39 protein-coding genes and 1 riboswitch are annotated in these 40,810 nt (G+C 70.9%); of the genes, 21 read left to right on the forward strand and 18 right to left on the reverse strand.

Going from position 1 to position 40,810, the window contains the following annotated elements; all coding sequences use genetic code 11:
* Nucleotides 1-203 precede the first annotated feature (203 nt).
* Complete coding sequence (locus VGZ32_RS22580) at nucleotides 204-2,090, forward strand: hypothetical protein (protein WP_326888153.1); 1,887 nt, start codon at nucleotides 204-206, stop codon at nucleotides 2,088-2,090.
* A gap of 27 nt (nucleotides 2,091-2,117) precedes the next feature.
* On the opposite strand, the gene paaN is transcribed toward VGZ32_RS22580, so the two are convergent.
* Entirely contained in the window at nucleotides 2,118-3,791 is a 1,674-nt protein-coding gene (gene paaN / locus VGZ32_RS22585; protein ID WP_326888154.1) for a phenylacetic acid degradation protein PaaN, read from the reverse strand.
* A gap of 132 nt (nucleotides 3,792-3,923) precedes the next feature.
* On the opposite strand from paaN, the gene VGZ32_RS22590 reads away from it, so the two are divergent.
* The 3 genes from VGZ32_RS22590 to VGZ32_RS22600 all read left to right on the forward strand — a co-directional run bounded on the left by VGZ32_RS22590 (nucleotide 3,924) and on the right by VGZ32_RS22600 (nucleotide 6,963).
* On the forward strand, nucleotides 3,924-4,562 hold the full coding sequence (locus VGZ32_RS22590; RefSeq protein ID WP_326888191.1) for a TetR/AcrR family transcriptional regulator: 639 nt from the start codon (nucleotides 3,924-3,926) through the stop codon (nucleotides 4,560-4,562).
* A gap of 183 nt (nucleotides 4,563-4,745) precedes the next feature.
* A complete protein-coding gene (gene pdhA / locus VGZ32_RS22595; RefSeq protein WP_326888155.1) occupies nucleotides 4,746-5,897 on the forward strand; it encodes a pyruvate dehydrogenase (acetyl-transferring) E1 component subunit alpha in 1,152 nt (383 codons plus the stop codon).
* A 1-nt stretch (nucleotide 5,898) separates the two neighbouring features.
* Complete coding sequence (locus tag VGZ32_RS22600; RefSeq protein ID WP_326888156.1) at nucleotides 5,899-6,963, forward strand: alpha-ketoacid dehydrogenase subunit beta; 1,065 nt, start codon at nucleotides 5,899-5,901, stop codon at nucleotides 6,961-6,963.
* A gap of 19 nt (nucleotides 6,964-6,982) precedes the next feature.
* Here VGZ32_RS22600 and VGZ32_RS22605 read toward each other — a convergent pair whose 3' ends face one another.
* Nucleotides 6,983-8,920, reverse strand: coding sequence for a hypothetical protein (locus VGZ32_RS22605; protein ID WP_326888157.1), 1,938 nt, complete (start codon nucleotides 8,918-8,920; stop codon nucleotides 6,983-6,985).
* A 347-nt stretch (nucleotides 8,921-9,267) separates the two neighbouring features.
* Between VGZ32_RS22605 and VGZ32_RS22610 the strand changes: the two genes are divergently transcribed.
* Nucleotides 9,268-10,332: an LLM class F420-dependent oxidoreductase gene (locus tag VGZ32_RS22610; RefSeq protein ID WP_326888158.1), complete on the forward strand. Its 1,065-nt coding sequence runs from the start codon at nucleotides 9,268-9,270 to the stop codon at nucleotides 10,330-10,332.
* 15 nt (nucleotides 10,333-10,347) lie between these two features.
* On the opposite strand, the gene VGZ32_RS22615 is transcribed toward VGZ32_RS22610, so the two are convergent.
* Complete coding sequence (locus VGZ32_RS22615; RefSeq protein ID WP_326888159.1) at nucleotides 10,348-10,716, reverse strand: hypothetical protein; 369 nt, start codon at nucleotides 10,714-10,716, stop codon at nucleotides 10,348-10,350.
* Nucleotides 10,717-10,880: 164 nt separating this feature from the next.
* On the opposite strand from VGZ32_RS22615, the gene VGZ32_RS22620 reads away from it, so the two are divergent.
* Entirely contained in the window at nucleotides 10,881-12,641 is a 1,761-nt protein-coding gene (locus VGZ32_RS22620; protein ID WP_326888160.1) for an FAD-dependent oxidoreductase, read from the forward strand.
* 37 nt (nucleotides 12,642-12,678) lie between these two features.
* On the opposite strand, the gene VGZ32_RS22625 is transcribed toward VGZ32_RS22620, so the two are convergent.
* Together VGZ32_RS22625 and VGZ32_RS22630 are read right to left on the reverse strand one after the other, a co-directional pair.
* Entirely contained in the window at nucleotides 12,679-14,049 is a 1,371-nt protein-coding gene (locus VGZ32_RS22625; RefSeq protein WP_326888161.1) for an aminotransferase class V-fold PLP-dependent enzyme, read from the reverse strand.
* 60 nt (nucleotides 14,050-14,109) lie between these two features.
* A riboswitch (SAM riboswitch) is annotated at nucleotides 14,110-14,222 on the reverse strand.
* A gap of 209 nt (nucleotides 14,223-14,431) precedes the next feature.
* Nucleotides 14,432-15,883 carry a carbohydrate-binding protein gene (locus VGZ32_RS22630; RefSeq protein WP_326888162.1) on the reverse strand — a complete coding sequence of 484 codons (1,452 nt, stop codon included), beginning with the start codon at nucleotides 15,881-15,883 and terminating at the stop codon, nucleotides 14,432-14,434.
* Between the two features lie 553 nt (nucleotides 15,884-16,436).
* On the opposite strand from VGZ32_RS22630, the gene VGZ32_RS22635 reads away from it, so the two are divergent.
* The 3 genes from VGZ32_RS22635 (at nucleotide 16,437) to VGZ32_RS22645 (ending at nucleotide 17,501) form a co-directional block, all read left to right on the forward strand.
* A complete protein-coding gene (locus VGZ32_RS22635) occupies nucleotides 16,437-16,724 on the forward strand; it encodes a hypothetical protein (RefSeq protein WP_326888163.1) in 288 nt (95 codons plus the stop codon).
* A gap of 4 nt (nucleotides 16,725-16,728) precedes the next feature.
* A complete protein-coding gene (locus VGZ32_RS22640; protein ID WP_326888164.1) occupies nucleotides 16,729-17,094 on the forward strand; it encodes a hypothetical protein in 366 nt (121 codons plus the stop codon).
* A 182-nt stretch (nucleotides 17,095-17,276) separates the two neighbouring features.
* Nucleotides 17,277-17,501, forward strand: a complete 225-nt coding sequence (locus VGZ32_RS22645; protein WP_326888165.1) for a hypothetical protein — start codon at nucleotides 17,277-17,279, stop codon at nucleotides 17,499-17,501.
* 33 nt (nucleotides 17,502-17,534) lie between these two features.
* On the opposite strand, the gene VGZ32_RS22650 is transcribed toward VGZ32_RS22645, so the two are convergent.
* Nucleotides 17,535-18,875 carry a pitrilysin family protein gene (locus VGZ32_RS22650; protein WP_326888166.1) on the reverse strand — a complete coding sequence of 447 codons (1,341 nt, stop codon included), beginning with the start codon at nucleotides 18,873-18,875 and terminating at the stop codon, nucleotides 17,535-17,537.
* Between the two features lie 3 nt (nucleotides 18,876-18,878).
* Nucleotides 18,879-20,210: a pitrilysin family protein gene (locus VGZ32_RS22655; protein WP_326888167.1), complete on the reverse strand. Its 1,332-nt coding sequence runs from the start codon at nucleotides 20,208-20,210 to the stop codon at nucleotides 18,879-18,881.
* A 185-nt stretch (nucleotides 20,211-20,395) separates the two neighbouring features.
* On the opposite strand from VGZ32_RS22655, the gene VGZ32_RS22660 reads away from it, so the two are divergent.
* Entirely contained in the window at nucleotides 20,396-20,920 is a 525-nt protein-coding gene (locus tag VGZ32_RS22660; RefSeq protein ID WP_326888168.1) for a hypothetical protein, read from the forward strand.
* Here the strand turns inward: VGZ32_RS22660 and VGZ32_RS22665 are convergent.
* Nucleotides 20,900-21,697, reverse strand: a complete 798-nt coding sequence (locus tag VGZ32_RS22665; protein ID WP_326888169.1) for a maleylpyruvate isomerase family mycothiol-dependent enzyme — start codon at nucleotides 21,695-21,697, stop codon at nucleotides 20,900-20,902. The genes VGZ32_RS22660 and VGZ32_RS22665 overlap by 21 nt on opposite strands.
* Before the next feature lie 356 nt (nucleotides 21,698-22,053).
* On the opposite strand from VGZ32_RS22665, the gene VGZ32_RS22670 reads away from it, so the two are divergent.
* Nucleotides 22,054-22,896, forward strand: coding sequence for a hypothetical protein (locus tag VGZ32_RS22670; RefSeq protein WP_326888170.1), 843 nt, complete (start codon nucleotides 22,054-22,056; stop codon nucleotides 22,894-22,896).
* 72 nt (nucleotides 22,897-22,968) lie between these two features.
* On the opposite strand, the gene VGZ32_RS22675 is transcribed toward VGZ32_RS22670, so the two are convergent.
* The gene (locus VGZ32_RS22675; protein ID WP_326888171.1) at nucleotides 22,969-23,628 is read right to left on the reverse strand and encodes a DedA family protein; all 660 of its coding nucleotides are present in this window, start codon (nucleotides 23,626-23,628) and stop codon (nucleotides 22,969-22,971) included.
* Between the two features lie 3 nt (nucleotides 23,629-23,631).
* Complete coding sequence (gene hisN / locus VGZ32_RS22680) at nucleotides 23,632-24,429, reverse strand: histidinol-phosphatase (RefSeq protein WP_326888172.1); 798 nt, start codon at nucleotides 24,427-24,429, stop codon at nucleotides 23,632-23,634.
* 129 nt (nucleotides 24,430-24,558) lie between these two features.
* On the opposite strand from hisN, the gene paaA reads away from it, so the two are divergent.
* From paaA to VGZ32_RS22705, 5 genes are read left to right on the forward strand one after another with little or no spacing between them, the layout of a single operon-like run.
* Nucleotides 24,559-25,536: a 1,2-phenylacetyl-CoA epoxidase subunit PaaA gene (gene paaA / locus VGZ32_RS22685; protein ID WP_326888173.1), complete on the forward strand. Its 978-nt coding sequence runs from the start codon at nucleotides 24,559-24,561 to the stop codon at nucleotides 25,534-25,536.
* Nucleotides 25,533-25,862, forward strand: coding sequence for a 1,2-phenylacetyl-CoA epoxidase subunit PaaB (paaB, locus tag VGZ32_RS22690; RefSeq protein WP_326888174.1), 330 nt, complete (start codon nucleotides 25,533-25,535; stop codon nucleotides 25,860-25,862). Before paaA ends, paaB begins: the two co-directional genes overlap by 4 nt.
* A complete protein-coding gene (gene paaC / locus VGZ32_RS22695; protein ID WP_326888175.1) occupies nucleotides 25,859-26,635 on the forward strand; it encodes a 1,2-phenylacetyl-CoA epoxidase subunit PaaC in 777 nt (258 codons plus the stop codon). The genes paaB and paaC overlap by 4 nt, the downstream gene beginning before the upstream one ends.
* An 11-nt stretch (nucleotides 26,636-26,646) precedes the next feature.
* Entirely contained in the window at nucleotides 26,647-27,171 is a 525-nt protein-coding gene (gene paaD / locus VGZ32_RS22700; protein ID WP_326888176.1) for a 1,2-phenylacetyl-CoA epoxidase subunit PaaD, read from the forward strand.
* Nucleotides 27,168-28,268, forward strand: a complete 1,101-nt coding sequence (locus VGZ32_RS22705; protein ID WP_326888177.1) for a 2Fe-2S iron-sulfur cluster-binding protein — start codon at nucleotides 27,168-27,170, stop codon at nucleotides 28,266-28,268. Before paaD ends, VGZ32_RS22705 begins: the two co-directional genes overlap by 4 nt.
* Here the strand turns inward: VGZ32_RS22705 and VGZ32_RS22710 are convergent.
* The 3 genes from VGZ32_RS22710 to aroA form a co-directional block, all read right to left on the reverse strand.
* On the reverse strand, nucleotides 28,172-29,536 hold the full coding sequence (locus VGZ32_RS22710) for a globin domain-containing protein (RefSeq protein ID WP_326888178.1): 1,365 nt from the start codon (nucleotides 29,534-29,536) through the stop codon (nucleotides 28,172-28,174). The two genes, VGZ32_RS22705 and VGZ32_RS22710, sit on opposite strands and share 97 nt — an antisense overlap.
* Before the next feature lie 277 nt (nucleotides 29,537-29,813).
* Nucleotides 29,814-30,929 (reverse strand): ribosome small subunit-dependent GTPase A, encoded by a 1,116-nt coding sequence (gene rsgA, locus VGZ32_RS22715; protein WP_326888179.1) that lies wholly within the window; start codon nucleotides 30,927-30,929, stop codon nucleotides 29,814-29,816.
* 111 nt (nucleotides 30,930-31,040) lie between these two features.
* Entirely contained in the window at nucleotides 31,041-32,360 is a 1,320-nt protein-coding gene (gene aroA, locus VGZ32_RS22720) for a 3-phosphoshikimate 1-carboxyvinyltransferase (RefSeq protein ID WP_326888180.1), read from the reverse strand.
* Between the two features lie 102 nt (nucleotides 32,361-32,462).
* Between aroA and VGZ32_RS22725 the strand changes: the two genes are divergently transcribed.
* From VGZ32_RS22725 to VGZ32_RS22745, 5 genes are all read left to right on the forward strand, one after another.
* The gene (locus VGZ32_RS22725) at nucleotides 32,463-33,275 is read left to right on the forward strand and encodes a sigma-70 family RNA polymerase sigma factor (protein ID WP_326888181.1); all 813 of its coding nucleotides are present in this window, start codon (nucleotides 32,463-32,465) and stop codon (nucleotides 33,273-33,275) included.
* Nucleotides 33,272-33,559 (forward strand): mycothiol system anti-sigma-R factor, encoded by a 288-nt coding sequence (gene rsrA, locus VGZ32_RS22730; protein ID WP_326888182.1) that lies wholly within the window; start codon nucleotides 33,272-33,274, stop codon nucleotides 33,557-33,559. The genes VGZ32_RS22725 and rsrA overlap by 4 nt, the downstream gene beginning before the upstream one ends.
* 559 nt (nucleotides 33,560-34,118) lie before the next feature.
* The gene (locus VGZ32_RS22735; RefSeq protein ID WP_326888183.1) at nucleotides 34,119-35,654 is read left to right on the forward strand and encodes an HD-GYP domain-containing protein; all 1,536 of its coding nucleotides are present in this window, start codon (nucleotides 34,119-34,121) and stop codon (nucleotides 35,652-35,654) included.
* A 4-nt stretch (nucleotides 35,655-35,658) separates the two neighbouring features.
* Complete coding sequence (locus tag VGZ32_RS22740; protein ID WP_326888184.1) at nucleotides 35,659-36,960, forward strand: HD-GYP domain-containing protein; 1,302 nt, start codon at nucleotides 35,659-35,661, stop codon at nucleotides 36,958-36,960.
* 161 nt (nucleotides 36,961-37,121) lie between these two features.
* Nucleotides 37,122-37,337, forward strand: coding sequence for a biotin/lipoyl-binding carrier protein (locus VGZ32_RS22745; RefSeq protein ID WP_326888185.1), 216 nt, complete (start codon nucleotides 37,122-37,124; stop codon nucleotides 37,335-37,337).
* Between the two features lie 73 nt (nucleotides 37,338-37,410).
* Here the strand turns inward: VGZ32_RS22745 and VGZ32_RS22750 are convergent, their stop codons facing one another.
* The 5 genes from VGZ32_RS22750 to VGZ32_RS22770 all read right to left on the reverse strand — a co-directional run bounded on the left by VGZ32_RS22750 (nucleotide 37,411) and on the right by VGZ32_RS22770 (nucleotide 40,631).
* The gene (locus VGZ32_RS22750) at nucleotides 37,411-37,632 is read right to left on the reverse strand and encodes a hypothetical protein (protein ID WP_414642583.1); all 222 of its coding nucleotides are present in this window, start codon (nucleotides 37,630-37,632) and stop codon (nucleotides 37,411-37,413) included.
* Between the two features lie 2 nt (nucleotides 37,633-37,634).
* Nucleotides 37,635-38,144: a GNAT family N-acetyltransferase gene (locus VGZ32_RS22755; RefSeq protein ID WP_326888187.1), complete on the reverse strand. Its 510-nt coding sequence runs from the start codon at nucleotides 38,142-38,144 to the stop codon at nucleotides 37,635-37,637.
* 55 nt (nucleotides 38,145-38,199) lie between these two features.
* Nucleotides 38,200-39,840 (reverse strand): monocarboxylate uptake permease MctP, encoded by a 1,641-nt coding sequence (mctP, locus tag VGZ32_RS22760; RefSeq protein WP_326888188.1) that lies wholly within the window; start codon nucleotides 39,838-39,840, stop codon nucleotides 38,200-38,202.
* On the reverse strand, nucleotides 39,837-40,190 hold the full coding sequence (locus VGZ32_RS22765) for a DUF3311 domain-containing protein (RefSeq protein ID WP_326888189.1): 354 nt from the start codon (nucleotides 40,188-40,190) through the stop codon (nucleotides 39,837-39,839). Before VGZ32_RS22765 ends, mctP begins: the two co-directional genes overlap by 4 nt.
* Before the next feature lie 93 nt (nucleotides 40,191-40,283).
* Nucleotides 40,284-40,631, reverse strand: a complete 348-nt coding sequence (locus tag VGZ32_RS22770) for a SemiSWEET family sugar transporter (protein ID WP_326888190.1) — start codon at nucleotides 40,629-40,631, stop codon at nucleotides 40,284-40,286.
* Nucleotides 40,632-40,810: the final 179 nt, after the last annotated feature.

Genomic DNA, 40,810 nt, shown 5'->3' on the forward strand with positions numbered 1-40,810 from the left:
GCTAACAATCCGTAGTCGATAGCGCTTGGGCTTCCCGTTTCACCCGATCGGGTGAACATTATGTGGCCTATAGACAACCGCCCCGCTTCTGAGAATGCTGATCCTGCGAATTTCGGGAGGCGGAAGTGGCCGCTGGAACAGCGAGCCGGGGGCAACCCGGATCCATCGAAACAAAAACGGGCACGGGTGATTCAACGACACAATTGTCCGGCGCCGCCGGGCCTCATCCCGGGCGGCTCGTCCTGCTGCGGGACACGTTCGGGATCCTGTCCGTCATGTGCTGCCTTGACGACGGTCTCGTCTTCGACCCCGCATTCCAGCAGGACTACCGCGAGGAGAGCGCCGCGCTGGAAGGCGTGTCGGAGTCCCGTGTCGCCGTGCCGCTGAGCTACATCGTCGACGCCACGGGCCGGATCGTTGCCGTGGTGCGCCGCCACGTGGAGGGCGTCCTGCTGTCGGACGTGCTCGAGCGCATGGCGCGCGGCCTCGACGTACAGACCGCCGCGACAGTCGTCAAGGACGTGCTGACGGCGCTCGTCGCGCTGCACCGGCGCGGCGTCGCGCACCGGTCGGTCGACCCGCTGCACGTCATCGTGGAGCCCCGTGGCGGCAGCGTGCTGATCGACGCGGGACTCCAACCCCGCCCCGGCGACCAGCGCCCGGGCGCCGAGTTTGTCGCCGATCTCGCGGCGGTGCCACAGCTCTTCGCGTCCTGCGTGACCACCGGCCGGCTGCTGCCGAACCCCGACTCGCAACGCTACTTCGCAGCGGGCGAACTCGAAGGGGTGTCGCGCGACCTGTGTCTGGTGCTCGACGAGGCGTGGCGGGCCGGACCGGAGCGCTGGAGCGACGGCAGCGCGGTCGGCGCGATGCTCACCGCGCTCAACGCAGCGGCGTCCGACTGGTTCGACGCCGGCTGGGACGACCGGGGCCGGGAGCGGCTCGCGTCCGCTGCCGCGCAGACGCCGTACCCCGTGCGCGGCAGGTTCTTCGACTTCGTTCCCTTCGCGGACCGTAGAGGGCGCGGCAGGCTGGGGCGCGGCAAGCGGGCCGACGTGCCGTCGGCTGCGGCAAAGGTCCTCGGCCCGGGTCTCACCGAACTCGATCCCGCCGGGAACCCGGCGACGCCGGAGCGTGAAGCGCCGGACTTCATAGGGGCGAACCCCGCAGTGCCGGGTCCAGCGACGTCCGGCACCGGGGGAGCCAGCACCGTGACCGTGTGGTCAACGCTTCCGGACTCCGGCCCCCAGAATCCGGGCGCAGGCGAAGCGCACACGGCCCGGAGATCGCTCAGCACCGTGAACCGGGACCGCGGCATCTCCCAGGCCTGGCAAGCCGTGCTCGCGAACTCGTCCCGGCGCGCGTCCGAATGGCTCGGCGACAACTGGCGCACGGGCGCCGACACCGTGCGCGCCTCAGTCTCCAGCGGCGGTCTGAGGGGCCCACAGCGCAGGACGGCCCGGCGCAGGCTCCGCGTTCTGATATCCCGGATCGCGGTGCCGCTCATCGCGTTCCTGGTGGCGCTGGCGCTCTCCCGAGTCTTCCTCGGCGGGCCTGTCGCCTCCCGGACGACCCACCACGGCAGCCCGGCTCCCTCCCGGTCGCCGATCACGTCGTCGATCCCAGTCGCCGCCCAGCCCTCACTTCCGCCGGCCAGCCCTTCGCCGAGCGCGACGACGACGTCCGCTCCGCCGCCGCCCGCCGTCCAGCCTGCAACCGTCACCCAGTCGCCGGTACCGACCGTGGTCACCTCCGTGTCGATCACCGCGCTCGCCTACTCGGCCACCGCCAGCGGCGAGGCGAACGTGACCGTCGAGGTGCGGACGTCCGGTACCGCTCCGATCAACGTCGCGATCAAGTTCAGCACCATCTACGGCGCTTTCCTGGGCTCGAGCCCGCAGACCGACCAGTTCTCGGAGACCGGCAAGCGGGACTACACGATCACCGACACCTTCCCGGTCGCCACCGTCTGCTCCCGGAACGGCTCCGTGCCGATCGCGACGGTGGACGTCTCCGCGACCGTCCCGGGCACCACCGACGCCCCGCTGACCGCCAGCGGCCAACTCCAGTCGCAGCCGGGGCACTGTTGAGCCGGCCGTGCCGGGAAGCCGGCGGGATCAGGCCGGGCGGCGGCTCTGCACGAAGCGGAACCGCGGCGCGACGAACGCGTGGTCGGTGTACGTACCGTTCGCCGCGGGGTTCAGGCCGGTGCCGTGGTAGTCGGAGAACCCTGACGACTGGTTCATGTAGATACCGCCGGTCAGATTGATCGACAGGTTCGCGCCCGCCGTCCAGGTCGCCTCCTCCGTCGCCGCGATGACATCGGGGGAGGTCGAGTAGACCGCGGCGGTCAGCGCGCCGTGCTCGCGCACCGTGTCCTGGTAGAGCTCGATCGAGTGCGCGGTCGAGTCGGTGGCGATCAGGAACGAGATCGGGCCGAACCACTCGTGCCCGTAGACCTCGGCGTCGGCGGCGTCCACAGCGGCGATCAGCGGCGTGCGCACGGCCGCGTCCGGGAACTCGGGATGCGTGACGGGCCGCGAGGCCAGCACCGTCTTGCCCACTCCCTCGGCGCGCGAAAGCCGCTCCATGACGGCCGGGTTGACCACCGCGCCGAGGATCGCCGTGGCGCGCGCGTCGTCGCCGAGCAGCCGGCCGACCGCGTCGGCGAGATCGGAGGCGAACTCCTCGAAGGGCTTGACCGCTCCGCCGACGCGCACCCCGTCCCGCGGCAGCAGCAGGTTCTGCGGGGCGGTGCACATCTGCGCGGTGTACAGCGACAGCGAGAAGGCCAGGTGGTCGAGCGCGGCCGGGTATTCGTCCTCGTCGAACGAATCGAGGATGATCGTGTTGGTCCCGGCCTTCTCGGTGAAGACCTGAGCCTGCCGCGCGTTGTGCTCGAGCCAGTCGCCGAACTCGTTGGAGCCGGTGAAGTCGATGATCCGGACCTCCGGCCGCAGCGCCAGCGTCTTCGCGATCCCCTCGCCAGGGGCCTCGGCCGCGAGCGCCACCAGGTTCGGGTCGAAGCCGGCCGCCTCCAGTACCCGCCGCGCCGCCGCGACGGTGACCGCCAGCGGCAGGATCGCGTTCGGATGCGGCTTGACCACCACCGCGTTCCCGGTGGCCAGCGAGGCGAACATGCCCGGGTAGCCGTTCCAGGTGGGGAAGGTGTTGCAGCCTACGACCAGGGCGATCCCGCGCGGCGCGGCGATCCACTTCTTCGCCAGCCGGATCGGCGGCCGCGAGCCCTGCGGCTTCTCCCAGATCGCCTGCGAGACGTGCGCGGTCATCGCCGCGTACGCGTACGCGACCGCCTCGAGCCCGCGGTCCTGCGCGTGCGGGCCGGCGGCCTGGAACGCCATGCCGAAGGCCTGACCCGAGGTGTGCATCGCGGCGTAGGCGATCTGGAACGACAGCTCGTTGAGCTCGGTGAGGATCTCGACGCAGACCGCGGCGCGCACTTCGGGACCGGCGTCGCGCCAGGCGGTCATCCCGGCCGCCATCGCGGGCAGCAGCGCGTCGAGGTCGGCGTGCGGGTAGGTGATGCCGAGGTCGAACCCGTATGGTGAGCGCTCCGCGCCGGTGTCGCCGTCGGTGCCCGGCTGGTCGAGCGGGAAGCGGGTGCCGCGCACGGTCTCGAACCAGGCGCGCGCCGCCTCGGCGGCCTCCTTCGGGTAGGCCTTGCTCTGCTCCGGGAAGTGTGAGAAGAACTCACGGGTCCGGATCGCCGCCAGCGCGGCGTCGAGGGTCGGACGGTGGCGGGCGACGAGGTCTGCGGCGTTGCCGGTCATGGGGTTCGGCTCCTCGGTGCGGACGCGGGAAAACGTCGGGTCGGCGCTCTGTTCTACCTGAGCTACAGTAACCGAACGTTCGGTAGTCTCAAGGGTGAAGACGGCGCACTAAAGCGGGAGTCCTCGGTGACGATGTCGGCGCAGAGCGCACGGCGCGACAGCCACACGGTCCAGTCTCTGCTGGCGGTGGCCGTCGAGGTGTTCAACGTGCGCGGCTACGACGGCACGTCGATGGAGGACCTGGCCAAGGCCGCGGGGATCACCAAGTCCTCGATCTACCACCACGTCGCCGGCAAGGAAGAACTGCTGCGGCTGGCGGTGACCCGCGCGCTCGACGGTCTGTTCACGGTGCTCGACGAGCCGCCCGCACGCGAAGGCGCTGCGGCCACCCGATTGGAGTACGTCATCCGGCGCACCTGCGCCGAGCTGATCGAGAACCTGCCGTACGTGACCTTGCTGCTGCGGGTGCGCGGGAACACCGCCGCCGAGCGGGAGGCGCTCGAGCGGCGCCGCGACTTCGACCACCGGGTCGCCGAACTTGTGGCCGAGGCGATCGCGGAGGGCGACCTGCGCGCGGACCTCGACCCCCGGCTGACCTCGCGGCTGGTGTTCGGCCTGGTCAACTCGCTGACCGAGTGGTACCGCCCGCAGGAGCACGGGGTCGGCGGGAGCGGCGAAGCGGACCATAGCGCCGTCGCCGACGCCCTCGTCGCCCTGGTCTTCGACGGTGTCCGGAACCCGGCCGCGCCGAAGACGCCCGGTTTCGCCTGAGGCGCCGCTCCCGCGAGGGTTTAAGCGCGGATTCGGTGGCTGGCCGCAGGATTGTCCCGCGAATGGCCGCCACGCAGTTCATCCCACACTGTGGACACCACCCCGCCCGGTCGCGCAGACTGGGGGCGACAGCGCCCAACCGAACCTTCGGTCGGGAATCGAGTCCGGCCCCGTGGAGACCCCATGACGCTGCTCGACCTACCGCCGGCGACCGGTCCGCACCACCCTGCGGCCACGCCGTTCCGCGCCACCCCGCTCGGAGACACCGACCCGCTCCGCTATCTGGATGAACACGGCGCGCCCGTCGAGGGCGGCCTGCATCCGTCCGAGGAGGAACTGGCCCCGGAACGGCTGATGGCGGTCTACCGCGCGCTACGCCTGGCCCGCGCCTTCGACACCGAGGCGACAGCCTTGGTGATGCAGGGCCACCTCGCCGTATACCCCTCCTCGCGCGGGCAGGAGGCGTGTCAGGCCGCGGCCGCGTTGGCGATCGAGCCGCAGGACTGGCTCTTCCCGACTTACCGGGACACCGCCGCGCTCGCGGTGCGCGGGATCGACCCGGCTGAGGCGCTGACGCTGCTGCGCGGCTCCTGGCACTGCGGATACGACCCCAAGCGGTGGCGCACCGCCCCGCAGTGCACCCCCCTGGCGACCCAGGCTCCGCACGCCGTCGGCCTGGCGCTGGCGGCGAAGCTGTCCGGCGACCCGGTGGTCGCGCTCTGCCTGCTCGGCGACGGCGCGACCAGCGAGGGCGACTTCCACGAGGCCTGCAACAGCGCCGCGGTGTATCAGGCCCCTGTGGTCTTCTTCGTGCAGAACAACCAGTACGCGATCTCGGTCCCGCTGCGCAAGCAGACGCACGCGCTCTCACTCGCGGACAAGGCGGTCGGATACGGAATGCCGGGCGTGCGCGTGGACGGCAACGACGTCATCGCCCTGATCCACGTGCTCGGCGAGGCGGTCCGCAGGGCGCGCGAGGGCGAGGGGCCCACCTTGATCGAGGCGGTGACCTACCGGATTCAGCCGCACACCAACGCCGACGACGCCACCCGCTACCGCGACCGGCACGAGGTCGACATCTGGCTCGCGCGCGACCCGCTGGACCGGCTCGCCAAGTACCTGACCGCGACCGGGAACCTCGACGAGTCCCTCGACGCGGCCATCGGCGAGGAGGGCGCGCGCTACACCGCACGGATGCGCGCCGAACTGGCCGACGAGCCGAAGGTCGATCCGGCCGAGATGTTCGAATACGTATACGCGGCGCCGACGCCGCAACTGCGCGCTCAGCGTCAGATGGTCGAGCAGAGCCTGGCGGCCGACGAGGCGGAGGAGTGACATGACGCCCACCGCAACCGCGACCGCAGCGGACAAGGAGACGGCGGGCGGGGTCCGCACTGCCGGACCCGCGCCCGCGACGGCCGCCCCGAGCAAGACCGTCACCTTTGCCAAGGCCCTGAACACGGCTCTGCGCGACGCGCTCGCCGCGGACGACCGCGTCGTCGTGTTCGGCGAGGACGTCGCCGAGCTCGGCGGCGTCTTCCGGATCACCGATGGACTGGCCAAGGAGTTCGGCGGGCGGCGCTGCTTCGACACCCCGCTGGCCGAGGCCTCGATCCTGGGCACCGCGATCGGCATGGCCATGTACGGCTACCGGCCCGTGGTCGAGATGCAGTTCGACGCGTTCGCGTACCCCGCGTTCGAGCAACTGGTCAGCCACCTGGCCAAGATGCGCAACCGCACCCGCGGCGCGCTGCCGATGCCGGTCGTGATCCGCATCCCGTACGGCGGGGGCATCGGCGGTGTGGAGCACCACAGCGATTCGTCAGAGGCCTACATCGCGCACACGCCCGGCATCCACGTCGTGACCCCGGCAACGGTCGAGGACGCGTACTGGATGCTGCGCGCCGCGATCGCCGCGCCGGACCCGGTGGTCTTCTTCGAGCCCAAGCGGCTGTACTGGTCCAAAGCCGCGCTCCAGCTTCCGGTGACGACCGGCCCGATCGGCACGGCGGCCGTGCGCAGGCAGGGCCGCGACGCCACCCTGATCGCCTACGGGCAAAGCGTCCCGGTGGCACTGGAGGCGGCCGAGCACGCCGGCGAATACGGGTACGACCTCGAAGTGCTCGACCTGCGCTCGCTCGTCCCCTTCGACGACGCCGCCGTGACCGCGAGCGTCGAACGGACCGGCCGCGCGATCGTGGTGCACGAGGCGGCCGGATTCGCAGGCTTCGGCGCCGAGATCGCGGCACGGGTATCCGAGCGCTGCTTCTACCGGCTCGAGGCGCCCGTGCTCCGGGTGACCGGCCTCGACATCCCCTATCCGCCGCCCAAGCTCGAGCACTGGTACCTGCCCAGCGTCGACAGAGTGCTGGACGCCGTCGAGCGCGCGATGGCCGCTTGACGTCTCAGGCCTCGAGGTCTCAAGCCACTGCGCCCTGGTCGAGCCTGCGCACCGGTGCGTCCGGCGTCGTGCCGAACAGCTCCTCGAATGCCGCCGCGGCCGTCCGGCCTTCGTCCGTGGCCGGATCGAGCGGGTCGGCGGCGTGGAACTCGCCCGGCCAGTCCTCGACGGCCAGCGACAGCAGCGCCGGGCCGTCGCCAGCCGGGCGGTTGCGTTCGAGGATTCCCTCGATCCGGTTCGAGGCCAGATACCGGGTCCCGCCTGCGCTCCAGATCCGCAGCAGCAGGCGGCTGGTCTCCTGGCCGCAGCGCACGTCGGCGTACTGCATGCCGTCGAGTGGGCGGGCGGTACGCCACTGGTCCTCGAACTGCTTGTCGGCGAACTGGCCCAGCGGGGTGTCGCCGAAGATCTCCAGGTGCTTGACCCGCGAGGTGCGCCGCCGGTACGGCAGGAAGCCGAGCATCATCCGGTCGTCGACCTCGTGCACGCTGCAGTGCGGCAACCGGTCGTAGAGCCGCGCGTCGAGCACGCCCGGCACGCCGTCCGCCTGCATCTTGCGCGCGATGCGCCGCAGTTCCCTGATATTCGCCTCGATCCTGGTCTCGAACACCGGGTCCTGGATCTCCGCCGCCCGCTCCAGCGCCGCCCGCGTAGTCGGCGCCAGCAGCAGCACCCGTACCCGCACGCCGCGGCTCAGCGCCCGCTCGATCGCGCGCGCGAACGCGGGACCGGCCTCGGCCATGAGCGTCGAGCTGGTGTCCATGAGCCGGATCGAGCGCCGCGCCCCGTCGATCCACTCCATCAGGATCCTGCTGGGCAGGCTCTCGTGCTCCTGCGGCCGGTCTACCGGTGTCACGTCTTCCGACCTGGGCCGCAGCAAATGGAACGCCGCATCGGGGCGCCGAGCGTACTTGGCGTAGTAGCTGGTCTCCAGCGCGGCGAGCACCGCGCCCTCGGTCATGGGTTCGGGCTCGAATACCCCGCTGCCGTGGTCCAGCGCGATCAGCAGCGCCGGGTTCGCATGGAGCGCCGCGTCGACACGCTTCGAGATCACGTACGTCTCGCCGTCGGCGTCCACGAAGCGCACCAGCAGGGTCCGGGTCGCCCGGTCGTCGAGCACGTCGATCGGCAGCAGTTGCGGTACCGGCGCCGCGTCCGTCCAGATCGCCTCGAACTGGTCGTCCGCCTCCCGGCCGAGCTGGGACTTCTTGCCCATCTCCAGCTGCGTCGACTGGTCGGAGTAGTTGTGCGGCGGCAGGAACGCGAACAGCGCCCGGTCGTCCCACCCGTACAGCGCGAACGGCGCGGCGACCGAGTACAGCCGCAGCTCGAGCACGCCGTGCCGGTGGCCGTTGCCGGCCGCCAGGATCGCCCCGGCCAGCTCGCGGAAGTCGGCGATGTTCTCCTGGATCCGGTCGTTGATCCACAAACCGGGCATGGTCTGGCGCAGCTGGAACTCGCGCAGCGCGGAAGCCCCGGTGTTCGGGCTCATCAGCAGTACTCTGATGTTCACGCCGCGGATCGCCGCGTCCCGCAGGGTCCTGATCGCGGCGTCCCGGTCGCTCGCGAACAGGCTGGAGAAGGTGTCCAGGATCCTGATCTCGCGGTTCGCGGCGTGCGCCCGGCGCAGGAACCAGCCGTAGTCCAGCCGCGGGTGCTGGACGATCTGCAGGGCCGCCGCCTGCCGCACGATCGGCTCGATCAGGAACAGCACGACCAGGCCGCCGATCAGGTCCCCGGACGAGTTGAGCAGGAAGTTGGGCCAGAACCCGGCTCGGAACCCAGTCGACCAGGAGGCCGCGGCGAGCCCCGCGATCAGTGCGATGAGCACGAGGAAGGCGGCCAGCCTGGACCGCCGGGACCACCACCCGGCCGGCAGCCGCCGGCGAGACCGGGACTGGGCGGGCTGCTGGTGCTGGGTCGTGACCAGCTCGTCGGGCGATTGCACAGCTGTCACGTCCCCCTGCCTCCCCTTTGCATCCCCTCGAATCCCCAAGCCACCCGTCGTCAGATGTTTGACGACCCTTCGTCAGGATGGCATAGCCGGGCACGGCGTGGGAGGGGAACTGACATGGTTTCAGCCACTCTCGGACTTCAACTCATTGTGCCCGAATGCGTACCCTGTGTAGTCGGCGAAATCCGCTTCCCTTGCCACACGCGATGGAAACACCCTCGGGGTTCCGCCGGTGGTAAGGATGACCTTCCGCCATCGGGTGTCGAGCCGATACGGTTTCGGACGGATGGACCCACACGTGTACATGCTCCGACTTGCGGGGTTGATTTAAGGGGGAGGACGGCGCGGCGGTGAGCGGCGGTCCGCAGGATTCGGCGCGGCGCGTCCCGGCTGCGGCCGGGGCGCACCCGCGGCTGCGCGTCGTGCCGCCGCCCGCGGTCCCCGCCCCGGTCAAAGCCGCCGAACTGGGCGTCCTGGTGGGCGCCCGCGCGGACGGCGACCCGGCCGAGGCCGAGCGGCTGGCCCGGCTGGCGGACAAGCTCGGCTACCGCGAGGTGATGCTCGGCGAGACCACCGGGCACGACGCGTTCGCGCTCGGCGCCGCGCTCGGCCGCGGCCCCGCCGCCCTCTGCCTCGGACCGCTGCCGGCCGCGGTACGCGACCCGGTCACCGTCGCGCGCGGGGCCGCGTCCGTGGCGGCGCTGACCGGCCGCGCGGTCGGCATCGCCCTCGGCGCCTCGACCTCGGCCGTGGTCGAGGAGTGGCACGGGCGGCCCCGCGGCGTCCCGGCCACCGTCGTCGCCGAATCCGCGGCGGTGCTGCGCGGCTCCCGGCCCGGTGCCGGGCTGCTGGCCGGAGCGGAGGTCGACTTCGCCGGCGCGCTGGTGCACACCCGCGGCTTCACCGGCTCGCTGCCCCCGTCCAATGCCGAGCTGTCGGTGCTCGCCTTCGGGGCTGAGCTGACCGAAGTCGCGGTGGCGCGCGCCGACCGGCTCATCGTGCCGATCGGGACCGTCGAGCACTTGGCCCGGTTGCGCGGGCGCATGCAGCTGGCCGCCGAGCGTGCCGGGCGCCAGGCCCCCCGCCTGGCCGTGTGGGTTCCGGCCGCGGTGGACCCGGACGAGCAGGCGCGGCGCGAACTGCTGCGGGCGCTGGTGCCGTATCTGCGGGCGGCCGGGTTCGCGGGCATGTTCGCCGAGGCGGGTTTCAGCGAGCTGGTCCGCCTGGCCCGCTCGGGCGCCCACGTGCGGTCGGTCGTTGCCGCGGCTCCGCCCGAACTGCTGGATTCGGTCGCGGCGGTCGGTTCGGCCGCCTACGTGCGCGCCGCGCTGGCCGAGTACCGCGCGGTCGGCGTCGACGACGTGCTGGTCGTCCCGGACCGCGCCGACACCCTCGCCTCCCTCGCCGGAGCCTGACCGGCCGTCACCTGGTCACTCCTCGTCGCCCTTCGGGGGCGGCCACGGCGCCATCGGCAGCTCCGTGCCGTTCGAACCCGTCGGACGGGATCCGTTCGTGGCCTCGCCGTGCGCGCTCTCCTGCCGGGGGATCTGATACGGCCGCGAGAAGGGCCGGTGGCTGTGCGGCTCCTGCGGCGAATACGGCTGCGGCGGGTAGGTGTCGCGGCCGTTGCCCGCGCCGACCGCCGCCATCTTGCGCTCGCGCCGGGCGACCTTGCGCTCCGTGCGCCGGACCGTGAGCAGCGTCAGGGCGAGGACGAGGGCGAACGAGCCGCCGGCTCCGGCGGCGATGATCAGCCCGGTGGCCGCGCCGTCGGACAGCGCCGCGATCTGCGGGTCCATCGCACCCTCCTTCTCCCGGGACTGCGGGCCCGGCGTACCCGGATGGTGCCCGCACCGGGGAAGACGAACCACGGCACCGAATGGTGGCATCCGGCCGACCCCGCGCGCCCTGAAGGAGGTACTTTCGAGATAAACATCCGTAATTGTCCAGAGAGGCGAGGGCCATGGCTGAGAACGCGCGCATCCCCGCGGTGCTGCTCGCCGACCCGGACCCGGTGCGGCGCGACGAGACCGTCGACAGCCTGCGCGTCCACCTGGGCGTCGGCTGCCGGGTCATCGGCACGGGCGGCCTGCGCGAGGCCGCCGACGTGCTGGCGCACCTGACCGGCGAGGGTACGGCCGTGGCGCTGGCCGTCGGGGTGCACCGGCTGCCCGACGGGACCGGCGTCGAGCTGTTCGGCCACATCCGCGCAGCCTCTCCGGCAACCAAGCGGATCCTGCTGACCACGATGGACCAGGCCGACGCCGCGCTTCAGGCCATCAGCCAGTCCCAGGTCGATCAATACGTGGTGCTGCCCGCCTACCCGCTCGAGGACCGCCTCTTCCCCCTGATCGACGACCTGCTCGCCGACTGGTTCGCGCAGCACTCCGCCGCGCAGGTCGGGGTGACCGTGCTCGGGCACCGCTTCTCCGCCACCTCCTACCTGGTCAAGGACTATCTCGCGCGCAGCCTCGTCCCGTTCACCTGGTTCGACCTGGCCGACGACCCGGAGGCGCAGAGCCTCGCCCGCGACCTGAACCTGCCGCACCCGGCGCCCACGACCGTCCTGCTCGACGACGGCCGGGCGCTGTACGACCCGACGATCGCCGAGCTCGCCGCGGCCCTGGGCCTCACCCAGGAAGCCACGCGAGACCAGTACGACCTGGTGATCGTCGGCGGGGGACCGGCCGGGCTGGCCGCGGCCGTATACGGGGCCTGCGAGGGCATGTCGGTGGTCGTGATCGAGGACGACTGCCCCGGCGGCCAGGCGGGGACGACCGTCCACGTCGACAACTACCTCGGCTTCCCGGCCGGGCTCAGCGGCGCCGACTTCGCGCACCGCGCCCTCGCCCAGGCCCGGCGGCTCGGCGTGGAGTGGTGCAGCGCGAAGGTCGCCACCGGCTTGCTGCCCCAGGCGGGCGCCCACCGGGTCGTGCTCGACGACGGAAAGGCGGTGGTCGGCCGCGCGGTGTTGGTCGCCACCGGCATGACCTGGCGCAGGCTGGACGCGCCCGGTGTCGACGACCTGGTCAACGCCGGGGTGTACTACGGAACCTCGGTCGCCGAGGCCAAGCAGACCGCGGGCGAGGACGTGGTGATCGCCGGGTCCGGGGACGCGGCAGGCCGCGCGGCGCTGCGGTTCGCCGAGCACGCCCGCTCGGTGACGATGGTCGTGGCCGAGGCGACGCTCGGCGAGGCCGCGCTCTCGGAGCGGCTGGCCCGACAGGTCGAGGCGCACGAGCGGATCACCGTGCGATGCGGTACCGAGATCGGCGAGGCGCGCGGCTACGGACGCCTGGAGAAGGTCGTGCTCCTGGACACGGCTAAGGGCACCACCGACGTGATCGCCGCGGGCAGCCTCTACGTGCTGATCGGCACGGTCCCCTTCTCCGGCTGGGTGAGGGACGTCGTGGGTCTGGACGAGTTCGGCTTCGTGCTGACCGGCACCGAGGTCGTCCGCCGCCCCGAGCTGCTGCCCACGGCCTGGTCGGTGGACCGCCCACCGCTGCTCACCGAGACCTCCGTACCCGGCGTGTTCGCGGCCGGCGATGTGCGCGCCGGATCGGTGAAGCGGATCGGCTCGGCGGTCGGCCAGGGCGCCGTCGCGGTAGCCGCGATCTCGCAGTACCTTGACACCCTCGGCGACGACGAGCGGCCGCTCGGCCTCGACGAGTTCGACCTTCCGCCGCGCGAGCAGCCGAGCGAGGAGATCGACGAGGACTGATCGCGAAGCAGCCCTGCTCGACTCACCTGACTTCCCCTCACGCACCTTCACACGGCGACGCGACCCCCGCTCCCGGCCCCGCGAAGTCCGGCAGCCCTCGGGGATCGTCCACCGGTGCATAGCGGCCGTCGCGCACCTCATACTGATGATCCGGTCTGCAGCGCAGCAGCTGTTCGAGCGCTGCGACCAGCCGGTCCACGTCCGCGAGCGTCGACCCGACGCCGAACGAGGCACGCACGGCGCCGTCTCGGCCGAGCCTGAGCCGGGCCAGCAGCGGATGCGCGCAGAATCGGCCGTCGCGCACGCCGATCGCGTGCTCCGCGGACAGATACGCGGCGACCAGTCCCGCGTCGTATCTCGCGACGGTGAAGGCGACGACCCCGATGGCCTCCTCGGCATCAGGCCAAATTTTCAGAACACTGATCTCCGCGTACTGTGCCAGTCCGACGAGCAGCCGCTCCCGCAGCGCCGTCTCGTGCGCCTCGACCGCCGCGCCGCCGGCCTCGGCCAACGTTTCGCAGGCCTTTGCCAGCGCGGCCGCCCCGAGCACGTTGGGCGTGCCCGCCTCGTGCCGCGCGGGCGCCGCCGCCCAATCAGTGCTCTGCGTCGTCACCTCACGCACCGCACCGCCACCGGCAAGGTACGCCGGTGCGGCGTCCAGCCAGTCTCGGCGTCCCACCAAAACCCCGGCCCCATACGGCGCGTACAGCTTGTGCCCGGAGAACGCGAGGTAGTCCACGCCCCAGTCGGCCAGCGAGATCCGGCGGTGCGGAGCCAACTGCGCCGCGTCCACGGCGACCCGGGCCCCGTGCCGATGCGCGATCGCGGCGATCTCCCGGACCGGGAGCACCTCGCCGGTCACGTTGGACGCTCCGGTGACGGCCACCAGCGCGGTCGGCGTCAACCGAAGCGCGTCGTCCAAGTCCCGCAGCGTCTCGCGCAGCGTCGGAGCGGCTTCCAGAACCACGTCACCGCGCCGCTGCCAGGGCGTCAGATTCGCATGGTGCTCGATGTCGAGGTAAAGCACTGATCCGCCCGAGGGCACCGCAGACGCGAGCAGGTTCAGCGCATCGGTCGTGTTGCGCACGAACACCACCACGTCGTCCGGCCGGGCGCCGACGAACCGGCCGACGCAGGCGCGCGAGTTCTCCAGCAGCGCCGTGGACACCTGCGAGGCATAGCCCGCGCCGCGATGGACCGAGGCGTAGTACGGCAACGCCGTGGCCAGATGCGAGGCGACAGTGCCCAAGGCAGGAGCCGAAGCGGCGTAGTCCAGGTTCGCGTAGCGCAGGCTCCCGCCGGTCACCAGCGGAACCTGCAGATCCGCGCCGACCACGGGACACAGCGCCTGGCCACCGGCCGACGCGTCAGCAGCGAAAACAGCAGTCGTAGACGTGCGAGTAGACACGACACCCCTCACGGGTCCGGGAACCCGCCGAAGTGCCGAAGAACGACCACGACCGAGGCGGATCCGCGCTTGCCGCGCGGCTCCCGCGCGACCCGGTCTCCGTCCGGGGCACCCCATCGCGGTGGAAGGGTTGCCGGCCAGCAAGCCGGGGCTTCGCGCTGGCACTCATGACCTTGGACCGGAGGCTAGCACACGCCGCCGGGACCCCCGCAACCGCGTTCCGCCATCCGGCCGCCCATCCACAAGACCGGAGCGGCCGCGCCCAGCGTGCGCGGCCGCTCCGGTTACCGCTCCACTCCAGATGGGCCGGGGACGGGCGGCGCCCCGCCCCCGGCCCGGTTCGGTGAGCCGTGATCGCCGAGCGGCGATCGCCGGCTGTGTATCAGTGCGGCGGGAAGCTGAAGTAGTGCAGGCTGACGTACGGCGGGTTGCCGCCGGCGCCGGACTGGAACTCCAGATAGACGTTGTGCACGCCCGTGGTCTGGGTGATGTTCGCCGGGATGGTGCGCCAACTCGACCAGCCGCCGGTGTTCGCGATGGCGAAGTTGCCGATCGGCGCGTTGTTCGGGTTGTCCAGCACCACGTTCACCAGGCCGCTGACGCCGCCGGCCGCCCCGGAGGCCACCCGGGCGTCGAACTGGCTCGACCCGGAGCCGAAGTTGATGCCGTTGTACTCCAGATACTTCCCGTTACTCAGCTGCGCGGCCTGGTTGCCGTCCACGCCGGCCGGGTTCGAGTCGCCCGTGGCCGGGGTCACCGTCACCCCGCCCTGCGAGGAGTTGAAGCAGTCCGCTGAGATATTCGACGTGGCCGTGGTCGTGCACGACGGGCCGCCGCCACCACCGCCGCTGGACGACGGACTCGGCGACGGCGACGCGGAAGCCGAGGCACTGGTCGATGCGCTCGGGGAGGTGGTCGCGCCGGTGGTCTCGTAGACCGCGACGTAGTCCACGCTCATCCCGGCGCCCGACGAGGTGGCGCCGCTGGGTGAGCTGCAGCCGCAGATCGCGTTCGGGTACGCGCCGCCCATGGCGAGGTCCAGGATGACGAAGAAGCCGTGGTCGACGGCGTTCGCCCAGGTGGTGGCGTCGACCTGGCTCTGGTTGACGGTGAACTGCAGCCCGCCGTCGGTGTAGAAGCGCAGTTGCTCGGCGCCGGCGTGGGTGCGGTCCACGATGACCGAATAGGTGTGGTAACCGGTCTGGCAGCCGCCGCAGGACAACAGCCCGCTGCTGATGCCGGTGGTCTCATTGCAGGGGCCGCCGGGGTCGACACCGCAGTGGAAGGTGTGTGAGACCTCGCTCAGCGCATTGACATCCTCCATGATGTCGAGTTCGCCGATGCTCGGCCAGTTGGTCGCCCCGACCGGACGGGCGGCCGCGCCCATGGCCCAGAACGCCGGCCAGTAGCCGAGGCCGTTGCCGGGGTTGGGCTGCTCGATCGAGGCGGTGATCTCCATCTCGCCGCCGACCGGCGCGGCGAAGTCGGTGCGCTGGGTCTCCACCCGGCCCGAGGTCCACGCCCCGCCGTTGTTGAGAGGCTTGATGACCAGGTGGCCGTTGCCGTCCTGGTAGACGTTGGCGGTGGAGTTGGTCATCGTCTCCACCTCGCCGGTGCCCCAGTTGCCGGCGCCGCCCGGGTAGCTGGTGCCGAGGTCGTAGAGCCAGTTGGCGGTGTTCAGGCCGGACCCGGCGGGACCGTTGAAGTCGTCGCTGAAGACGGTGGTCCAGCCGGGCGGCGGGGCGGGCACTGCGGCCGAGGCGGCCCCAGGCGTCGCTACCACGGTGAGAACTGCGGCGATCGGAGCGATCGCAGCGACGATCGCCAGTACCACACGGCGTCGTCCTTGTGCAGGTTGCAGCATCTTTGCTCCTGCGTAGGTAAAGGGGAAACGCCGCGCCGTAAACGTTTCCGGAAGCTGTAGCGCTGAGTATGAGACCCGATCCCGCGCACGTCAACGGTTGTTGCGCAACATGCACCCGATCGGCGCGATACCCGCGAGCACCTCAGCAAGCCGAGTGAGCTCGCGCGCACCTACGAGCTCTGACCGCGCAGCAGGTCACCGAGGTACGACAGCCTCAGCGCCCCATTCCCGGAGCCGATCCAGCCTCGTTGCCGCACCCAACCAAATCTGCCGCCACGGTGGCGATGTCCTCACCCTGACCGCGTGGCCGGGCTACGGCAGGCAGCGCCGGGAGCCCCCGCAGCGTAGCGAGGAGGCGACCGGCGCGTTCCAGGCCGCGGAGCGGAGGGAGGGTGGGACTCAGTGCCGGCGAATGCCGGCCGGCCCGACGGAATGCCGCGGTCGACACTACGACATCCGCATGTGTGTAGCCTGCGTTGCTGAGGTTCTAGTACCCAGGTACCATGCGGTACAGGAGGTGCACATGACCACGACTACCGGCGAGGCCAAGCGGCAGGCGCCCTTGAAGGTAGACCCCGCGACCGATGAGCTGATTTCCCAAGCTGCGCACTTCCTCGGCATGACCAAGAAGGACTTCGTCGCCGAGGCCGTCCGCGCGTACCTGGAGCAGCGCCGTGAGGAGATCCGCCGTGGAATGGTCGAATCCATGAGGCTCCTGGACGGCTCTCTCACCTCAAGCGTCGCCATGCTGACCGGCCTTTCGCCCGAGCGCATCGAGCAGCTTGGTGGCGTCGGCGATTGGGACGAGTGATGCCGTGTCCGTCCGCCCCACCCTTCGATGCCTGACTCAGGACCTCGGCCTGCCCCTTCCCTCGGCTCGCGTACTGCTTGACGACGTCGAGCATCCGCTGCTGCAAAAGTCAGCCGAACAATTTGCGGATGCTGACACTCCCCATGAGCGCATCCGTGCCATTGATGACGCCGTCCTGTTCAAAGCCAAGGTAGGCCGCTGGCGTGGCGCGATATTCGTGGGGGACGAGCATGACATCGTCCACGCGTGGCTGGTTGCCGCCGGTACTCGTGAGGACGGCTCGCCTGAGGATTTCTACGCGACACTTCGCGAGCAGTGCCGCGCCGCGCCGCGCGTCAGCGATACAACGCCGAACACGAACGCCCGCTGACGACGGACACTCATAGTGCCCACTTGCTACCCGGTCCCGACGATCATGATCGATATCAATTGGAAGCCGCGACTCGGTTCGCCCTCCGATTGGATAGGACGGTAGGTGACCTCCTCCGTGGATCACTGCGTGATGGTCATGAACACGCGGCCGACTTCGCGGGATTTCGTTTGGGTGTTCAGGTGCGCGCCGACCAGGGACACGAGACCTACGTGGCGATCCGTGTCACCGGTTCGGTTCCGCAGAACCTGACTGCGGTGATCCTGCATCGTGTCCCCGGCTGCTCGACTGACGCCTGGTTTCCGGAGTACGCCCTTCCCGAGCGCGAACTTCTGCCCGCAGAGCAGGTCTGGTCGAACCTGATGGATCCAAAGGCCGCCGCCCGGTTGCTTGACGAAGAGGCCTGATACGGAAACGGCGGAGCCGGGCCGTGCTGTCGGCTACAGCGCCAGGGCGGCGAGCGGGCCGCCCACCACCGAGGCGTCGCCCTCGACCGCGACGACCAGGCCCTCCGGGCGCAGCGCGGCGCGGACGGCGGCGTTGACGTCGTCCAGGGTGACCTCGAGCAGGCGGGCGTGCTCGAGGGTGACGTAGTCCTCGGGCAGGCCGTGGCGGACCATCTCGACCAGGCGGGAGCCGACCGCGCCGGCGGTCTGCAGGCCGATCGGGGTCGCCCCGGCCAGGTACGCCCGGGTCTTGTCCAACTCGTCGCTGGTCGCTCCGCCGTCGATGAACTCGCGGATGACGCGCAGGGAGTCGGCCACCGCGTCGGCCGTCGCGTCCGTACGGACGTCGGCCGACGCCGTGAACTGGCCGATCGGGCGGCCGAAGTCGAATCCGGCGTGCGCGCCGTAGGTGTAGCCCTTGACCTCGCGCAGCTCGTGGTTCAGCCGGGAGGTGAACGAACCGCCGAGGATGGTCGCGCCGACGCGCAGGGCGACCACGTCGAGGCCCTGCTCCGCCGCCTCTGCGCGGGTGGGCGTGCTGTGGCCGATGCGCAGAGTGGACTGCACGGCTCCCGGCCGGTCCGCGAGGGCGAGGCGGTCGGGGGCCCGGACCGGCTCCGGCCTCGGCGCGGCGCCGGCCGTGGCGGCGGGGCTGTCGCCGAAGATCGCGCGGCCGAGTGCGGTCAGGTCGAGCTGCTCCAGGTCGCCGACGATCAGCAGGGTGCCGGCCTCGCGCAGCCAGGTCGCGTGGAAGGCGCGCACCGCCTCGGCGTTGAGGGCCGCGGCGGTCTGCGGATCGCCCCCGGCCAGCCTGCCGAAGCGGGTGTCGGCGCCGTACAGGGCGCCGCGCAGGGCCGCCTGGGCGCGCGGGCCCGGGCGGGCGAAGGACTCGACCTTCGCGGCCACCAGGTCGGCGAGGTAGCGCTTCACGTCGGTGTCGGTGAAAGCGGGGGTGCGCACCGCCTCGGCGAGCAGGTCCGCCCCGGCCGCCGCCTCGGCGACCGGCAGGTCGATCGACAGCCGCACCGTCTCCCAGCCGGTGTCCACCGACCAGCTTCCGCCGAGCGACTCGACCGCGGTGCCGAAGTCGTCGGCGCTGCGCTTGGCGGTGCCCTCGTCCAGGAGCCCGGCGGTGGCCCGGGCCAGCCCGTCGAGACTGTCCGGCTCGCGCAGCGCGCCGTTGCCGAGCAGCAGGGAGAGCCAGGCGATCGGCTGCCCGGGCAGGTGCGCGGCGAGGATCCGGCCGTTGCCTACCTCGAGGGTGTGTACCTCAGGGAACACGTAGGGCCGCGGCGAAACGGCATCGGGACGCGCGGCCAGCACGCTGTTCGACACGTCTCAAGCCTCCGGGTTCTGGGTCGTCGACGGTGCGTCGGCGGGCGTGGGGAGGTAAGCCAGGGTGATGCGGTTGTCGGGGGCGAACATCCGTCGGGCGGCGTCCCGCACCTGGTCGGCGGTGACCTCGAGCAGCTCCGGCAGGCGCTGGGACACGGTCAGTGCGTCGCCGAACAGGGTGGCGTGCTTGCCGAGCAGGTCCGCCCGCGAGCCGACGGTCGCCAGCTCCCGGGACCAGTCGGCGGTGAGCATGGACCGGGCCCGGTCCATCTCCTCGTCGCCCACCCCGTCCGCCGCGACAGCTTCGCAGACCTCGAAGAATGCCGCCTCGAGTTCCTCGAGCGAGACGCCGTCGCGCGGGGTGGCCATGCCGGTGACCATCGAGGCGTAGAACGCGCGCTGCCAGGAGCCGAGGTAGCCGCCCTCGGCCTGGGCCAGGCGTCGGGCGGTGACCAGCTCGCGGAACAGCCGGCTGCCGCGCCCGCGGCCGAGCACGACGGTGAGCACGTCCTCCGCCGCGGCGCCGGGAGTGGCGAACCTGCCGGCGCGGAAGGCGAAGAACAGGCGCGGCAGCGGGACGGACTCGGCCAGCTCGATCCGCTCGGTGCGACCGAACGACGGGCCGAGGTCTTCAGCGCGCGGAGGCTCGGGGCGCGGGCGTGGGGCGAGTTTGCCGAAGTAGCGCTCGGCCAGTTCGCGCACTTCGGCGGCACTGGCGTCGCCGACCACCGTCAGCACGGCGTTGTCGGGGGAGTAGTAGGACTCGTAGAAGGCGGTGAAGTCCTCGAGCCGGGCCCCGTCGAGCTCCTCCATCGAGCCGATGGTGGAGTGGTGGTACGGATGGCCCTCCGGGTAGGCCAGCTCCCCGATCAGCTCGTGCCAGCGCCCGTACGGCACATTGTCATATCTCTGACGCCGCTCGTTCTTCACCACCTCGCGCTGGTTGTCCAGGGTCTCCTGGGTCAGCGCGAGCGCGCCCATCCGGTCGGCCTCCAGCCACAGCGCGGTGGCCAGCGCGGCGGACGGCACGGTCTGGAAGTAGTTGGTCCGGTCGGAGCTGGTCGTCGCGTTGATCGCGGAACCGCCCACCGCCTGCAGCGCCCCGAAATGCTCGCCCTTGCCGACCTGCGCGGACCCCTCGAACATCAGGTGCTCGAAGAGGTGCGCGAAGCCGTGCTTGCCGGGCGGCTCGTGCCGCGAGCCCACGTCGTACCAGAGGTTGACCGCGGCGATCGGGGCGGAGGCGTCGGGGCCGACCACGACCCGCAGGCCGTTGTCGAGGGTGAACTGCTCGACCGGCCAACCGAACCCGGACGTGCGCGCCGAGTATGTCACCCGCGACCCCCCAGTTATCGTGTGGAGCTCCAGACGTTCTGATGGTCAGCATAAGGGCACGACCGGCGCGACGCGGGCACGACGGAGGTTGGGTCTTCTCCGGTGCGGGAAGATCTCCCCGAGGGGTGATACACGGGGATTCGACCCAGGGGATTTATCATCGGGGGGATTGAGGAGCGCGGACAATGAGAGATCGCGGTGCGGGCCGGCTGGTGCCCCGATGGGTCATGATCTTCTTCATCGTCGCCGCCGTCGTGCTGATCCCGTGGATCGTGCTCCTGTTCGGGGACACCTCGGCCCAGTTCGGCGTGACCAAGCACTCGCGGCTGGTGTGGGGCGGCTTCGACTGCTTCCTGGTGCTCGGATTCGCGGTGACGGCCTACCGGATCGCCACCCACTCGCCGCGCGGCGCGATCACCGCCGCCGCGACCGGCACGATGCTCCTCGTCGACGCCTGGTTCGACATCCTGACCGCACGACGGCCCACCGCCGAGCTGACCGCGGTCCTCATGGCCGTGTTCGCCGAGATCCCGTGCGCGATGATCTGCTTCTTCGTGGCGCGGCGGATCGTGCACCTCTTCGAGCAGGTCCGGCCATACCTGGCCGCCGAAGGCTTCCGGGTCGTCGACGGGCAGCTGGTGCCGCCCGCCGACGTGGCCAAGGTGTCCGAGCCCGTGCCCGATTCCGAGCTAGAGCGCCGAGTTGGCTGACCAGTGGGCCAGCAGCGAGGTGTCGCCGAACACCTGCAGCTCGTTCTGGGAGCGCCGCCCGTAGGCGAAGAGCGCCAGGTCGTGGATGGTGCCGCGGACCGCCACAGCGCCCTTCACATGCGCCCGTGACCAGCGGAAGCCATGCGGCTCCAGGGTGATCAGCCACTCGCCCGGCAGGCTGGAGCCGTCCAGGTCGGTGGCGTGCAGGTGGATCGTCTCGCCGTCGCCGCGCAGTTCGCGGATGCGCGGACGGAAGCTCGCCGCGGCGGGCAACAGATCCAGCAGCTCGTCGATGATGTCCACCGCCACCGCGGGCTCGATCGGGCTCTCCAACCCGGCGGCCACCTCGACGTCCACGCGGTGGATGGTGGTCTCGTTGAGCATCCGCCGGATCCAGAAGCGCACGTGCTTGTCCTTGCCCCAGGCGAACATCGGGGCGTCCGGGTCGGCCGCGCGCAGCGTCGCGACCAGGTCGTCGCCCTGACGCAGGAACCAGGCGGGCACCCCGGACCAGTCGGCGGGGGCGGCCAGATCGATCGAGCGCGGATCGATCCGTGTCGTGGCCAGGTCGCGAACCATCAGGGTGGTGCGCAGGTGGACGCGGGCGACGTGGTCGATCAGATCGGCCAGCGTCCAGCCCGGGCAGGCGGGAATCGGCGTGCGCTTGTCGGTTTCGGCCGCCAGATGCGCGATGCGGCGGATCTCGCTTGCGAGGAGATTGAGCGCGTCCATGGGCGGAACTGTCTGGCTGCGGGGCGTCGGGGCGAGGGTGGGCACCGGTGGGCTCCTTAGGATCGGTCTTGCTGAGCGAGTACACGCTTGTGGCGGCGCCCTCGCACGGCGCCGCCGGCGTCGTTGCGGCGAGATCGGTCGGTGGGCTCGAAAGAAGGGTGGTAAGGCTGGTCTTCCCCGGTTCGGGGACTCGCCATGCCTTCCGGGAGGTTTTCCTTCAAGCTTGGGGCCAACGCCTGCTGAACGCCACGTGACGTCCGTCTCTTCCGGCATCCGGCGTTGCCCCTTTGCACACGGCTATGCGCGTGATGCCCGCGTTAGGCCGCTCTCTCCAATATGGTGGTCGGGCGGTCTGTGACGTATTTCGCATATCTTCGGGCATCGAAGGGTCTGGAGTCTTCGTGGGTTGGGGTCTCGCTGCGGCCTTGGTGGCGTGCGTCTGCTACGGCGTCGCCTCGGTGCTTCAGGCCGTCGGCGCGCGCAGAGTCACATCCTGCGAGGGCGTCGACCCCAAGCTTCTGGTCCGGGTCATGCGCTCGCTGCCCTTCGTCGGCGGCCTCGCCCTCGACACGGTCGGCCTCGCCTTCAACCTCTACGCTCTTCGAACGCTGACTCTCTTCACGGTGCAGGCCGTGGTGAACACGAACCTCGCGGTCACCGCGGTGATGTCGGTGATCCTGCTGCGCGTGCGGCTGGGCGGCCGGGACAGGCTCGGCGTCGCGGCGGTGGTCTGCGGGCTGGTGTTGCTCGGCGTGGCCTCGGGGCCGGAGGGCGGCGGCAGATTCGACTTTCCGCACCGCTGCGGGCTTCTCGTCGGCGCGGTCGTGCTCGCCGCCGCCTCGCTGATCATCGGCAACGTGTACCGCAAGTCGCACCCGGCGATCCTCGGCGCGCTGGCCGGGTTCCTGTTCGGTCTGTTCGGGATCTCCGTGCGGGTGCTGCCCTCGCTGTCTCCCGCGCACCTGGTGACCGATCCCGCGACCTACGCGGCGATAGCGTCCTCCGTGACCGGGTTCCTGTTCTTCACCACCGCGTTGCAGCGCGGATCGGTCACCGCCGCGACCGCCGCGCTCGTCGTCGGGGAGACCGCGGTGCCCTCGCTGGTCGGCCTCGTCCTGCTCGGCGACACGACTCGGGTGGGGTTCGCACCGCTCGGCATCGCCGGGTTCCTGCTCGCCGTCGGCGGCGCGCTCTCCCTGTCCCGGTACGGCGAGATCGGGGAGCCGACCGGTCCGGTCGTTTGAGCAGCGAGCGTTTGAACACCGGTCGCCTGATCACAGATGGCTGATCACAGACATCTGATCACAGAGGTCTGATCAGCGCGCCGACCGCTCGTCGGCGAGTTCGGCCTCAGTCTCGGCGTCCTTGGCCGCCTGGCGCCGCCGGTTCCACAGCACGAACCCGATCACCGCCACGAGAGCCGCGCCGAACAACGCATAACCGGCCACGTTCGTGTAGTGCTCGACGCGCTGCCACGCGGTCCCGGCCAGATAGCCGACCATCGTGAACGCGGTCGCCCAGGTGATCCCGCCCAGCGCGTTCCACAGCAGGAAGCTGCGATACCGCATCCGGGACGTGCCGCACAGGCTCGGCACCAGCGCCCGCAGCACCGCGGTCCACCGCCCGATGAACACCGCGCGGCCGCCGAGCCGGTTGATCAGCTGCTTGCCCTGCTCGACGTGCACGGGCTTGACGAACCGCCGCGGCGCCTTCGCCAGCAGCGCGTCGCCCCACTTGCGGCCGACCTCGTACCCCACCGAGTCGCCGATGATCGCCCCGGCGCCCGCCACCGCCAGCACCAGGGCCACCGGCAGCCGGCCCTCGTAGGCCAGGAACCCGCCGACGACCACGGCGGTCTCGCCCGGCAGCACGAAGCCGAGGAAGATCGACGCCTCCAGCGCCGGCAGCAGGAACACCAGCGCCAGCGCCACCCAGGCGTTGAGCTTGAGCAGCTCATTGACGATCCAGGTGATCACGCTTTAGCCCCCGAGGTGCGCCAGCAGCGAGTCGTGCAGCAGCCCGTTCGACGTGCAGGCGGAGCCGGCCCCGGGTGACGGGTCGCCCTCGGTCGAGGTGAACGTGCCGCCCGCCTCGGTGACGATCACCGCGACCGCGGCCATGTCCCAGAGCGAGACCTCGGGTTCGGCCGCCAGGTCCACCGACCCCTCGGCGACCATCATGTGCGACCAGAAGTCGCCGTAGGCGCGGGTGCGCCAGCACGAGCGGGCCAGCGTGAGGAAGCCGTCGAGCTTGCCGTCCTCCTCCCACGAGATCACCGAGGAATAGGCGAACGAGGCGTCCTCGAGCGCGCGCACTCGGGACACCGCGAGCCGGCTCGCCGACGACAGCGACCGCCCGGTGTACGCGCCGCCGCCCTTCGACGCCCACCAGCGGCGGCCCAGCGCGGGCGCGGACACCACCCCGACGACCGCCGCCGGACCCTCCATCAGCGCGATGAGGGTGGCCCAGACCGGCACGCCGCGCACGTAGTTCTTGGTCCCGTCGATCGGGTCGATCACCCAGCGCCGCCGCACCGACCCGCCGGAGTTGCCGGGCGTGTCGCCGTACTCCTCGCCGAGGATCGCGTCGCGCGGGCGCGACCGGCCCAAGGTGGTGCGCAGCAGCTCCTCGGTGGCCTTGTCGGCGTCGCTGACCGGGGTGAGGTCCGGTTTGGTCTCCACCTTCAGGTCCAGCGCCTTGAAGCGCTGCATGGTCACCGAGTCGGCCTGGTCCGCGAGGACGTGCCCCAGCCTTAGGTCGTCGTCATAGCCCGTCACGCTCAACAACCTACCCGGTTGGCGGCATGGCGGGCGGTGCGGCGTGCCCTGGCATTGACGCCTGTCGGGGCTGGGGGCCACACTGTCAGCAGAGGAGCGAACCGAACGTTCGGTCGGGAGGTCGGGATCATGACGGTGCAAGAGGTCGGCACCGAGGCGGCGGCCGGCGCCGCGCTCGAGGGCCGCTTCGACGCGCTCATCGCCGCCGACGAGCGCATCGAGCCGCGCGACTGGATGCCCGACGCCTACCGCGCCACCCTGGTCCGCCAGATCGCCCAGCACGCGCACTCCGAGATCATCGGGATGCAGCCCGAGGGCAACTGGCTCACCCGCGCCCCGTCCCTGCGGCGCAAGGCGATCCTGCTGGCCAAGGTCCAGGACGAGGCGGGCCACGGCCTCTACCTCTACGCCGCCGCCGAGACCCTCGGCGTGTCGCGCGCCGAGCTGCTCGACGCTCTGCACGAGGGGCGGCAGCGCTACTCCTCGATCTTCAACTACCCCACGCTGACCTGGGCCGACGTCGGCGCCATCGGCTGGCTGGTGGACGGCGCGGCGATCGTCAACCAGATCCCGCTCACCCGGTGCTCGTACGGGCCCTACGCCCGCGCGATGGTGCGCATCTGCAAGGAGGAGTCCTTCCACCAGCGCCAGGGCTACGAACTGCTCTACGCGCTGGCCCACGGCACCCCCGAGCAGCGCGCGATGGCGCAGGACGCGGTGGACCGGTGGTGGTGGCCGTCCCTGATGATGTTCGGACCGCCGGACAGCGACTCCGCGCACACCCCGCGCTCCGCGGCCTGGAAGATCAAACGGCACACCAACGACGAACTGCGCCAGCGCTTCGTCGACATCACCGTGCCGCAGGCCGAAGTGCTCGGCGTCACGCTTCCGGATCCGCTGCTGGCGTGGAATTCTGAGACGAAGCACTACGAGTTCGGGCCGATCGACTGGTCCGAATTCGAGGCCGTACTCGCGGGCGACGGGCCGTGCAACCGCCAGCGGATCGCCCGGCGCGTGGCCGCCCACAAGGACGGGGCATGGGTGCGGGCCGCCGCGGCGGCGTACGCGGAGAAGCATCGTGACCGTGGGAATGGAGCAGCGGCATGAACGCTTCTACCGGGGGTAAAGCCACATCTACTACACCGGGTGCTACACAGGGCTCGCCGGTGTGGGAGGTGTTCGTGCGACCCAAGCGCGGCCTGTCCCACCAGCACGTGGGCTCTGTGCACGCGGACGACGCCGAAGTCGCCCTGCGCCGGGCCCGGGACCTGTACACCCGGCGCGGCGAGGGAGTCTCGATCTGGGTGGTGCCGGGCGCGGCGGTCAGCGCGTCCAGCCCCGAGGAGAAGGACCCCTACTTCGCGCCGGCCGCCGACAAGGCCTACCGCCACCCGACGTTCTACCGGCTCCCCGAGGGGGTGCGGAACCTGTGACCGAGAGCCACGCGGCCCGTGTGGCCGCCAAGCCAGCCGAGCAGTACGCCCTGCGCCTGGGCGACGACGCCTTGGTGCTCTCGCACCGGTTGACCGAGTGGCTGACCCGCGCGCCCGACCTCGAGGAGGAGGTCGCCCTCGCGAACATCGCGCTCGACCTGGTCGGCCAGGCGCGGTTCCTGCTGACGTCCGCGGGACAGTCGTCCGGCCGCGACGAGGACGACCTGACCTACCGCCGTACCGACCGCGAGTACCGCAATGCCCTGATCGCCGAGCTGCCTAACAGCGACTTCGCGCACACGGTCGTCAGGCTGCTGTTCTTCTCGACGTATCAGTGGGTGCTCTACACCGCCCTGCAACACAGCGCCGAACCCGACCTCGCCGCGTTCGCCGGCAAGGCAGTGCACGAGGTCGCCTTCCACCGCCAGTACGCCGCCGGATGGGTCGTGCGGCTGGGCGACGGGACCGAGGAGAGCCACGACCGCACCTCGGCCGCGGTGGCGGAGCTGTGGCCGTACACGGCGGAACTGTTCGCCGTCGACGAGCTGATCGAGGGTCTGACAGCGGAGGGCATCGCGCCTGACCCGGTGATCCTGCAGGCGCGCTGGTCCGAGCAGGTGGAGGCGGTGCTGAGCGAGGCGGGGCTGGGGGTGGCGCCGACCGAGGCCTGGCGGCCCACCGGCGGCCGCGCCGGCCTGCACACCGAGGCGCTGGGGTATCTGTTGGCGGAGATGCAGTCGGTGCACCGGGCATTTCCCGGCGCGACGTGGTGACCATGATGAACATGCACAACCCGGCCGCCCTCGAAGAAGCAGCCATCGAACCGACCGCCGTCGACGTCGTGCGCTCGGTGCCCGACCCCGAGATGCCCTACCTCACGCTCGGCGATCTCGGTGTCGTGGTCGAGGTGACAGCCGACGCGCCGGACTCCGTCCACGTCCGGCTCACCCCGACGTACCTCGGCTGCCCGGCGACCGAGGTGATCGCGCGGGACGTCGAGTCGGCACTGCGCGACGTGGGCTGGCGGCACGTGGCCGTCGAGTACTGCTTCGACCCGCCGTGGACCCCCGACCGCATCACCCCGGAGGGCCGGCGCAAGCTCGCCGCTGAAGGCGTCGCGCCACCGCCCGCGCGGACGACCGGCGGACCGGTGCTCGTCCAGCTGACCACCGCGACCCGGGTCACCTGCCCCCGCTGCGGCGCCGAGGAGACCCTTCTGCTCAGCGCGTTCGGCGCGACCCCCTGCCAGGAACTGCGCCGCTGCGGTTCGTGCGGCGAGCCGTTCCCGGCGATCAAGGCGGCCCGATGACCGCGAGGTTCCACCGGCTCAAGGTCGACTCCGTCGAGCCGTTGACCGCTGAAGCCGTGCGCGTGGTGTTCGCCGTCCCCGAGCCGCTGCGGCCCGAGTACCGGTACGCGGCCGGGCAGCACGTCACGGTCCGCTACGAGGCGCCCGACGGCACCGGCCAGATCCGCCGCTCCTACTCGCTCTGCGCGCCGCCGCCCGGGCACGGCGGACTGCCGGAGCGGCTGGCGATCGCGGTCAAGCGGCACGGTCCGGGCGGATTCGCCGAGTACGCCGTGAGCAAGCTGGCGCCCGGCGACGAGCTCGACGTGCTCACCCCGCTCGGCGGCTTCCACGCGCAGCCCGGTGTGGGCCACACCGGCCCCGACCGGATCGTCGCGATCGCGGCGGGCAGCGGCATCACCCCGATCCTCGCCATCGTGCAGGACGCGCTGTCGTCGAGCCCGGACACCAGCGTCGCGCTGTTCTACGGCAACCGCACGGCCGCCGACGTGATGTTCCTCGAGGAGCTCGCGGACCTCAAGGACCGCTACGGCCCCCGCTTCGAGGTGCTGCACGTCCTGTCCCGGGAGGACCACGGCGTCCCGCTGCTGACCGGCCGGATCGACCGGCAAAAGCTGCCGCTGCTGCTTGAGGCGGTCGGCGCGGGCCCCGGCGAGGCCTACTACCTGTGCGGTCCGTTCGGCATGGTCGAGGACGCCCGGGCGGTGCTGGCCGAGCTGGGCGCCGAGCACGTCAGGTTCGAGCTCTTCGACAGCGGGAAGGGCACCAAGGCCAGCCGCCCGGACGCCGACGCGCGGGCGCACGCGAGCGGCGCGGTGGTCGCGCACATCCGAGTCACCCTCGGCGGCCGCACCACCCGCAGCGAACTGCGCGCCGCCGACGCCAACCTGCTCGAGGCCGTCATGCGCGACCGGCCCGACGTGCCGTACGCGTGCACCGACGGGGTGTGCGGGACGTGCCGCGCCCGCCTGCTCGAGGGCACCGCGGTGATGGCCCGCGACTACGCCCTCGAACCCGAGGAGAAGATCGAGGGGTTCGTGCTCACCTGCCAGTCGCTGCCCACCTCGGACGAGGTCGCGCTCGACTTCGACGCCTGATTGCGGCGGCCCGGGTGCCGCTCGGGCAGCCGTTCGGGAGCCTGCTGTAGCGGCTGGTCCCCCGGGCCCGAGGTGAGCACCTTGCGGGCGGGCGACGGTCGCTCCTCGCGCTCCATCTTCTTCAGGCCCAGGTAGATGTCGGTCTGCTCGCTGAACGCGTCGAACTTGATCCGCGCACTCGGCACATTCAGCTCGACCAGGCGCGCCAGCGTCGCCCGCATCATCGGAGCCGATCCGGAGAGCAGTACGTCGTGCCCGGCCCAGTCGGCCCACTCCGAGCCGTGGCGGGTCAGCACGTCCGGCAGCATCCCCTGCTCGCCGCGGTACCCCTGCTCATGAGAGACACAGGGCACGATCCTCAGCCACGGGCACCGATCGCGCAGGTGCTCGAGGGCGCGCAGCGCGTAGAGGTCCGTGGACTTCCTGACGCCGTAGAAGAACGAGACCCGGCGGCTGGTGTTCCAGCGGCCCATGTCTTCCACGATCGCCATCAGCGGCGCGATACCGGTGCCCCCGCCGACCATAAGCACGTCCGCCATCGAGCTGGAGTCGCACCGCAGGTTCCCGACCGCGGGCCCCAACCGTACCGTGTCGCCGACCCGCAGGTGATTCACCAGCGCGGAGGACACCCAGCCCCCGCCGACCGCCCGGACGTGGAACGTCAGCAGGCCGTCGGCGCGCGGAGCGTTCGCGAACGAATACTGGCGCCATATCCGCGGCCAGCGCAGCGTCTCGATCGCAGCGTACTGACCGGCCTTGAACGGGTAGGGCTGGTCCGGCTCGACGGTGAACACCGCGAGCGACGCGGTCGGACGGCGGTGCTCGACGACCCGGCCGGTCCACGAGGCCGGCGTGGTCTTCGCAGCCTCCTGCGCGGCGCCGATCATCGTGCCCGCGATCAGCTGGAACGCGGCGCCCCAGGCGGCGTCCATCTCCGCCGTCCAGCCGGGCCGCGCGAAGCGCTTCATCGCGGCGATAAGGCAGCGGCCGACGGTGTCGTAGTGCTCCGGCCGCACCCCGAACTTGCGGTGATCGCGGCCGAGCTGCTGCAGGTAGTCGACGAGCGTGTGGGGCTCGTGGGCGTGGTGCACCACCTGGACCAGCGCGGACAGCAGCCGATCGCGCTGGGTGTCCATCATCGGCGGGAACATGTCCCGCAGCGTCGGGTCCTCCAGGAACAGCAGGGCGTAGAAGTGACCGGTGACCTTCTCGGCGCTGTCCTCCACCAGCGCGAACGATTGATGGATCAACTTCGGGTCGAGTGTCATGCCGTCGGTCCTCTTCAGATCGTGGGCAGGCGGAAACGACGACCGAAGTCGCGCCCGAGTGTCATCACGCTATGGGATTAACCGGTAACCGCTCGCAGATGTCCGCTGAAAGTCCGCTGTCGAGATTCGGCAAATGAATCTTCTGCCGGAGGTAAATCCGCTGGTGCGGATGGGACTGGAGGGGCGCGGCGGGGGCGCGGGCCAAGCGCGCCCGTGGTCCGTCTCCCACTCCTGGCCGCCCCGGTCTCAGTAGCCCCGGGCCCCAGTCACCCCAGTCTCAGTCGCCCCGGTCCTTTTCACTCAGCGCGGCCAGCAGGCGGCGCACCGAGTCCACCCGGGCGACCGCGACGGCGCGTTCGGGCGATTCGGGGGCGAAGGAGGCGAGCCACGCGTCGAGAGCGCAGTCGGGCGCGTCGGCGGCGTGCGTGCAGCCGCGCGGGCAGTTCGCGATGACCTCGGTCAGGTCGGGGAAAGCCGCGATGACGGAGTCGGGGCCTACGTGCGCGAGGCCGAACGAGCGCACCCCCGGCGTGTCGATCACCCAGCCGCCGAGCTGCGGGTCGTCGTCGACAAGTATCGGCTGGACCCACTGGCCCGAATGTCCGCCCTCGGCCGGCGCGTAGTCGGGGAGGCGCAGCGCGACCGCCGAGGAGGATGTATGCCGCCCACGCCCGGTGACGTCGTTGACCCGGCCGATCGTCCGGTCGGCGTCCGGGACGAGCCGGTTGACCAGGGTGGACTTGCCCACGCCGGAGTGGCCGACCATAACGCTGATCCGTCCGGCCAGCACTTCTCGCAGCGGGCGCAGATCGCTGGACTCGGCCGCCAACGAGGTCGTCACGATCGAGGTCACGCCGAGCGGCTCGTACGCGGCCAGCAGCGGCGCCGGGTCGGCCAGGTCCGCTTTGGTCAGGCAGAGCACCGGGGTGAGCCCCGCGTCGTACGCGGCGACCAGGCAGCGGTCGATCATCCGCGGCCGGGGCGGCGGGTCGGCCAGCGCGGTGACGATCACCAGCTGGTCGGCGTTCGCCACGATGACCCGCTCGACCGGGTCGGTGTCGTCGGCGGTGCGGCGCAGCACGTGCGAGCGCGGGTGCACCCGCACGACGCGGGCGAGCGCGTCCGGCCCCCCGCGCAGATCGCCGACCAGCGACACCCGGTCGCCGATGACGACCCCCTTGCGGCCCAGCTCCCGCGCCTTCATCGCGACGACCTCGTGTTCGCCGTCCCGGTCTGACACCAGGCAGGTGTAGCGGCCCCGGTCGACCGCGACGACCATTGCGTCGGCCGCGTCCTCGTGGCCGGGGCGCAGCCGGCTGCGCGGCCGCGAACCGCGCGGATTGGCCCGGATCCGGATGTCGTCCTCGTCGAAGTCCCGGCCGCGCCTCACCACCGGGCCGCCACCGTTCTCGGCACCGCTGTCGACGCCGCCACCGTTATCGGCACTCTCGCTCCATACCGGTCGAATCTCCCGAGAGGGTCGATACCCGGCGGGCGGCGCGCCTCACCCCCGGTACTCCGAACCCGTGTACGGAACGCCGCCGAGCATCGCGGCCCAGCGGCCGGGGAAGTCGGGCAGCGTCTTGGCGGTGGTCGCGACGTTCTCGACGAGCACCCCTTCCACGGCCAGGCCGATCACGGCCGCGGCGGTGGCGAGGCGGTGGTCCTCGTAGGTGGCGAACTCCCCGCCGTGCAGCGGCCGCGGGCTGATCACCAGCTCGTCCGGGCCCTCCATGACGTCCGCGCCGAGCCCGCCCAGCTCCTTGGCCAGCGCGGCGATGCGATCCGTCTCGTGCAGCCGGATGTGCCCGATCCCGCGCAGCCGGGAGGGGGAGTCGGCCAGCGCCGCCACGGCGGCGATCGTCGGGGTCAGTTCGGCCTCGTTCGACAGGTCGAGGTCCACGCCGTGCACGCCGCCGTCCCCGGCGACGGTCAGGCCGGCCGCCTCGAGCGTGCAGCGCGCGCCCATCTGGGTGAAGATCTCCCGCAGCCGGGCGCCCGGCTGGGTGGTGTGTTCGGGCCAGTCCGGGACGGTGACCCGCCCCCCGGTCACCAGTGCCGCGGCCAAGAACGGCGCGGCGTTCGACAGGTCCGGCTCGATCGTCAGGTCCCGCGCCCGGATGGGACCCGGCGCGACGGCCCAGCGCTCTGGCTCGTCGTCGTCCACCGTGACCCCGGCCTCGCGCAGCATCTGCACCGTCATCTGGATGTGCGGCAGGCTGGGCAGCCGGTCGCCGACGTGCCGCACTTCCACGCCCCGCTCGAACCGGGCGCCGACCAGCAGCAGCGCGGAGACGAACTGGGACGAGGCCGACGAGTCGATCTCCACCAGCCCGCCGGCCAGCCGCCCGCGGCCGAGCACGCTCAGCGGGAAGTGCCCGGGACGGCCCGAGTCGTCCACGTCCGCGCCCAGCGCCCGCAGCGCCTCGATCAGCGCCCGCACCGGCCGTTCGTGGGAGCGGGGGTCGCCGTCGAAGCGCACCGCTCCGGCGGCGAGCGCCGCGACCGGCGGCAGGAAGCGCATGACGGTCCCCGCGTTGCCCACGTCGACGGAGACGTCCCCGGTCAGAGCGCCCGCGGCCGGGGTCACCCGCCACGACCCGTCCGGCAGGTCCTCGATCCCGGTGCCGAGCGCCCGCAGCGCCGCCGCCATCAGGAGGGTGTCCCGGCTGCGCAGCGGGCGGCGCAGCGTCGAGGGACCGTCGGCCAGCGCCGCGAGCAGCAGCGCCCGGTTCGTCACGGACTTGGACCCGGGAACGGCCACCACGGCGTCCACCGGGCCGTCACTTGTCGGCGCCGGCCACAGGCTGGTGGGATTCGTCATGAGGCAAGCCTAGTGCGGGGCGGCAAAGGGATTGCCGGGCCGCGGGCCGGAAACGGGCAGACGGGAATGCATGGGGCGGGGGTGCTGTTTTGAAGTGGTGTGATGGCAACGATCTCCACTTCCGCCGATCGAGACGAGGGCTTCACCCCGCTGCCCGCCCCGATCGTTTCATCCGTGCCCCGGCGGCTATTCTCGGGGGGAGTCCGGCTGCTCTTCGAGCCGGAGCCGATCACGGAGGTGGGTAACACGGTGGGCACTGCCGCCGACGCGGCGCAGACCGCGCAGGAACCGGAGACTCCCGAGCAGCGGGACGCCCGGTTCGAGCGCGACGCGATGCCGTTCCTGGACGCCCTCTACTCGGCCGCCCTGCGGATGACCCGCAACCCGGCCGATGCCGAGGACCTGGTCCAGGAGACTTACGCGAAGGCTTATGCGTCGTTCCACCAGTTCAAGCCGGGAACGAACCTGAAGGCGTGGATGTACCGCATCCTCACCAACACGTTCATCAACGGCTACCGCAAGAAGCAGCGCGAGCCGCTGTCGTCGGGCACCGACGAGATCGAGGACTGGCAGCTGCACCGGGCCGAGTCGCACAGCTCCTCCGGGCTGCGCTCGGCGGAGGTGGAGGCGCTGGACCACCTGCCCGACTCGGACGTCAAGGCGGCGCTCCAGGCGATCGGCGAGGACTTCCGCATCGCGGTCTACCTCGCGGACGTGGAGGGCTTTCCCTACAAAGAGATCGCCGACATCATGGGCACGCCCATCGGCACGGTGATGTCCCGTCTGCACCGCGGCCGCCGGCAGTTGCGGGAACTGCTCGCCGACTACGCGGACCAGCGCGGGTTCCACGGGGACCAGGACGGTGACGCGCCCGCTGGTGAGACGCGTGATGTGGGAAAGGCGGCGACGGCATGAGCTGCGGGAATCCGCACGAGACCGACTGTTCGTCGGTGCTCGACCGGATCTACGAGTACATCGACCACGAGATGGCCGATGACGACTGCGCGACGATCCAGCAGCACCTCGACGAGTGCGCGCCCTGCCTCGAGGAGTACGGCCTCGAGCAGGCCGTCAAGGCCCTGGTGCAGCGCAGCTGCGGCTGCGACCACGCGCCGGCCCAGCTGCGCGACAAGATCCTGTCGAAGATCCGCCAGGTGAAGGCGGAGATCGGCGCGGAGACCGCGCAGACCACTGGTTGATGGAGACCGCGCTGACCACTGGTTGATACTGGCCACTGATTGGCACTGGTCACTGGTTGATACTGACCAGTGGTTGGTACTGGTTCATACCACTGATGGGCGCCGACTGACGCCGAGTATTCGAAAGCTTACTGGTGGTGAGTCTTCCCGGCTTACTATTTGTCCGATTTGCCGGGTTGATTCACACTTTCGAGCGGCGGATTGAATTCGGCGCCGCGAAACCTCTCCACAAGGGCGCATCCTGAGGCACGATTGACTCGTTGGACTCGTGAGCCGGGTGTGCGGATCCCGGCGCGGGGCCCACGAGGTACCCCGGTGCGGAGGGGTTGCGGCAATGACGGTGCTCGATTGGCGCGCGAGACGCGCCGGAATAGCCGGGCTTTCCCGGTGGATGGGCCTGAGCAACGCGCCCACCTCGGCTTTCACCGTGGATTCAGGCGCGGTGAGCACGTGCACTGCTGAGCGGGTTCGCATGATCCTGCCACGCGTGGATTCGGGCGCTGTGTCCTCTTTGGATGCGGCGTCTGATACGGCATACTCGGGGTCTGTGATTCCGGCCGTGCGTGTCCGGATGCCGGCGCGGGCACGCAACGTCGTCACCGCCGCGGCGCTCACCGCTGTCGCCGCCGCGGCCGCGAGCGTGCCCGGCACACCCTGGCACCACGTCCCCCTGCTCGTGTTCGGTGTGCTTGCGGCTCTCCAGGCGATCATCGTGGTCACCGCGGACCTGCCACTCCTGAGCGAGAGCCAGTCAGCCTCGGCGTCGGTCGCGATTCTGCTCACCGCCGTCATCCTGCTGCCGCCGGGTGCGGCGGTCGCCGTCGGTGCGGTGGGAGCGCTCTTCCTGGTGTTCCGGCGGGTGCCGACGGCCCGGCTGGTGTTCGTGATCGCCTGCTCGGTGATCGCCCCGGCCGCTGGGAGCGCGGTCTACCAGGCGCTGCACGGCTCGCGCACCCTGGTGACGATGGACTTCCCGCGGGCGCTGCCTCCGATAGGCGCCGCCACCCTCGCCCTGGCTGCCGTCCCGGCCCTCATGACCGCGGCGCTGTCGGTCGCCGGCGGCGTCGTCGGCTGGAAGTCGGCGCTGTGCGACCTGCTGCGCGGCTCGTTCCCGCGCAACCTCGCGTACGGCTTCGTCGGCCTGCTCTCCGCGGTGCTCTGGGACAACCGGTACCCGGTGATGTCGGCGCTCGTGCTGATCGGCCCGCTGCGCACCACCCACTGGGCGGTGGCGCAGTACATCGGCCAGCGCGCCGCGCACGACGCGACCATCCGCGCCCTTGTGCAGGCCGTAGAGATTAAGGACCTTTACACCCGCGGGCACAGCGAGCGCGTCGCCAAAGTCAGCGAGCTGATCGCGCGGCGGCTCGCGCTGAGCGAGGACCGGATCGCCATACTGTGCTACGCCGCGATCCTGCACGACGTGGGCAAGCTCGGCGTGCCGACCCGGCTGCTGCGCAAGACCGGTCCGCTCGACGCCGAGGAGGCGGCGGCCATCCGGCTGCACCCGGTGCGCGGGGTGGACGCGGTGCGCGACATCGCGTTCCTCAACGAGGCCTACGCCGCGATCCTGCACCACCACGAGCGGATGGACGGCCTCGGCTACCCCAGCGGGCTGGCCGGGGAGCGGATCCCGAAGTTCGCTCGGATCATCGCGGTGGCCGACGCGTTCGACTCCATGACCTCGACCCGCTCCTACCGGGCCGCCCGTCCGGTCGAGGAGGCGCTGGACGAGTTGCGGCTGTGCGCGGGCACCCAGTTCGACCCCACCATCGTGAACGCGCTGGAGGTGGCCATGCGCGAGGCGGTGGCTCGCGGCGAGCCATGGACTGGGGACGGGACGATGCCGGGGTCGGGGTCGGGGTCGGTGCTGGGGACCGTGCTGGTGCCGGTGCCCGAGGCGGGCGAGTACGCGCGCGATGGCTACGGCTGTGACAACTACAGCTGTGATGGCTACGGTCGTGACGGTTACGGCCGGGATGACGACGGCCGGGATAGCTACGGCCGTGACGATTACGACCACGACGACCCGGCGTTCACGGTCCCGTCGCGCGCCGTGGTGAGCCTGCCCGCCGACCGGCAGACGCCCGGGTGACCGGGTGACCGGGCCGCACAGGACCGTCGGCCCGCCGACCCTGCTGTCGTGCGTCGCCGGGGCCGTTGCGCTCGCGGCGGCGGTCGAGCTTGCCCGCGGCGGTGTGGTCCAGGCGTGGGCCGCCGTCGTGTTCGGCCTGGTGATCGCGCTCGGTGAGGCGGTGCGGGTCGCGCTGCCCGGCGGCCGGGACTCGGCGCCCATCGCCGAGACAGCGACGCTCGGATACCTGCTGTGCTTCAAGCTTGGACACGTGGCGGCGACCTATCCGGCGGTCGAGGTCGTCACAGTGGTCGCGGCTGCGACGCTGGTAGGAATCTCGATCCAGGCGTACGCGGGTCGGCCGCCGCAGCCGGGTTACCTTGCCCGGCGCGTCTTGACCGCGGCGCTCGCGGCGGTCGCGTACCGCGGCTGGCTGCTGAACAGGACCGTGCCGAGCCTGGCCCACCATCACCAGGTCGCGCTGCTCACCCTCGTGCTCAGCGCTGTCGCGCTGGTCACGATGATCGTCAGTCATCTGCTCGGGGTGCTGCTGGCGCTGCTCGGGCCAGCCGGGCTGGAAGAGCCCGTCCGCGGCCGCCTGACCTGGCACGCGGTCGGCGAAGGCCTGCTGGGCGAGTGCCGCACCGCGGACCGGGTCTGCCCGACGGTCGTGCTGTTCGGCACTGCGACCGCGCTTGCGGCCATGCCCCTCGCCCTCTGGGCGTTGCCGCTGGTCATGGCGCCGGTTCTGGTCGTGCAGCGCTCACTGCACCGCTACGCGGCGATCAGCGCCACGTATCAGCAGACGATCAGAGCACTGTCGCAGGTGACCGACCTCGCGGGCTACACCGCGCCCGGCCACGCCCGCCGGGTCTGTCATCTGGCGCTGGCGATCGGCCGGGACTTGGCGCTGCCCGGGGGCGAACTGCTCGACCTCGAGTACGCCGCCCTGCTGCACGACATCGGCCAGCTCTCGCTCACCGACCCGATCCCCGGCGGCGCCACCGTGCAGATCGAGCCGGAGCGGGCCGCCTCGGTGGCCATGCTCGGCGCGGATGTGGTGCGCCAGACGGGCGTGCTCAGCCGAGTCGCCGACATCCTGGAGAGCCAGGCGCACCCATACGCCGCGGCCACGGCGCGCGAACCGGTGCATTTGGCGGGCTCCATCCTCCGGGCCGCCAACGCGTTCGACGACATGGTCGGTAGCGCGCTGGACCCGGACCGGCGTCTCGCCGCGGTGCGGCGCATCCGGCTGGGCACCGGTGTGGAGTATGACCCGCGTGTCGTCGAATCGCTGGCCCGGGTCGTCAAGGCGGCCCGCCCGTAGCCTGGCTGGACGGGACGGGACGGCACGGGACGTGGCGGTACGTCGGCATATAAGTCGGCATACAACCGGTGGCGGCAAAGATTGGCGCGCGGCGACGGTGCCCCCGGCCGCCCGTGTGGAAGCATGAGGGAGCGCGAGCCACATGGAGAGGGGCCGCAGAGATGACCGAGGTCGTACACGCCGAGATGGTCGCCAACGTCGCCGAGGTGAACGTCAAGGTCGGCGACCGGGTCGAAGCGGGCGCCCCGCTGGTTCTGCTGGAGTCCATGAAGATGGAGATCCCGGTGCTGTGCGAGACCGCCGGGACGATCTCCGAGATCCACGTGGCTCCGGGCGACGTCATCCAGGAGGGCGACGTCATCGCGGTGCTCGGTTGAGCTGTCCGTCAGATAAGTATTTTTAGGGTGTTGCAGCTCTTGTCTTTTAGACGGGTGCTGTAGCTCTTGAGCGCTAAGTGCTCTGTAACAGGCCGTGCTCGGAGCAGCGGGCGGTCCAGCCAGTGGGGACGATCTGAACCACCATGCGGCGCGCGCACTGGGTGCAGTAACGCGGCGGCTCGAGCTCAGCGCGGGCCGCGCAGCGCTCGTGCGCGGTGGTGTCGTCCGTGGTGGCGTCGTGCGCGGTGGCGTCGTCCGCAGGCTTCCCGCACTGGCCGCAGTAGACGGATGTCATGGTCATACCAGCCCCAACTCGTAAGCCAGCAGACTGATCTGGGACGTCGGCATCCAGTCCCGGTGCTCGGCCCGGGTGAACCCGAGGCGCTCGTAGAGCCGATGCGCCGCCTTCAGCTCCGGAGCGGTGGACAGCACCAGCCGGGCACGCCCTTCGGCTCGGGCCCGCTGCACGCATGCCTGTACCAGCGCTTCGCCGACTCCGCGTCCGCGGGCGGATTCCAGCACACCGAGCATTCGGAACTCGGCCTCTTGCTCGCCGTCCGCGATGTCCCGCCACGGTGAGCCCGGTCCGGCGTAGACGACCGCTCCCAGGAGTTGACGCCCCGGCAGGCCGTCCGTGCCGCCGTCGAGTGCGACGAAGGTGGTGGTCGCCGGGGCCTGCCAGCGCGAGCGCGCGTCGCGGAGCACGGCCAGATAGTCGGGTCCGACGAACTCTTCGTAGACCTCGGCCGTCAGCGCGCCGATCTCGTCCAGTTCATCCTCGCGCGCTTCGCGCACTTGCACGTCCATGGCCCCCATCCTCGCATCGGGCGTGGAATGGGGGCCATGTGGCCACTCACAGGGTTCAGACGGCGACCGGCGTGATCTCCGGCATCTCGCCCTCGCCACCCTCGTGGCTGTAGTCGGCCTCCGACGTGTTGTCCGCGCCCGCGGGTGCCTTAACCGCGCGCAAGACGAGTGTCGCGGCGACCGTGACCACGAGGTTGAGCACCAGGGCGGTGGCGGCGATGTACGCCTTCTGGTGCGTCCACGGGATCTGCGCGACCTGGCTGGCGAAGTGGTGCTGGGTGGCCGAGGACTGTTGCCAGGCGACCACGGCGCCGTAGCCGATGCCCGCCGCCCAGCCGAGCAGCAGCCCCCAGCGGTGGAACCAGCGGGTGTAGAGCCCGAACACGATCGCCGGGAACGTCTGCAGGATCAACACCCCGCCCAGGAGCTGGAAGTTGATCGCGCTGGTCGCGTCCAAGCCCAGCACGAAGGCCAGCGCGCCGAACTTGACCACCAGCGAGACCAGCTGCGCGACCTGCGTCTGCTGCTGCGGCGTGGCGTTCGGATTGACGAAGTCGAGCCACACGTTGCGGGTGAACAGGTTCGCGGAGGCGATCGACATGATCGCGGCCGGGACCAGCGCGCCGATGGCCACGGCGGAGAACGCCACCCCGGCGAACCAGGACGGGAACGCCCAGTCGAACAGGGCCGGCACCGCGTGCTGGTTGTTGTTGCCGAGGGACTTGGTGGTGAAGCCCGCGGCGATGGCCATATAGCTGAGCAGCGCGATCAGGCCGAGCACGAGCGAGTACGCGGTGAGCGCGGCGAGGTTGCGGCGCACCGTGTTCCGGCTCTTGGTGGCCAAGACGCCCACCTGCGCGTGCGGGTACATGAACAGCGCCATCGCGGAACCGATGGCGAGCGTGGCGTAGGGCAGTGCATTGCCCTTGGCCAGCAGGATCGAACCGGCCGGCTTGTGCGTGGTCGGGTTCGGAGTGGTCAGCCGGGACTGGGCGGCGTCGAAGATGTGCGTCCAGCCGCCGCCGATCCGGGTCGGGATGTAGACGATGGCGACGATGACGGTGAGGTAGATCAGCGCGTCCTTGACGAACGCGATCAGCGCGGGCGCGCGCAGGCCCGAGGTATAGGTGTAGGCGGCCAGGACGGCGAACGCGATGAAGAGCGGCAGGTCCTTGGCGAAGGTCGAGCCGTTGCCGCCGATGCCGATCACGTCCAGGCAGGCCTGGATGCCGACCAGCTGCAGCGCGATGTACGGCATCGTCGCCACGATGCCGGTCAGGGCGACCGCGAGGGACAGGGACTTCGAGCCGTGCCGGTTCTTCACGAAGTCGGCCGGGGTCACGTAGCCGTGCTTGCGGGACACCGACCATAGGCGCGGAAGGAAGATGAAGACCAGCGGCCACACCATGATCGTGTACGGCACCGCGAAGAAGCCGAGCGCGCCGCCCGCGAACAGGGCGGCCGGGACCGCGACGAAGGTGTAGGCGGTGTAGAGGTCGCCGCCGAGCAGGAACCAGGTGACGAAGCCGCCGAAGGAGCGCCCGCCCAGGCCCCATTCGTTGATGTGCTTGTGGTCGCTGCTGCGGCGCCAGCGCGCGGCGAGGAAGCCGAGCGCGGCGACCACGAGGAAGAAGAAGATCACGACGCCGAGCTCGACGCCGTTGACCGCCTTTCCGGTACTCGCGGCGAGGATCATCGCGACTCCTCCCCGCTCGGCGTGCCGGCTGTGCCTCCGGAGGCACCTGTGGAGCCGCCGGTGCCGCCGGTGCCTCCGGAGCGGTCGGCCCCGCGGCGCGCTGTCCGGTCAAACTTCACCGCGAAGACGGCGACGATCATCAGCGCGGCCGTGATCACAACCCAGAGCAGCTGGTACCAGTAGAAGAACGGGAAGCCAAGCAGCCGCGGGTTCTCCGTGTTGTACGACGGGATCCACAGCATCGCGACGAAAGGAGCGACGACGCACACCGCCGCGACGACCCGCATCGGGGAGATCAGCGGTGTGGCCGCGCGCGTGGGCGGACCTGGTCTTTCTGCGCCCGAACTCATCTCAGCCTCCTGGCGGAGCGTCCACGTTGACGTTGCACCGGAGGTTATTGCCGGGGTCCTTGGAAACTAGTGAACCCAGGCGTTGCGATTCGGTTACGGCGCCGGAATATGCGCCGGGCTGCGGTTCTGGCGCTTCTGGCGGCGGGTTTCGTCGGCGTGGCGGACGTCCGGGTGCTCGCCTGCGGCGGTGCTGTGGCGGAGCTTTAGCCAGGCCAGTCCGAGGAGGAGAGCGAGCGTCAGCGCGTTCGCGGCGATGACCGAAGGCGCCGCGGCGATGATCCCATAGATGAGCCAGCCGCCGACGCCGGTCCCGAACATGGCGAACCAGCTCCACGCGAAGTCCTTGGTGGAACGGGTGCGAAAGGCCCGGATCACCTGCGGCAGCCACGACGTGGTCGTCAAGGCACCGGCGGCCAGGCCGATGAGTGTTGCCGTCGACATGCACAGCCCCCTCTATTTTGTGCAACGTCTGTACAAATACATAATCGTAGCGTGCACGAGAACTTGTCCAGCTCTAGTCCGGGTACGCCGGACAACGATTCGGCCAACGGTGCTGCTGCTGCGTCGGCTGGCGCCGCTGCCGCGTCAGCGAGCGGCGCCACTTCGACCGGTGAGAGTGC

It is taken from the genome of Actinocrinis sp., assembly GCF_035938995.1.
GTDB lineage: Bacteria > Actinomycetota > Actinomycetes > Streptomycetales > Catenulisporaceae > DASZGI01.

Bases quoted from the DNA above. Each gene is read 5' to 3' on its own strand.
- VGZ32_RS22660 (WP_326888168.1), top strand. From the start codon at position 20,396: ATGAGAGATCGCGGTGCGGGCCGGCTGGTGCCCCGATGGGTCATGATC.
- VGZ32_RS22705 (WP_326888177.1), top strand. From the start codon at position 27,168: ATGACCGCGAGGTTCCACCGGCTCAAGGTCGACTCCGTCGAGCCGTTG.
- paaN (WP_326888154.1), bottom strand. From the start codon at position 3,791: ATGACCGGCAACGCCGCAGACCTCGTCGCCCGCCACCGTCCGACCCTC.
- paaB (WP_326888174.1), top strand. From the start codon at position 25,533: ATGAACGCTTCTACCGGGGGTAAAGCCACATCTACTACACCGGGTGCT.
- rsrA (WP_326888182.1), top strand. From the start codon at position 33,272: ATGAGCTGCGGGAATCCGCACGAGACCGACTGTTCGTCGGTGCTCGAC.
- VGZ32_RS22600 (WP_326888156.1), top strand. From the start codon at position 5,899: ATGACGCCCACCGCAACCGCGACCGCAGCGGACAAGGAGACGGCGGGC.
- VGZ32_RS22750 (WP_414642583.1), bottom strand. From the start codon at position 37,632: ATGACATCCGTCTACTGCGGCCAGTGCGGGAAGCCTGCGGACGACGCC.
- VGZ32_RS22710 (WP_326888178.1), bottom strand. From the start codon at position 29,536: ATGACACTCGACCCGAAGTTGATCCATCAATCGTTCGCGCTGGTGGAG.
- VGZ32_RS22615 (WP_326888159.1), bottom strand. From the start codon at position 10,716: ATGGACCCGCAGATCGCGGCGCTGTCCGACGGCGCGGCCACCGGGCTG.
- aroA (WP_326888180.1), bottom strand. From the start codon at position 32,360: ATGACGAATCCCACCAGCCTGTGGCCGGCGCCGACAAGTGACGGCCCG.
- VGZ32_RS22635 (WP_326888163.1), top strand. From the start codon at position 16,437: ATGACCACGACTACCGGCGAGGCCAAGCGGCAGGCGCCCTTGAAGGTA.
- VGZ32_RS22590 (WP_326888191.1), top strand. From the start codon at position 3,924: ATGTCGGCGCAGAGCGCACGGCGCGACAGCCACACGGTCCAGTCTCTG.
- pdhA (WP_326888155.1), top strand. From the start codon at position 4,746: ATGACGCTGCTCGACCTACCGCCGGCGACCGGTCCGCACCACCCTGCG.
- VGZ32_RS22745 (WP_326888185.1), top strand. From the start codon at position 37,122: ATGACCGAGGTCGTACACGCCGAGATGGTCGCCAACGTCGCCGAGGTG.
- VGZ32_RS22755 (WP_326888187.1), bottom strand. From the start codon at position 38,144: ATGGACGTGCAAGTGCGCGAAGCGCGCGAGGATGAACTGGACGAGATC.
- mctP (WP_326888188.1), bottom strand. From the start codon at position 39,840: ATGATCCTCGCCGCGAGTACCGGAAAGGCGGTCAACGGCGTCGAGCTC.
- VGZ32_RS22770 (WP_326888190.1), bottom strand. From the start codon at position 40,631: ATGTCGACGGCAACACTCATCGGCCTGGCCGCCGGTGCCTTGACGACC.
- paaD (WP_326888176.1), top strand. From the start codon at position 26,647: ATGCACAACCCGGCCGCCCTCGAAGAAGCAGCCATCGAACCGACCGCC.
- paaA (WP_326888173.1), top strand. From the start codon at position 24,559: ATGACGGTGCAAGAGGTCGGCACCGAGGCGGCGGCCGGCGCCGCGCTC.
- VGZ32_RS22725 (WP_326888181.1), top strand. From the start codon at position 32,463: ATGGCAACGATCTCCACTTCCGCCGATCGAGACGAGGGCTTCACCCCG.
- VGZ32_RS22620 (WP_326888160.1), top strand. From the start codon at position 10,881: ATGGCTGAGAACGCGCGCATCCCCGCGGTGCTGCTCGCCGACCCGGAC.
- VGZ32_RS22765 (WP_326888189.1), bottom strand. From the start codon at position 40,190: ATGAGTTCGGGCGCAGAAAGACCAGGTCCGCCCACGCGCGCGGCCACA.